Origin of the sequence: Paenibacillus harenae DSM 16969, assembly GCF_000422465.1 — a bacterium.
Classification (GTDB): Bacteria; Bacillota; Bacilli; order Paenibacillales; family Paenibacillaceae; genus Pristimantibacillus; species Pristimantibacillus harenae.
Genome location: NZ_KE383842.1, coordinates 1,808,710 through 1,866,380, shown reverse-complemented (window position 1 = coordinate 1,866,380; position 57,671 = coordinate 1,808,710). Strand labels below are relative to the sequence as shown.

The window sequence follows — 57,671 nt, the reverse complement described above, 5'->3', positions numbered from 1 at the left end:
TCTTTCGATCGTCGGTCATCCATGGGCTGTTCAAATTACCAGCACGAAGGATGCAAGCCTGAAAATCGGGGATAACGTTTATGTGAACGCCGGCGTGGGCATCGCGGCCAATAAAGAGATCGTGATTGGGGATAACGTGAAAATCGGTCCAAGAACAAGCATTTTTGACAGCAATTATCATCGTTTGGACAGTGCCGATCAAGGTGATCTCAGCAAAAAAATAACGATCGGCAACAACGTTTGGATTGGAGCGGACTGCACTATTCTTCCTGGAGTCAGCATTGGCGATAATTCCGTCATCGCTGCTAAAAGCACCGTCAATAAAAGCATTCCGGACAATGTATTGGCCGGAGGAAGTCCTGCCAGGGTGATACGCGAACTAGTCATAGAAGAGGGCTGGATAAGGGAATAAGGGGAGCATGGGGCATAAAAAGGTTGATCATGGTCAAATATGGCCATGATCGGCCTTTTTTTTAATTGGACGCCGACAGGCGTTTCTGCATGAAATACAAGAAAGTATAAGTTTCTCTATACTGGGCTTGTATTTCTCGGAATGAAACACGCTTCGCCGCCAAAGGACGGCGACAGCCGTTTCACCTTGTTGAAGCGATCTTTATACTTTTTTTAGAATTCGTTAAGAGGTCGTTTAGACATGAGGGCTATGCTGGTTATAGAAAGCTTTCTAAATAAAATATTGGAGGTAAACAATGAAGAAAAAGTGGATGACGATGGGAGCGGTATTTGGACTAGGAGTGGTAATGCTTATTGCGAGCGGCGTTTCCGCCATGGCGGGCACATCAGGATATGACGTATATAAAGCGGCTATTAAAAACAGCCATACCGTCTCCAGCGTAACGAGCGCAGGGACGATTACGGTTACGGATAACGGATCTGCCATACTAAGCGCGGACCTGCTTGCGAAGATGAATCACGGGCAAGACGCGATGAGCGCATCAGTGAATTTTCGCGCCGGCTCCGAAGAGAAGAAATTGAGCATGTTCAAGCAGGATGGCAAGGTGATTCTGAACACTGGCGAGAGCGAGGTATATAAGCAACTTGAGGCAGGAGAAGCGGAATGGCAAAAGGATGAAAGCCATGCCGGACCTCCTAAACATATGGAATCGGTCATCGACGCTTTGATGGGCAATCTGAAGGAGCTTGCAACGGTGGAGCAATCGGCGGATGGCGGCAAGCACGCTTCGCTGCATATGTCCGGCAGCCAGATTCCGGCGGTCGTCAATGCGGTCGGAACCTTGGCTATTTCTAACATGGCCGATCACGGTCAGTGGGCAAACGCAAACATCGATTCGGAAATGCATGTTGAACTTATGTCGAAAATGCCGAAATTAACGGATCGGATTCAAGTCAAGGAAATCAATTTCGATGCGGATATTAACGCGGAGAATTATATCGAGCACCAGACGGCGGAGCTGGTCGTAACGGGATCGGATGAAGCAGGAACTACTCATGAAGTGGTCATTACCCTTGATTTTAAGATGTCCGATTTTAATCAAACGGTGCCGGACACGATCGATTTGACCGGGAAGCAGGTTGAAACGATCCAGCGGGATGAGCATAACGAGCATAACTTCCCCTGGCATCACTAAATGAAGCCGCAGCAGCCGGACTAAGTTTGTCCGGCTGCATAACGATGTAACGGAAAGGAGCTGCAGCGATTGGAAGGGATATTGGAGGTACAGGATGTTTCCAAGCGGTTCAACAACGGCCGCGGGATTCATAACGTCGGCTTCGGGCTGTCCAAAGGGGATGTGTTCGGGCTGTTCGGACCGAACGGGGCAGGGAAAACAACGCTGCTCAAAATTATTACTGGATTAACAAGGCCGGATCGGGGGACGGTGCGATTGTTCGGTCAGCCTGCGCCTCAGCGATTCGAGCAGGTGATGGCGCGCGTCGGCTGCGTGATCGAATCTGCGGATGTATACGACTATTTGAGCGCGTATGAAAATTTGAAGCTGGCCAGCCGATTCTATCCCGATTTACCGAGATCACGGATCGATCAGGTGCTCGAGGAAGTGGGGTTAACGCCTTATAAACGGGAGAAAGCGGGCGGTTTTTCGCTTGGCATGAAGCAGAGGCTGGCGCTTGCCGCAGCGCTGCTGCCGAATCCGCAGCTTATGATTCTCGACGAACCGACGAACGGACTCGATATCGAAGGCATGGTCGATATCCGTCAGACGATTAGCCGGCTGGCCGGAGAGCAAGGCATCGCCTTTCTCATTTCCAGTCATATGATCGGCGATATGGAGAAGCTGGTGAACCGGTTCGGCATTTTGCGGCAAGGCGCGCTGATCCGGCAGGATCGGCTGCAGGGATTGCTGTCTGACGGATTGACGCTGGAGCAATATTATCTAGAGCAAATACAAACGATAAAGGAAGCGAACGCGTATGTTTAGTCTAACCGCCAACTGGCTCAATGAAATGGAGAAGCTGTGGGTGCAGCGGAGAACGAAAGGCTTCCTTCTGCTGACCGTTCTAATCCCGGCGTTATCGGCGCTGGCTCTGGCATTGCTGCAAATCAATACGGGAATCGGGGCAGGACTGGGATCCGATCTGCCGATCATGATGCTCGGCTTGTTCACTACGCTGTTTCTGCCGCTGTTCCTGATGATGACCGCCGTCGAGTTATTTACCGGTGAAACCTCCGCTCGTACCTTGAAGCTCGTTCTGGTACGGCCGATTACCCGGGCAAAAATATTCGCGTCCAAGGTACTGGCGCTGGCGGCCTACATTGCCGTTCATCTGGCGGCGGTATGGGCGGCATCGGTCGCCGGATCCCTTTTATTAAACCGTGTTGACGGGTCTGGCAGTATCGTTGACAGCATGATTGCCTATGCGGTTGCTTTTGTGCCGATGATCGCTATTGGATTGATTGCCGTGTTCATTGCGGGACGATTCACTAGCAGCGCAGGGGCGCTCGGCCTGATGATTTTCATCTTCGTTGCGGCTAAACTGCTCCCGTTTATTTTTCCCGAGGCTGCGGTATGGTCGGTCTTCTCGTATACGGATTGGCATACGCTGTGGATTGGAAGCGGCGCGTCGCCCGGCAGGCTGATAAATTCGTTTTTCATTCTTGTTTCTTATAGTATGATGGCTTATACAGGCAGCTTGTTATTATTTGAACGAAAGTCATTTTGATAGAAGCAAGGTGAAGCTCCATGACAATCCGTAAACGACTGATTATTTCCTATATTGCAATGGTCCTCATACCGGTCATCTTATTTATTGCGGTCACCGTGTTGGTCTTAAAGTTCTATTTCGGCGATATGATCGGAGAGCGTCATCATTCGGATGAGCTGGCAGATCACGGTAATATGATCTTTACCGGGGATATGATCGGCGGCAGGGAAGAACTGTTGTCCAATGTCAAATTTATGGCCAGCTATGAACCGAGCCGTCTGGCCGACAGCCGGTTTCTTCAGGAAGTGGATGAAGCGTTCAATGAGCTGCAGGCCGGGCTTGTCATTGTCCAAAAAGACAGCGTGCTGTATGCGTCCCCCTACGTGGACAGTCCCGGGCTCTACGACCAGCTGAAACAGTTTCGGCCGGAGGAGGCGGAGTGGAACGACAAACTCAATGACCGGTTTACGGTTGAGAAATATGATTTTGTTTTTGAGGATCAAAGCGCCGGCACGCTCTATTTGCTCTCGGAAATGAATCCGATTCTGGATAAAATGCAGCAGCTCTTTCCGATCCTATTCCTGTCCCTGCTCCTTATTATCGGATTGACCAACGGTTTATTGACCTACCTCGTATCCCGCAGCATCATTAAACCTCTGTATACGTTGAAGAGGGCGGCGGAGCAGATCAAGGAGGGCAACCTTGACCATCGCCTTAATCTCAAGCGCAAGGATGAGATCGGAAAAGTGGGGGAAGCGTTCGAAGAGATGAGGGAGCGGTTAAAGCAATCCATCCAGCTTCAGCTGCAGTACGAAGAAAACCGCAAAGAGCTCATTTCGAACATTTCCCATGATTTGAAAACGCCGATTACCGGAATCAAGGCTTGCATGGAAGGGATCCGCGACGGCATTGCCGATACGGAGGAGAAGCGGACGAAATATATGCAAATGATCGACAAGAAGGCGACGGACATGGACCGATTGATCGACGAGCTGTTCTTGTTTTCCAAGCTTGATTTGAAGCGGCTTCCGTTTCATTTTGAGAAAATCGATATGACCGCTTATCTGCGCGATTGCGCGATGGAGCTGCAGGCGGATCCCCATATGAAGGCTGTCTCGTTCGAGCTGCATGACGACGGGGGCCAGCCGGTTTACGTGACGGCCGACCGCGAGAAGCTGCAAAGAGTAGTGATGAATATCGTGAATAATAGCGTAAAATATATGTCTGGGGATAATCAAAAAATAGACATGAAGCTGTCAGCCGGTATGGAGGAGGCTGCGATCAGCATCCGGGATAACGGTCCGGGCATTGACCGCGAAGCGCTGCCGTATATTTTCGACCGGTTCTACCGGGCGGATCAGTCCCGGAATTCGTCGACCGGCGGAAGCGGGCTGGGTCTTGCGATCGTGAAGCAGATCGTGGAGGCGCACGGCGGACGGGTATGGGCGGAGAGCAAGGCCGGTGAAGGCACCGTAATCTCCTTTACGTTGCCCTTGCAGCAAATCGGGAGAACTGGCGGTGAGCGGGAATGAAGAAAATTTTGATCATTGAAGATGAAACGGTTATTGCCGAGGTGGAGAAGGACTATTTGGAGGCAAACGGATTTGCCGCCGAGATCGCGGAAAGCGGAGATAAAGGCCTGGAGAAAGCGATCAAAGAGGATTTTGACCTTATTATATTGGATTTGATGCTGCCCCGAGTGGACGGCTTTGAGATATGCAAGCAGGTGCGCAAGGTGAAAAACATTCCGATCCTCATGGTATCCGCGAGAAAAGAGGATATTGATAAAATTCGCGGCCTTGGACTCGGGGCGGATGATTATGTGATCAAGCCGTTCAGCTTGGCGGAGCTCGTCGCCCGCGTCAAAGCGCATTTGGCCAGGTACGACCGGTTGACCGTTCAGACGCAGCAGCCTAAGGATGAGCTGCAGGTTAGAGGCATTCACATCGATAAGCTGTCCCGGAAAGTGTTCGTGAATGAAACCGAGCTGTCGTTAACCTCCAAGGAGTATGATCTGCTGCTGTTTCTTGCCATGCACCCGAACCGGGTATTCACCAAGGATGATTTGTACGACAGGATCTGGGGAATGGATTCGCTCGGGGAACTGGCCTCGGTGACGGTCTATATCAGCAAGCTGAGGGAGAAGATCGAACGCGATCCGTCCAAGCCGCAGTATATCGAAACGATATGGGGCGTAGGCTACCGTTTCAATTTGTAAGCAATAAGCTTTGAACGTCAAGGGTAATCTTGACGTTCGGAGTTTATTTTTTTTGGGGCAGTGCGAAGCATAGGGCGCGGATCAACGGCAGAAATGCCGTTGAATGAGCGCGCGCGGAGCATAAGGCGCGGATCAACGGCAGAAATGCCGTTGGATGGGCGCGTGCGGAGCATAAGGCGCGGATCAACGGCAGAAATGCCGTTGGATGGGCGCGTGCGGAGCATAAGGCGCGGATCAACGGCAGAAATGCCGTTGAATGAGCGCGTGCGAAGCATAGGGCGCGGATCAAAGGAGAGCTTGGTAGGCAAAATTAGCGAAATGAGGTGCAAAATGCACCAGAATGTAGCCTAGGAAGTGATGTTGGCGAAATGAGGTGCAAAAATGCACCAAAATGGAGCCTAGGGGGTTATGTTGGCGAAACGAGGTGCAGAAATGCACCAGTATGTAGCCTAGGGGGTTATGTTGGCGAAATGAGGTGCAGAAATGCACCAAAATGGAGCCCGGGAGGTAAAGTTGGCGAGATGAGGTGCAGAAATGCATCTGAATGGAGCCTGGAAACATAGCAGGAAAAGGGAGGTGCATTCCTGCACCTCGCCACTGCAGCTCTTCCCATTCAGCCGCTCCAGTCCTGGCGTAATGTGAACAGGTCCTTTAACGCTTCCGTCGACAGCTCGGTAATCCAGCCTTCGGAGCTGGTAATCACGTTGTCGCTAAGCTGCTGCTTGTTGTCGAGCATTTCGTCAATGCGCTCCTCCAGCGTTGCGAGGGAAATGAATTTGTGGACCTGAACGTCGCGCGTCTGTCCCATGCGGTAGGCGCGGTCTGTGGCTTGGTTCTCGACGGCCGGATTCCACCAGCGGTCAAAGTGGAACACATGATTCGCTGCAGTTAGATTAAGGCCGACGCCGCCGGCTTTGATCGAAAGAATGAACACGCCAGGCTGCTCGTCAGGCGGCAGATCCGACCGCTGAAACTGCTCAATCATCCGGTCGCGGGCGGATTTGGACGTGCTGCCGTTCAAATACAGAACGGGCTCCTGAAGCTCTTGCCGAAGCACACACTGCAGCAGCTGTCCCATCCCGACATACTGCGTAAAGATGAGGCACCGTTCCCCCTCGTCCCGAAGCTCCTTGACCATCGCGAGCAATCGTTCCAGCTTAGCCGAGCGGTTTATGAGCGTTTCCGTATCCATCTCGCCTTCGGCTGCCGCAGCGGTTTCAGCGACCGCTTCTTTCGTCAGCAGGATGGGATGGTCACAAAGCTGCTTAAGCTGCGTGAGAGCGGACAGGATGGCCCCTTTGCGTTCGATGCCCTCCAGCGATTGCATCCGCGTGAGCAGCTGATTGACCGTTTGCGTATATAACGCACTTTGCTCGGACGTCAGATGAATATACGTCTTCATTTCATTTTTGTCCGGCAAATCAAGCTGAATGGCGGGATCCTTCTTCTTGCGGCGAAGCATGAACGGCTTGACGAGCTTCTGCAGGTCGGCGGTTCGGGCCGCATCCCGATCCTTCTCAATGGCGTTCGCGAAGCGATTCGTGAAGCCGGCAGCGCTGCCTAAATAATTGGGATTCATAAAATCGTAGATGGACCACAGCTCCGAAAGCCGATTCTCGATTGGAGTGCCGGTAAGAGCAATCCGGTGCCGTGCGGAAAAGCTGCGAACGGCGGCGGACTGCTTCGTCTGGGCGTTTTTAATATTTTGCGCCTCGTCCAGACTAATGGTTGCCCAGGTAAACGTCCGAAGCAGCTCCTGATCCAGCGTAGCTGTCGCATAGGAAGTCAGGATAACGTCCGCATCTTTGAGAGCTGCATGGAAGCTTTCCCCACCAAGCCGCTTGCTGCCATAATGAAGCATCACCTGCAGAGCAGGGGCGAAGCGGCTTATTTCCTTCTGCCAATTGCCTAGCACGGAGGTCGGGCAAATGATGAGTGAAGGAGTAGCCTCCACCTGATGTGCTGTCCTTTCTTGAAGATGCAGCAGATAAGCGATCAGCTGCACGGTTTTTCCGAGACCCATGTCATCGGCCAAGCAAGCCCCAAGCCCGAGACGGCGCATAAAAGCCAACCAGGCGTAGCCGTCCCGTTGATACGAACGAAGCTCAGCCTGCAGCTTGGCAGGCACGTCAAGCTTCGGCCATTCGGCTTGCTGACCGAGCTGACGGATAAGCTGCGTCAGATGCTCATTCAATTCCACTTCGAGCCGGAGGCGCGTTTCCTGATCTGCTTCTTGTTCGTCCTCGGCGATTTCTTCACCGGCCCCGCCGCCGAGCAGATGGAGCTGAAGCACATCCTGAAAGGACAAGCCTTGCGAGCTGTCGATGCCGCCCATCGCTTTGCGGATTTGGGCCAGCAGGGCGGGATCAAGCAGGGTCCATTGGCCGCGAAAACGAACTAACCGTTCATTGCGGGCGACAAGTTCGTCAAATTCCGCCTCGGAAAGGTCCGTATCGCCGATGGATACACGCCAATCGAAATCGACCAGCGAGTCGAGCCCGAACAAGGAGCTTCCCGCGCCGCTTCCTGTCTCGGAGCTCACCTTGGCGCGAAGCCGGGGTTTCTTGCGGCTGGCTGTCTCCCACCATGCGGGAAGCAGCACCTGCCAGCCGGCCTCCAACAGCTGCTTGCTGTCTGCGGATAAGAAATGCCATGCCCCTTCATCGCTTAACGGCCGGCTCAAAATATCCTCATGATGGCCGCTTATTCTCCCTTCGGGCAAACAAACGCGCAGCCTGTCCAGCCAGCCCTTCGACCGGCTGCCGACGTGAGCCGACCAGCCCGCAGGCCATGAGCCGAAGGCTTCGCCGTTCGAACTTAGGCGGATAGGGGCTATCGAAGCTTGATCGCGTTTGTCCTGGAGGACAAGCCTGAGCCGCCACGCCGATTCGGAGTCATCGGGCTCCAGCAGCTGAAGGACAGGCCGGAACGGCGCCGTATCGGCTTTCCAGCCGACCGCAACAAGCCAAGCTTGTTGGTCTAAGCCCGCCATAGCCGGATGGTTTTTTGCAAATAGAAGAGGGTATTCCCTTCTTAAATCGGCGGCAGTCGATTCCGTTCCATAATGACGGTGATTCACGAAAGCGGAAAAGGCCGCGCTTAGTCCTTCCTTGAAGCTCTCGTCCGCCTGTTCCAGCACGGACCGCGTTTGATCGTCCAAAGCCGCTTCATCCCATGTCCACTGCAGCTTGCCCTCTTGGAAAGCGCGATAGCTGGGGATATAAAGACGCTCTTCCAGGCATGCAACGAGCTTAGGCGCAAGCTGAACGACAATCTTAGTCAGCCCGCCCCATATCCATTCGATATGCTCCAGCCGCTTGCCTTCGGCAAAGAAGGGAATGACCTGCTCGGCGGGAAGCAGAATGAGCTCGATGCCCTGCACCTGCTGCAATTCCAGCTCTGTGCCATAAAGAGAAGCTTCATGTAATGCGAACAAACGCTGCTTCAAGTATAGTCCGTTTAAAAATCGCTCTTCGCCTTGCTCTTGCGTTCCGTAGATCAGCGCATCGCCATATGCCGTTAAACTGGTTAATAGGGTGATGGTGTTCAAATGCTTGCTCATCCGATCAGTTTTCCTTTCCGCAGCTCCTCCTGCAGTGCGCGGAGCCTGCTGTTGCGGCTGGCAAGCTCCGTAATGAACGACTCCCAGCTCGTTTCCCGTTTCATTTTTTTGTAAAGCCTGGCTAACCGTTTGAGCAGCTTGACGGCTGCTTTGTAGCCGTCTCTATTTTTGAGCAGAATAGACCTTTCCACGGCTTGATGATAATAAGGCAAAAGCAGCTCCGGCGCATGCTTCTCGAAAGGGACGAACACGGGAGCCCGAAATTGAAGCGGCTCGCTTCCCGCACTTAGTTGATAATCCATCCATTGCTGCCATTTGTTATAGGCTAACAATTTTTCTTCATAGATGCGGCTCGAATGCGGAAGCAGAAGGGCGAGTGTTTCCAACATACGCGCTTCGGCTGTCGGCATCTGCAGGACGACTGCTTCCCAGCAGCGGGCATATTTGATCAGCTGATGATAGCCCCGACCTTCGAACAGCAGGGCCGTTTCTGTCAGCCATTCGGCTAACCGCTGCCATTGCCGATCGTTTTGCAGCCGGTCGTAAAAATACAAAACATCCGAATCAGAAATAGGGAAGCTGGCGTTTAAGTCTGCCAGACACGACCAAGCGTCCCTATCCCGGGAAAGATAGAAGTGCATCCTGCTCTGCGCGAGCAGCCACGGAAAGCGCGAAATACGCGAGCCAAGCTCTATCTCAGCCGACTGCAGAAGCTGCAATTCCTCAAGAAAGAAGCTTTCTTCGCTTAAATTTGGCTTCAGCCAATTCGTGCACAGCCGATCATACGGATCCCAAAAATAACGTTCGGTATCCCGTTCGTTCAGCATTTTGCCCCGCAAATAAGCTAACGTTTCCATGACGAGCGGCCGGCACTCCGGCTCATCGGCGAGAGGAAGCTCTTTTTCAAAAAAAACTTCTATAACTCTCTTAACCTCAGCTGCGGCGCTGTGCGTATGAAAGCCAATAAAATGCATGTTTGAAGACGGGGCGTCTTGTGGTTTCTGCGTAAGCTGCACGAGTAGGAAAAAATACATATGCAGCTCATATAATTGCCGTCTTACAGGTGTCAGCGTCACATTCATCTCATTCATCGCCGTCAACGCATCCTGTAAATACTGCGAATTTCGCGTGCTCTCCTTCAGGAAAACTGTACAGCGCTCGAACAGCGCGTGCCATTCGGAAATGCTCATTGCGTTCACTCGATCGGCTTGCTCCTGAAGCGCGGCCAGATTGTTCTGTTTTTGCTCAGCTATTTCGTTCGGTCGGTCCATCTCGAATAAGTCTCCCTGTACATAAAGATCTATGACTATAACTATATAGGATTCGATCGTCTCTTCCAAGCCTAGTGCCTGAAGGCCTTGACAGACCCGCTAATAAAGAGAATCGGAGGATGCGGCAGGAAGCGTATGATTGTGATGCGCACGGCAAATCTTATACCGTCTGGAAGCTATTTATCGCATAGAAGCCGTCTGCAGCCTGTTTTTCAAGCCGGTTTTCATTCGTTATACTTAGTTAGAGCGTTTCTAAAACATAAGCTGGAGGGTGAATAGACTTGAATTACATGGATATGTTAGGACGTCGGAGCATTATTTTGAAACGAAGCATTAACCGTTTGATCATGAAGAAGAACAGGCAGGGTCTTAGCAAGCAAGAAAGCAGTTTTTATCAGGGCATGTTAAAAAAATGGCATCAAAACGAGCATCAGCTTCATGATCATAAGAGGAACTCATAGCCGCCGGGTCAGAATCATATTTAAATTGTAATATATAGGCAGTTCGGATATAATTTTTATTACATGTGACGGAAAGCGCGCAGGAGCAAATAGGTCCTACGCGCTTTTTATTTCGGAATTCAGGGTGTCCGTTACGCAAGGAGTGTATGCTCTTCTACCGAGAACGTGAAGCATTTTATCGGTTAGTGGAAAGCGATACGCCCAGCTGTTTTTTAGAAGCGAATGAAAAGATAGGCGGTGGTTAGCATTCAAATTTTTACCGTAGTTCTACTTCTCATCATCATCGCTCTCCTGCTCAGAATCAATTCGAAATTACCGGGGCGTGATGCGGTGAAGGAGGCCGTTGAGCGTTACCACGAACAAAGGCTGAAGGACAAGTAATGATTGCGAAGTCAGAGAATAAGGCGGTCGTTAACGATGAAGGCAAAGATAAAGAAGAAGATGGGCTGCTTGCATGCCCACCACTCCAACATAGCGTATATTCAACAAGCCTTAGCCTCCGATGATCGGGAACTGGTCCATTTTGTCGAACCCGGGCTGCTGATGAGGCTTTCGTCAGATGCCGAGTTTAATGTCAAGCATGCGCAAGACAAAGTCATTGAACAGCTGGAATGGATCGCCCGGACAAAGGTTGATTCGATTCTTATAACATGCACCAATTATATTGCCCTGCTGAAGGAAAGCCGTCTTACGACGTCTATTCCAATCCTTAAAATGGATGAACCGTACTTCCGGTACCTATGCGGTCTGGAGGAGCGGCATATTCTCCTGTTCACGAATCCGGCAACCGTCGACGGGACGATGAAAAGATTAAACGAGTATGCGGCTGCTCAAGGGAAAGAGCATAGTCCTTTCGAGATCCATGTCATCGAGAATGCTTTCGGGTTCATCATGCAAGGCGAAAAGGAAATTTATGACCGGATCATAACAGACTATATCAGCGAGTTGCTTGTAAACGATAGAAAGCAATCCATTTCTGTCGCGCAGTTGTCCATGGTCGATGCAGCTCAAAAGGCTGAGCTCGAATGGGCTGTGCCGATAGGCAACCCATTGAAAACTTTAGTCGCTCAGTTGGGATAATCTATTACATGGATCCGGCTGCTTTGGCATGGAGGAGGTAATAGAAGTTCGTTGTCCGGATGCCTTTCTCGCCACGGTGGCGTTCAAATTGGCTGCGGATGCTGTTGCCATAATTTTCCTCTACCCACCTGAGGATATGTTCGTTTTGACCAAAACCTATCATTGCGATAATATCTTCGGCTGACGGGATATATACCGTTTCGCGGAGGTTGCGAATTTCCAGCACGGTTAAACCGCTCCCGTTAAGCCTTGTGTTGATAATATCCAATATGGGCGTTCCTGCGGCAGGAGGGGAGAACAATCCGGGAAAGATAAGGCCCAGCTCGCCGCCTTCGCCGTTTCCGTCTCCGGGATGCAGGGATAATACATCGGCTCCCGGGCGAAGGATCCGGCTTGCTTCAGGATACCAGCTGGTTGGACCTTTTTTCGTATAAGCAACGTCGAAGGAGCTGTCTTCGAAGGGAAGCCCGTCATGCGTGCGTCCAAGAACAAAACGGACATTCGGTTTCCGGTTCCGGGTAGCCGTCGCAAGAAATCCCTCCGTCATGTCATAGCCGACGACTTCCTCAGCCCGATCCGACCAAAGGTTCGTAAATTCGCCGTGCCCGCATCCCACATCAAGCACGCGGCCTCTGATCAATCCGGATAATTGCTCCGTAAAAATGTGTTCGGCCGCCATACCTTCCGTCGTGTAGCTCCACTTCAAAGCATATTGCCCTGTCTGTGCGGCAAGCTGGTCGCACCAGCTCTTCGACTGACTGCGCAGCCACTGCGGATGTTCGGTTATATCTGGAAAAATAAGCTCCACCTCCGATAAAGAATTGCCGGTTGGCATCCATCATTTTATCCGAAAATTTCTTGAAAAGATAGATTTATTCTAACGATGGACTTCCATCCCATATGCCTGTCCATACCTATACGCAATTGATTGAATGGAACGAAGAAAATGCTGAGAAGGCTTTGAAGTACGGACAAGATCAATTAAAGAGTCGGATAGCCATGGAAAATCCGTTGCGAAATCCGAAAAGGCAGGGTATCCGTCCATAGCTGTTCCCGCGGGATACAAGGAAAATGGAAGACCGTTCGGGGTTACGTTCGCGGGAAAAGCATTTAGTGAATCCTTGCTTATTCGTATAGCATTTGCCTTTGAGCAACGAACGAGACATAGAAGAAAACCTGATTTAAAGGTTTGATAAAGGGACTATTATTGATTAAGAGAATTTCAATGCACTAAGAAATTTTCACAGGAAAGCGGGGACGTGCGATGTATTTGGGAAAACCGAAAGAAGGCGAATTTCATCCCCATATCGGAGCCTATATAAGGGCAGTGCCGGAAGGCGATCCGGTGGAGCTGCTTCTGGATCAGGAACGGGAGCTTCTAGCCATATGCGACTCGTTGAAAGAAGAGCAATCCATGTTTCGGTACAGCGAGGGAAAATGGAGCTTGAAGGAAGTACTCGGCCATTTAATGGACACGGAGAGGATCATGAGCTACCGGCTTCTCTGCGCTGCGAGAGGTGACACGACTCCGCTGCCGCGGCATGCCGAGGTCTTCGTGAACTTAACAAATTTCGACCGACGTCCGCTCACCGGGATCATAGCCGAATTCCGCACCATCCGAGCTTCAACGATCTCGCTCGTGCAGGGTTTAACCGGGGAGGAGCTGCAGCGATCAGCAGTGGTCAATCAAGCCGCGACATCAGCCTCAGCGCTCACGTATTTCATCATCGGACATACCCTCCATCATCTTAACATAGTGAAGGAAAGGTATTTGCCGCAGCTATAGATAAGGCGCTCAGCCGGGCTTGAAGCGGCTTGAGCGCCTTATTCTTTCTATCCCTTCGGTATACGGTCGGCGAATGGCCCATTATACCTTTTATCCGCAGGAAATAGTCGATGGGCGGGAAGCCGGTCTCCTTGTTGAACAAGTGGATCAGATGCTGCTCGCTTCGCATATGCTGGGTGCTGCGCCCGATTCCGAAGCCGTGAAAGCCTTCTTCTTTGTTAGATCTCCATACCTTTCCACACCATCAAAGCCGAGCCGGTTGCAACGGCATCCTCTCGCAGCTGCCCTTTGGAGAAGGAAGGCTGATAGTCGGGATAATAATACGTGTTTTTCCGCGCGATTTCGATCGCTGTCTGGTAGAACTGTTCCGTAGAGCTGACTAGAACGCCGCCAAGTACGATTTTCTCCGGATGGAACACATTCAGCAGGTTGGCCAATCCAATTCCGAAGTACGCGGCGGACTGCATAAGCAGCTCGCGGGCATACGGATTATTCTGGGAGACGGCGTGGAGCAGCGTATCGTAATTGATTTTTTCAGGGGACGTGAGGCTGTCGAGAATCAGCTCGGAGCGGCCCATTTTGACATGCGTGCGCGCCTGCTTCTCGAGCGCCTGAACCGACACGAACGCTTCAAGCGCTCCGTAATTGCCGTGCTCCTCCAATCTTGGTCCGTCCGTCTGAATGATCATTTGGCCGATCGAGCCCTCCATATCGATGGAGCCGTGCACGATCTGTCCGTATGACATCATTGCGGACCGGAGGCCGACGCCGGCATGGACATAGAGCATATGCTGCAGCTTCTCGCTGCGCATCGACCAGTGTTCGCCGAGCAGCGCCGCATTCGCCCCGTTCTCGAGCTGAGCCGGGATGCCGTTTCTCTCCTCCAGCATGGCGCAGATCGGAACATCCTTCCACCCCGCAGCCGGGAAGTTCAAAGGACGCAGAACGACGCCTTTCTGCCGGTCCAGCGGTCCGACCGCTCCGACTCCGATGCCGATGACCTGCTGCTTCTCAAGCTTGTGATCCTGAATGATCGACCGGATGTTATTGGAGACGTATTCAACGAGCTGACCAGGAGTCATCGCTTCATCCATCCGCCAACGGATCAAGGACATCGGATTCATTTTCATATCAAAAAAGCCCAGCGTAGAATAACGCCTCGAAATCTCCAAGCCGAAAAAATAACCGTAGCCGGGATTGATCTCGTATAATATCGGCCGCCTGCCGCCGCTCGACGGTCCTAAGCCTGACGTAATCAACAATTGTTCAGCTACCATATCGTCAAGAAGCCGGGTAAGCGAGCTGCTGGTAAAAGAAAATGCCGACAGCAATTCCGCTTTCGATACAACACCCTGCTCGGCGATCCGCGTGTAGATCAGCTTCTTGGATGAAGGAATTTTGTTCATTGGAAGGATGCTCATCGGTTAACCTCATTTTCCGACTAAATGAATGGGAATTAATCTTTTCCTATTATAGCTTACGTAAATATGGTTTGCTACATAGGTGTTTGAAGAGAGATGGATCATTTCGTTTCGTTTCGTTTCGGTACATTTTCACTCTTTGTCATATCGGCATAGAAAATACGATTTAAAAGATAAATTACCGCACTAACGGCTTTCTCGACTGTTACAATGATGAAAACACAAAGGAGATTTGCAATGAATACCGGCTTTCGGATCGATACCGAGATCAATCGGCGCCAAACGCTGAGGCAAACAAAGCAAGCAGCGCTTAATGCCTTACAGAAATACGAAGCGGACTGGAGCTCCATTCACTTCATTCAAGTATCCGAACATGTCACCTTCCGCATCGTAACCGGCGAGGGAGAACAGTTCTTGCTCCGCATTCACCCGGCAAGCAAACTGCGCGAGGAAACCGTTTCCGAACTGGAATGGTTGTCGGCGTTGAAGAGCAAGGGTCTTAACTTGCCCGCAGCCGTACCTGACCGGCAAGGAGATTTCGTTACGGAAACGGCGGACAACGACGGGCAACGGTTCTATTCGACTTTGCTGAAATGGATCGAGGGAGAACGCTTGGAGAAAGGGGCGCTAACAGAGGAAGCCGTCCGGAAAATGGGGGCGATGATGGCGAAACTTCACGAGGCAAGCTCAGATTTTAACCCATCCAGCGGCTTTGCGCGCCCAACCTGGGGCAGCCAGAGCTTTCATCGGGACTGGGCGCATCTAAGACAGCATCACAGGCATTTCATTGCGGATGAAGCCTTTGAATTGTACGCCAAGGCAGCCGCTAAAGCGGCGGATCGTCTCGGCACGTTCACAAGTCATGAACGGAACTTTGGCATGATCCATGCGGACTTACACATTGGCAACATCGTATTTCGGGATGACGAACCGTATCCCATCGATTTCGGCAGGTGCGGCTTCGGCTATCATCTCTATGACATGGCTCAATCGATCATGGGGCTGTATCCGTCACAGAGAGCCTATTTCATCGAAGGGTATGAAAGGGTCAGACAAATGGATGACGAAGCCATTCCGAAGCTGGAATGCTTCTTCATCATAGCGATCGTCGAGGCATACAGCTTCCATGCGGAGAATCCGCTTGAGACGGAAGGCTTGATTGAAGAACAGCCCTACGCACAAGCGATATTGAGCGCCTATGTGAACGGAACGCCGTTCTTGTTCCAGCCGCTTGAGGTCTCTTAATTAAATTAAAAAAGGTTTCTATATAAGATGAACGAAAGAAACGAAAGCATGGAGCGGAGAGAGCCCATCGTTCTGGAGAAACGAAGTGATCGCTTTTTGCAGTCCAAATAGTTACCAAACAGGGTTTACCTATTCAGACCATTTGGCTGGAGCAGCGATCGTAAGAATAATTTGCTCCCGCAGCGATAACAGCCGATGTAAATCAATCGTTCAACTTATATCGTTTAACAATGAAGAGCAGCTGCCGTAGCAGCTGCTTCTTTTTGTTTATAAACCTTTTTTTGACCGGTTAATAGATGCTAGAGTAGTTAAGACCAAAATGAAATAAACTAATCATTCCAATAGGATATAACGCCTTAATTTTGAGCAGTCAACACATTACACTTGCCTATTTTATGACATTTAATAAAAATAGGTGTAATGTTTGCGGAATCTTTATTTCATTTTGGTATTAAGATGTTATAATGTAGCTATTGATGTCATCGTAAACAAAGGTTGTATTGCGTATAGAGAAGGGGGAGAAAAGGATGGGCATAGTGCGCTGGAAGCTGATGTGGCAATTATTCGTTACTTTTCTTAAAATTGGGCCGGTTACTTTCGGCGGCGGTTATGCAATGATTCCGGTCATCGAGCGTGAAGTGGTGGAGAAACGGAAGTGGCTCCAATCAGAGGATGTAGCGGATATTTTTGCGGTTTCCGGCTCCGTACCCGGTGCGATCGCGATCAATTCTGCGACATTTATCGGATATCGAATTGGCGGCGTCATGGGAGCGGTAGCTGCCACGATCGGCGTTTTGCTTCCGACCTTCTGTATCGTGCTTTTGTTATCGCTCTTTTTCCTGGAAATGAAGGACCATCCGAAGGTAGCGGCAGCTTTCGTCTCCATTCGCGCGACGATCGTCGCCTTGATCGTGTACGCCGCGTACAAAACCTGGAAGACCTCCGCCGTCGACAAAACGACGATCGGAATGATCGCGGCTACGGTTGCTTTGCTTTATTTTTTCAATCAATACATTCACCCAGTCATCCTAATAATAGGTGGCGCGCTCGCCGGGATTGCGATGATTTGGCTGCGGAAGAAGCTGGGCTTTAAAACAAAGCTTCACAAAGAAGAGGAAGTATACGATTATATGATATAGGCGGGGAGTTGCCATGCTAATCGATTTGTTTATCACTTTTTTTATGATCGGATTGGTATCGTTCGGAGGCGGATACGCGATGATCCCGTTAATTCAGGAGCAGGTCGTCAACCGTCACGGATGGATGGAGGCGCAGCAATTTACCGACGTGATTGCTCTTACGGGAATGTCGCCCGGTCCGATTGCCACGAATATCGCTATTTTTATCGGTTACGAGCAGCAGGGCGTGCTTGGCGCCGTGATTGCTATGCTTGGAACGATTCTGCCCTCGCTTCTTTTGATTCTCGGCGTCGGCATGTTGTTCTACAAAATCAGCGAGCATCCTTTGGTGCAATCATCCTTTTACGGCTTGCGCTCGGTCATCACCGGTCTAATTTTTTATACAGCCATTATGTTTGCCGGCAATAACGGCATGTTTACGCCGTTGTCCTGGTACACCTGGAGCCAGATCCTTATTTTTGCAGGCTCGTTAATCGCGTTTCTTGTGTTCCGCAAGCATCCTGTGTCCGTCATTGTTATTTCCGGATTAGTCGGGATCGCTTTGTATGGATAGAGCAGATTGAGAGAGGGGAAAGTAATGACGGAGCAACAAATATGCTGCTGCGCCGCCAGCAGGGAGGACATACAGCCAAATGCGGACGGCAAAATCGTACAAGCTGCCGCCAGTGAAGAGGCGACTGCCGGAAACGGAGAAATATTAGAGCGGCTTATTGCGCTTCCCGGCGGCGAGTTTGAGATGGGCACGAATTCGGCGGACGGCTTTCCCGCGGATGGGGAGGGGCCAGTGCGCAAGGTGACGGTTTCGCCGTTTCGGATCTCCCCGTACGCCGTAACGAACGAACAATTTCGCACCTTTGTCCAAGCGACAGGTTATGTGACGGAGGCGGAAAGGTTCGGCTGGTCGTTCGTCTTCCATCTGCTCGCTTCCGAGGAGACGCAGGAGAAAGTAAAAAATGTCCCGCAGCAGGTTCCATGGTGGCTTGTGGTTGAAGGCGCTTACTGGGCGAAGCCGGAAGGGCCGGATTCGAACATAGAGAACAGGCTCGATCACCCGGTCGTTCACGTCTCCTGGCGGGATGCCGAGGCATACTGCCGCTGGTCGGGCACAAGGCTTCCTACCGAAGCGGAGTGGGAATATGCGGCACGGGGCGGACTTTCTAGGAAAACCTACCCGTGGGGCGATCTGCTGAAGCAGGACGGCAAGCATATGTGCAACATCTGGCAGGGGAAATTTCCGGTCAAGAACAATGCAAGCGACGGTTACGTGGGGACGGCGCCGGTGAATGCGTACAAAGCGAACGGCTACGGCCTCTATAATATGTCCGGCAATGTCTGGGAATGGTGCGCGGATTGGTTCAGCCCGGGCTATCATAAGCAGACGGATTCGGTTAATCCTCGGTTTGCGCAGCCGACAGGCAAGAGGTCAATGCGGGGCGGCTCCTATTTGTGCCACCGCTCCTATTGCAACCGGTATCGGCTTGCAGCCAGAAGCTCAAATACGCCGGACAGCTCGACGGGCAACTGCGGCTTCCGCGTTGTTGCGGATTAAACCGGCAATTATCCTCGCAGCTCGGCGTTTCCGAATTATGTATTCCATAAAGAGTATGCTACCGGAAAAATCTAAATAAGCTTGAAAGCGGGTTCGGATCGCCGGCGCCGTAACCCGCTCAAGCGCTTTATCCTTAGCGACCCAACGGCTCCCCGATGTCTTTTTTATTTCTCTGCATAACGCATCCTGCAAATTTTCTCCGGATTCCACTTGCCCGCCTGGAAACACCTTCCTCCATGCTGATTTTTTACCAAAAGGATATTTCCCCGATCATCTTCCACGATACCGCCTACGGCTACAAGATGTGTCGGCATTGCCATTTACATTCCCCCTCCATTTTTCCTTTGAAGACGCTACCGGCTCATTGCTTCAATTCCGCAAGACGGCAAGAATACATGCGGGTACGGTTTCTTCGTGTTAGATGCGGTTCGTTCTCCGGTAGGCGGCGGGGCTGATGTGCAGGCGCTTCGAAAAAACCCGGCTTAAATAAAAGCCGTTATCGTACCCGCATCGCTCCGCGATTTGGTCGAGCGTCAGTTCCGATTCAAGCAGCATCGCCTGCGCTTTCCGGAGACGCAGGGTAGTCAAATAATCGATCGGGGTTTGGCCGAATGCCGATTGAAATTTTCGGGTGAACCGCACCGGCGACAAGCCGATCGATTCGGCGAGTTCCTTCATGATAAGCCTTCCGTAGGCATGATGCCTTATCATTCGGGCAGCCTCCTGCATGTCTTCTTCGTCATTCCCTTTTGGCGGGCGGTGGCGGCTGGAATCGGAAGCATTCTGTGCTTCTATGCAGCTCAGCTGCCACAGGTCGCGGAGAAGATGCCGGGCAAGGTCATGCCGTGCCATATCGCCGTTTGAGCTTGCTGAAAGATGTTTTAAATAATAGTAATTGGACGCCAGCCGGTTATGATCGCGGACGGTTAGCCGGACGGCGGTCGGAAGCGCACCGTTGCGTTCGTTGTCAGCGATCCAGTCGAAGCGGTAAAAGTGGAAGGACAACGGCTCGATTACCTCTCTTGCGAATCTGGTATCCGGTGGACATAAGACGAGATCACCGAAGCCCGCCTCGCCGCTCTGACCGCCGATTTCGTAACGAAACCGGCCCTCCGTGACGGCAAAGAGCACCCAAGCGGCATACTTGTCTTCAGGTAACTGAAAGGCTTGAATGTGATTCCAATAAATGTGCGAATGCGCAAGCGGCGTCAAAGAGGAGTCCAAAGTCTCCATCCGATCCTCTCCCTCATGAAATAATGTATATGTTTATGTTAATTACGTGTATGTGAAAAGTAAAGATTTTTCATTATAATGTTGCTTATCGAGGGTGTAAGCGGTTAATCGTTTTTTAATGAATAATGAAATTATGGATAAGAAAGAGGTGCACATGACATGAGAAATGAAACGATTCAAACCGACATAACGGTCATCGGAGGCGGACTTGCGGGTGTTAACGCCGCGGTGGCCGCCGCCCGGCTTGGCCGGACGGTTGCCCTTGTGCAGAACCGTCCCGTGCTTGGCGGAAATTCCAGCAGCGAGGTCCGGGTATGGGTCTGCGGCGCTACCGCGCATGGAACGCATCGTTACGCCCGCGAGACGGGGATTATGGGCGAAATGTTCGTCGAGAACCAATTCCGCAATCCGGACGGCAATCCGTACTTTTGGGACAATGTGGTGCTGGAGACGGTATTGGCCGAGAAAAATATTCAGCTGTTTCTGAATACGGATGTCCACGAGGCGGAAGCGGAGGGGAGCGAGGTGGATCGGCGCATTCTGTCCGTTACCGGCTGGATGATGGGCTCGGAGCGCAGGATCCGATTCGAAAGCGAAATGTTTCTGGACTGCACGGGCGACGGTCTGGTCGGGTTTATGGCCGGGGCGAAGTACCGTCTGGGCCGGGAGGCGCGGCATGAATATAACGAAGAGTGGGCGCCTGATGAAGCTGACGACATTACGCTGGGCAGCACGATTTTGTTCTACAGCAAAGACGTCGGCCATCCGGTCAAATACGTGGCGCCGAGCTTCGCCAAGGATATAGCGAAGACGTCTATTCCGATGAAACGCGTGATCCGCAGCGGCGATTCGGGCTGCCACTACTGGTGGATCGAATGGGGCGGGGAGCTGGATACCGTTCACGAGAACGAGCGGATCCGGGATGAGCTTTGGTCAGTCATTTACGGCATATGGGATTATATTAAAAACTCCGGCAAATTCGATGCGGAGAATATGACGTTGGAATGGGTCGGCTCGCTTCCGGGCAAACGGGAATACCGCAGGTTTGTCGGGGACTACGTACTGAACCAGAATGATATTATCGCGCAGCGGGAATTTGAGGACAGGGCGGCGTTCGGCGGCTGGTCGATCGACCTGCATCCGCCGCAGGGCATGTATTCGACCGAGAGCGGGTCGAAGCATCTCCATATGGACGGGTGTTATCATATTCCGTTTCGTTCACTCTACTCCGTCAACGTGTCAAACCTGCTTTTTGCCGGCCGCAATATTAGCGCGACGCATGTCGCTTTCGGTACGACGCGCGTCATGGCGACCTGCGCCGTAATCGGCGAAGCTGCGGGAACCGGGGCCGCCCTGGCGGTACAGCACCGGACGACGCCGCGCGGCGTGTATCGGGAGCATCTGGGCGAATTGCTGCAGACGCTGCTGCGCCAGGATGCTTCCGTTATTGGCATTCGCAGCAGCGACGACGGGGACCTGGCCCGTCAAGCGGCGGTCAACGCTTCGAGCACGCTGCGAAGGCTGGCGGTAGAGACGCCGGCCGAGACGTATCCGCTTGCGAGCGATGCGGCGCTGCTCCTGCCGGTATCCGGCGAGCTTCAGCAGATTGAATTGCTCGTCGACGCGAAGGAGGAAACGACGCTTCAGATCGAGGCGTGGAGTACGGGCCGCGCGGAAAACTATGTTCCGCAGCAGCTTGAAGCGAGTTCGTCGGCGGTCGTGGGTGCCGGTGAGCGGCAGTGGATCGGCGTGCCGGTCGGCTGGAAGCCGGAGCATGCCCAAAATGCTTTCATCATCATTCGGGCAAACGAGCATGTGCAGCTTCATTTGTCGCAGGAACCGCTCACGGGCGTGCTTGCGTTCGAACGGGGAGAAGAGGCGCGGGCGGTAAAAGAGATGGAGGATCACCGTCACGAACAATTAGTTGTGCAGTGGGGAATGCGGAAGCTGGTGCGCCGGCCATTCTGCTTCCGGGCAAAGCCTGAGACGGAGGCTTATTCGGCAGCCGGCGTGACCGACGGGTATTTGCGGCCGTATGGCGGCCCGCATCTGTGGGCCTCGGAGCCGCTTTCTGCCGGTCAAGAGGCGTGGGTCGAATTGACGTGGGACGGACCGGTCTCCTTCAAAGAGGTTCAGCTCGTATTTAACGACGACGTGAACGAGGATCTCATTAACCTTCATCACCACCGGACGCCTTTCGAAATCATACCGGAGCTCGTACGCGACTATCGGATTGAAGCCTTGGTCGACGGTGCCTGGACTGTGCTTCATCGGCAGCAGGCCAATCATAAGCGCAAACAAATTCACCGCTTCGACGAGGCGGTCAACGCGGCTAAGCTTCGCTGCGTAGTGGAAGCGACCAACGGCTGTCCGCGCGCCGAAATTATCGAGATTCGGGTATACTAGCCTGCGGCGGCTGTCCGTGTGCGGAGATGATCGAATATTAAGAACACCAGTTACCCGAGGCTGATAGCTAATGGGAAGGTGAGAAGTTAGGAAGAGTAGCGGCGAGTGCAGCGCCTATAAAGAGGTCAACCCGTTCTATCGGGTTGGCTTTTCTTTTATGAGCATAGAGGGATGGATATGGTACCCGACTACAAGTGATGGCAAAATGAACAAATTAATACATATTGAATATATATAAATTTAATTTCCTTTTCCGATAAATTTCATCAAAAATAATGAGCGGCGGAAGGGTGGATTAGGAAAGTCGGTATATTGAATATTATGTTACTCCCAATAAATGATCTTATTCGACAAACGGGATGGGGATTGCTTAATCACCGCCAAACCTATATTATATATTACAAATATCAATATGAAGTTTGGTGATTGCTTATGAATTCAACAGTTCGCACCCCGCTCTATCAGAAAATACAGGACTACATCCGGGACCTGATCGATTCTGAAGGACTGAAAGCGGGAGACCGCATTCCAACGGAAAAGGATCTTATGAAACGGTTTAATGTGAGTAAAATCACAGTTGTTAACGCCATGGCCGGCTTGGCGAATGACGGGATGATTACCCGGGTGCCCGGCAAAGGAAGTTTTGTAAGCGGCAAGGAAGCGAGAGGGGCCGGAGAAGCTGCGCGATCGATCGCGGCAGCTGACGAGGAACGCAGGGAGCACGGACTGCAGACGCGGTTAATCGGGCTAGTGATGCCTTCCATCTACGATTATTTTGCGATCCGGTTGATCGACGGCGTACAGAAGGCGCTTCATGAGAAAGGCTACAGGAGCATGATTCTTCTGTCCGGCGGCGATCTGGAGAAGGAAAAGGAAGCGATTAAGACGTTAATGGACGTCGGAGCAGAGGGGCTGCTCGTATTTCCGGTGGATGAAGAAAATTACAACGAGGAAATACTCGGCATGAAGTTCTCCGGATACCCGTTCGTGCTCATCGACCGATATTTGCCTGGCGTCGAGACCGATTATATCGCTGCAGACGGGCGCCTTGGAACAAAGCTTGCGGTTGATTATTTGTGGGAGCTCGGCCACCGGGAGATTGCGATCTGCTCCGATTCCCCTCTTCAGACGGTGACGGTGCAGGAACGTATTGACGGCTACATGAACGCGTTAAAGGAAAAGGGAGCATTGATCAATCCCGCCCACATGATTACGGGTTTTTATGTGGGAAGCTTAAAGGATTCGGAGAAGCATCCGTTGTACCGTTATATCCGGAACCGCATGGCGACGGCCTACATCACGCTTAACGGGCGGCTTGGGGTTCAAATTTACCAAATGGCGCGCCAAGCCGGTTTGAACGTGCCGGATGATTTGTCCATCATCAGCTTCGACGATCCGACCTCGATCGTGGAGGAGTTCGGCATCTTCACTCACATTAAGCAATTTGAGCATGACATGGGCTATCAGGCGGCTGGCAGGCTTCTCGGTATCATTGAAGGCAATCAGGAACAGGCGCAAAAATACAGCAAAATAGTCATCAAGCCGGAGCTGGTCGTCGGACAGACGACAGGCGCATATCCCGCGAAGACGTAAACAGAGACGTAATCAGAGTTGTTTAAAAAAGATCTTTTCCTTCAGCGGAAAAGATCTTTTTTTAATTATATATTGAATATATTCAACTTATATATTATATTGAAATTAGGCCTCTCACTAGGCAGCGAGAGAGGATCTATGACCGGTATAACCTGTTCATTCGGATGAGCATGGTAACTTTTATATGCACTGGCAGCCGGCATTACATATTTGCATGAGTTCGAACGATATATCAGGCTGGGAAGGAGACTAGGCGATGCCCTATGAAACGGTAAGAGAGGATCAGCTGAAATCGATGTTAGAACGTTTGAAAGGGCATATCTATGAGCCGGTCGCGGAGCTGCAGGTAACGGCATGGATTACGCCGGAGCCCGTTCCGTACGAGGACAGAATGTCAGGGCGGAAACTGGAACTTACTGCAGGCGACCGTTGGGGCAACTTATGGGATTGCGGGTGGTTTCGCTTCACCGGCAAAGTGCCGGAGAAGGCAAAGGGCAGCAAAATCGTTCTGCTGATCGATATTAACGGCGAGCTGTGCCTCGTGGATGAAGAAGGCTCGCCGGCGCAAGGATTGACAAATATTAATTCGGAGTTCGATTATTCGCTCGGCTTGCCGGGCAAAAGAGTCGTTCACATCAGCGAATCGTCAACCGGCGGGGAGACCGTTGACCTTTGGGGCGACGGCGGCTGCAACGACCTGTTCGGCCGCTTCCGGAGCGGGACCTTGAAGGAATCGGTTATCGCGGTATGCCGCGAACAAGTCCGGCAGCTGTATTACGATACGGAGGTGCTTCTGGAAACGGCGGCGCGGCTGCCGGAAGGAACGGCCCGGAAGGCGCGGATTTTTCAAGCGCTGTATGATGTTTCGCTGCTGTTAACGGAACTGACGGATGAGAAGGTGGCGGCAGCGCGGTCGCTTCTAAGCGAACAGCTGGCAAAACGGGGCGGAGATCCCGTGCTGACGATCAGCGCCATCGGACATGCGCATATCGATCTGGCTTGGCTGTGGCCGATCCGTGAGACGATCCGCAAAGGCGCGAGAACGTTCTCGACAGCGCTGCGGATGATGGAGCAATATCCCGATTATGTGTTCGGCGCGAGCCAGCCTCAGCTTTATGACTGGATGAAGCGGCATTATCCGAAGCTGTACGCGCGCGTTAAGGAACGAATCGCGGAGGGGCGCTGGGAGCCGCAGGGCGCAATGTGGGTAGAGTCGGACACGAACGTACCCGGCGGTGAAGCGCTGATCCGGCAAATTTTGTACGGGAAGCGGTATTTTAACCAGGAATTCGGGATGGAGATGAAGACGCTGTGGATGCCGGACGTGTTCGGCTATACGGCTAGCCTTCCGCAAATCTTGAAGAAGTCAGGCGTGGATTACATGATGACGCAGAAGCTTTCCTGGAGCGTGTACAATAAGCATCCTCATCATACCTTCCAGTGGGAGGGGCTTGACGGCTCGCGGGTATTGACGCACATGCCTCCCGAGGATACGTATAACAGTCCGGCGGCGCCCCGGTCGATTGTGAAGGCGGAACGCGAGTATTTGGACAAAAATATTTCGGATGAGTGCCTCATGCTGTTCGGTATCGGCGACGGAGGCGGCGGACCCGGCGAGGAGCATTTGGAACGGCTGGCGCGGGAGAAAAACCTGCTTGGCTTAAGCCCCGTCGTGCAAGAGCCTTCGGCGCGGTTTTTCGAGAGATTGGGCGCGAAGATGTCGCGGTATCCGTCTTGGCGCGGGGAGCTTTACTTGGAGAAGCACCAAGGGACGTTAACGAGCCAGGCTAGGAATAAACGGTTTAACCGGAAGCTGGAGAAGGCGCTGCGGGAGCTGGAGTTCGCTTCCGTGCTTGCGGAATTGGAGGGGGGCGTTCGTTATCCGGCTGAGGAGCTGGAGGAAATATGGAAGGAAGTGCTCCTCTACCAGTTCCATGACATTTTGCCCGGATCCTCTATTAAACGGGTGTACGACGAATCATTGGAACGGTACGCCTTGCTGCTCGACCGCGTGGAACGGCTCATTGCCTCGGCTTATGACGCGGTTGCCGGGAAGCTTCGTGCCGGAGAGAGCGGCTCGGATGCGATCGCGGTATTCAATTCCTTAAGCTGGGAGCGGGAAGAGTGGCTGAAGCGGGACGGCCGCTGGCTGCGCGTTCGTGTACCGGCGATGGGATATGCGCTGGCCGCGGCGCCGATCCATGCTGAAGCCGAAGCTGCCGCATCCGCCGAAGTCACCGAAGCGGACGACGCATTGCGGGCGCCGGCAGCCGGCAGCCTGGCGGAGAATGATCTGCTTGCGGTGGCGCTGGCGGAAGACGGTACGATCTTGTCCATCCGGGACAAGGAGTACGGCCGGGAGATCGTGCCGGAAGGACAGAAGGCGAACGAGCTGATCGTCTATCATGATGAAGGCGACGCTTGGGATTTCCGCCAGGACTACCGGCAAACCGGCGGTATGCCGCTGCGGCTTGCCGAATCGGAAACGTTCATCGACGGGCCGACGTCCGGCTTCCTGCTCCGCTATTCTTTTGGCCAATCCAGCCTGAAGCAGAGGATCGTGCTGACGCAAGGAAGCCGCCGGATCGATTTCGTAACCGAAGTCGACTGGAAGGAATCCGGCAAGATGCTGCGCGCCTCGTTCCCGGTTCATATCAGGTCGGACAGCGCCAGCTGCGAAATTCAGTTCGGGTACATCGAGCGGCCGACGCACCGCAATACGATGCGGGACTACGCGAAGGACGAAATTTGCGCCCATCATTGGGTGGATTTATCCGAACCGGATTACGGGGTAGCGCTGCTGAACGATTGTAAATACGGTCATCGCGTCTGGGAAAACGTGCTCGATCTCAATCTGCTGCGCAGCCCGTCACACCCTGATCCGGAGGCGGACCGCGCGGAGCACTTGTTCACTTATTCGCTTTATCCGCATCAAGGCAACCATGTACAGGCGGAGGTTTATAAGCGCGGGTACGAGCTGAATGTTCCGCTCCGAGCGGCCGGTGTCGCTGCTGATATGAGCCAAGCGGCGGGGATGCCGGAAGCAAGATCTTATCTACGTCCGGAGCATCCGGGCGTTATGGTGGAGACGGTGAAGAAGGCGGAGGACGGAGAAGACCTTATTATCCGGTTATACGAAACGTCCGGGTCGCGAATTTCAACTTCGCTCCTTACGAATATCGCCGCTTCGGGGGGTTGGCTGGCCGATTTGATGGAGAACCCGCTTGAACGGGTTCAGCTGGAGGACGGCTGCCTGAAGCTTTCCTTCACTCCATTCGAGATCAAGACCGTCCGATTGACGAAAGGCTGAAGCGGGAATAAACCCGCCTCGGACGGGGGCGGTTCCGAAGCAAGATTTTGCTTCAAATATAAGAATTTATAAGTTTAGCACTGATAAATTGGCTTATATTTCTCCGCGAAACGGTTGTGTCCTCTTACTAGGACAACGTTAGGTGTTTCTGCTTGGCAAAACTTGATAGCCAATGCTTCCGAAGCAAGATTTTGCTTCGCAAAACTTTGAGGAGGTGGCGCTTGTGAACCAATCCGCGCTCTGGAAGCGGATCCTGCGGCACAAATTGTTTTACCTGTTCATGCTGCCCGGCATCGTATGGTTTTTTCTCTTTTCTTATGTTCCGCTTTACGGTGTTCAGGTTGCATTCCGGGACTTTATGTTCTCGGGCGGTTTTACGGGCAGTCCGTGGGCAGGGCTGAAATACTTCCGCCAATTTTTCGACTATTACCAATCCTATGAAATTATCCGCAATACGATCGTCATAAGCCTGATGAAGCTTCTCATCGGGTTTTCGCTGCCAATCATCCTGGCTGTTCTTCTCAATGAGGTCAGAAACGTCAAATTTAAGAAAACGGTGCAAACGCTTTCGTATTTGCCTCACTTCGTATCCTGGATCGTGGTCGTCACGTTGATGCAAAGACTGTTAACGCCATATGGCGGGCCGGTCAACGATTTGCTGGCAGCTATGGGTATGCAGGAGCCTATACAATTTTTGAACAATACGTCCTGGTTCTATCAAATCATCATCGGCTCAGAGATCTGGAAGAGCATCGGCTGGAACTCCATTATTTATATGGCAGCGATCGCAGGCATTGACCAGCAGCAATACGAGGCGGCTAAAATCGACGGAGCGAACCGTTTCCGGCAAATCTGGCATGTTACGCTTCCCGGCATTCGCAATATTGCGGTCATCTTGTTCATCCTATCGGCAGGCAGCTTGATGAGTGCAGGCTACGAGCAGCTTCTGCTGTTAAACGGACCGGCGACTGCCGCCATCGGCAGCGTACTCGACGTGCATGTCATTACCTCCGGGATCAGCGGCGGAAGGCTCAGCTATGCAGCCGCGGTCGGCTTATTCCAAAGCGTCATCGCGTTTATTCTGATCTTGACGGTCAACCGGATTGCCCGCAAGGTCAGCGACGTATCTCTGTTCTAAGGAGTGATCTGATTTGGCGCAATCTCGATTTTCCGTATTTTCGGTCATTAACTACATGATTCTTACGGTGTTAGCCTTCTCGATGATTTATCCGTTTATCTACATTCTTGCCTACTCGCTGAACGACGGCAAAGACTCGATGTTGGGCGCCATCTACTTCCTCCCGCGCAAAATTACGCTGGACAATTATGCGGAAGTATTCGAGAACGCCCGCATCTGGAAAGCCTATCAAATTACGCTGCTGCGCACGCTGCTCGGAACGTTTCTTCATGTGCTGCTCTGCACGCTAATGGCTTACGCGTTATCCAAAAAAACGCTGCCCGGCCGTACGTTTTTCACCTTTTATATCTTTTTGCCGACGATCTTCAGCGCAGGGTTTATTCCGTTCTTCATCACGCTGCAGAAACTTCATCTCATTAACACCTTTTGGGTATATGTCATTCCGTTTCTGTTCAACTTCATGCATATCGTCATCATCCGCACGTTTCTGCAAGGCATTCCGGAGGAGCTGGAGGAGTCGGCGCGCATTGACGGGTACGGCGATTTCCAAATTTTTATGCGGATCATCCTGCCGTTGTCCGGCCCCGTGCTCGCTACCATTTCATTATTCATCGGGGTAACGCATTGGAACGATTGGTTTTCCGGCGCCTATTACGTGTCCGACAAAGATCTGATTCCCGTACAGACGCTTCTCCAGGAACTGCTGACCGAGGCGGAAGCGCTTTCGTCCTCCATGCAGAGGGCGGCGCAGCAGGGCGGCCAGACGGTTGACATCAACGTGGCCGGAGCTACGCCGGAATCGCTTCGGATGGCGCTGCTTGTCATAACCGTTTTCCCGATATTGTGCGTGTATCCGTTCTTGCAGCGCTACTTTGTCAAAGGTGTCATGATCGGCTCTGTGAAAGGGTAAACGTCCGCGATCCGGACTTTATCATATCTAAATAATAGTACTTGGGAGGGTTCTTATGAGGAACAAACGGTTTAAAAACGCTTCGCTGCTGCTGGTCGTCATCTTCATGCTAGGAACGCTTTTTGCTTGCAGCAACAGCAGCAACAGCAACAACAACCAAGGCGCAGACAACGGCGGAAGCAATACGCCGTCTGCAAACAACGGCGTATCTGAAGGGGGTTCAGGTTTCGAGCAAGTGACGCTTAAGGTGCTTCACAACTGGAACGGTTCAACTGGATCCGATGTCGACATGACTGCGGTCGAACAGGTCATCAAAGAGAAAACCGGCGTTACCATTGAATGGGAGTATACGAAGGGCAGCGAGGTCGAGAAGGTAAACGCAATCTTCGCGACGCAGGATTTGCCTGATATTTATACCGGTCCGGCATGGGGAGGCGAGTTGGACGGCATTATTAAAGCGGCCAAAGAGGATCAGCTCGTCGATTTGTCCGATAAGCTTGATAAATATCCGAATCTGGCGAAAGGCATCGCGGAAGAAAATGTTCCTCCGGCGCTTTACGAGAAAGCATTTAACGCGTACGGCGGCAAGCAATTTCTGCTCTACCAGAACCATCCTGCAGCGCCCGAGGATGCGATGGATTGGCTGTACGGCTTCTATGTCCGGAAGGATATTGCGGAGAAGGTCGGGGTGGATCCGCAATCGATCGTCACGAAGGAGGATCTGTATGGCTTCCTGAAGAAAATCAAGGACGCGGGTCTGGAAGAAAACGGCTTGCCGGTTATCCCGCTTGGCGGCTTCCATAACGGCTGGGCTGTCGGTATCGGAAGCTCGATGTTCTATGGCGCAGGATATATCGATAAGGGTGACGGAACGCTGGAAAACAGCTTTTTCACAAAAGCATACGAAGATTACACGCTTTACTACCGCAAAATGATCGAGGAAGGACTTCTTGATCCGGAAGCATTCACGCAGACGGATCCGATCGCGAATGAGAAAATCAAGCAGGGCCGCATCGCGGTGCTCGCTGCGCACTATCCGGCTATTCTCGACGCTTCCAAGGACTTTGTGAAAGCGCATCCGGGTTCCGATTACGTGCCGATTGGCCCGCTTGAGCGTGCGGGCGCGGAGCCGAACCGTCCGGTCGATCTGGCGATTCAAGGCAATAACGTGACGGTTATTCCGAAAAAATCGAAAAACGTGGACGCCGCGCTCCGCCTGCTCGACTACTTGGCTTCGGACGAAGGCTTTATGCTGGTCCGTTACGGCGTACAGGGCGTACATTGGGACATGGAGAACGGAAAACCGGTCGCGAAGCAGGAATGGTTCGATAAATTTACGGAAGACACGACCGGCAAGGCGAAGAAGAATGAGGGGATCAGCATCGGCCTCGAATCGATGTCCGGCCAGGACCGTATTAAATCAGCTGCAGGCGGCAACATTTGGGACGATCAGGCTCGGATCGCCGCCATGGATAATGCGCGGAAGATTCTTCGTCCGAACGGAATCAGCGTGATCTCCGCTTATAATCCGGGCGATGTCATCGTGAAGTCGGAGCAATGGGAAATGCTGAAGCCGTCGATGGATAAAATCGGCGATGTGTGGAAAGAAGCTATCTACGCCAAGTCCGATGAGGCTGCGCTTAAAATTATTAACGACCTGAGGGGGCAGATGGAGAAAACGGGATATAAAGAAGCGATGGCGTTCGTCAATGAAAATCTGAAGGGCAAAGAAGTAGCGACGCTGCAAATGCCGAACTAGAGGAGGCTCCAGCGATTGAACCGGATAGCGAAAGCAGGACCTGAATGGACGGGGTTTCAGGAGTCGCGGCCTTACGGACCCAAGTATGATCTGCGAACCGATTTCGTCATGGTATATGGGATATCTGCCGATCTGCCGCAGCGCATCGAAGGCTGGAAGCGGGCCGGGTACACGATCCATCTGATGACGGGCGTCTCGTGGGGCCAATATCAGGATTATCTGTACGGCCGCTTCGACGGGCGCGATCATTGGGATGAAGCGCAGACGGACCGCAGCGGCAAGCCTATCCTGCACGGCAAGGATGTGCCCTATATGGTGCCGACGATTTCATTCGCGGAGTATCTCGCTTCGCATATTAAAGTCGCGATCGACTATGGCGCAGAGGCGATCCACCTGGAGGAACCGGAGTTCTGGGCGGCTTCCGGGTATTCGGAGGCGTTCAAGCGGGAGTGGCTGAATTATTACGGCGAGGAGCGGATCCCTCCCCACTCCTCGCCTGACGCTCAGTATCGCGCGTCCAAGCTGAAGGCCGCAGTGTATTACCGGGCGCTGGACCGGATCTGCAGCCAAATGAAGGAGTATTCGCTCGTTACGTACGGAAGAACGGTTCGCTTCTATGTGCCGACCCACAGTCTGATCAATTACACGCAGTGGAGAATTATTAGCCCAGAGGCGCTCCTGGTCTCGATGCCGGCCTGCGACGGCTACATCGCGCAGATCTGGACGGGAACGGCGCGGACCCCTAATGTCTACAAGGGGCAGCGCCGCGAGCGGACATTCGAAACGGCTTATTTGGAATACGGAATCATGCAGGAGCTCACGCGGGGCACAGGCAAAGAGATGTGGTTCCTGCACGACCCGATCGAAGATAATCCCCGTTACAGCTGGAGCGATTACAAGAAGAATTACCGGGCTACGGTCATTGCTTCGCTTCTGCATCCGGGGGTGTCCCAATACGAGGTTTGTCCATGGCCGAGACGCGTGTTCGAGGGCAGTTATCCGAAGGAAGACGGCAGCGGCAAGGAAACGATTCCGGGAGATTACGCCACGGTGCTTCTGACGGTAATGAACGTACTTCGGGATATGCATCATCATGTCGAGGAGGATGCCGCTATTTCGTTTACGTCGGGGGTTGGCCTGTGCCTGTCCAACTCGGCGATGTATCAGCGCGGCGACGTGGTCACGGAGGAAGAAGAGGACGGGGCCGCGTTCAAATATGACGGAACAACAACGACGGACGCGCTTACCGCAGAGCAGCGGGAACAGCTGGATTGGTCGGCGTTTTACGGACTTGCGCTTCCGCTCGTCAAGAACGGCATTCCGCTGAGGCCGGTGCAGCTGGATAACATCCTTACGTTCCCCGGGTATCTGGAGGATTATCGTGTGCTGCTTCTGAGCTATGAGTTCATGAAGCCGGAGCACCCCGGCATACATCAGGCAATCGGTCAATGGGTACGGGACGGCGGCGTCCTCATCTATGTCGGCGACGGCACCGATCCGTTCCATTATGTCCGCGAATGGTGGAACAGGGGAACTGGCCGTCGCGCATATGAACGTCCCGAGGAGCATCTGTTCGAATCGATGGGGCTTAGCCGGAACGTGGAGGAAGGCGAGCATCCGGCAGGAAGCGGAGCCGTCATTGTCCACCGGGTAAATCCGGCGGCGCTATCCCGCTCGGACGCCGGTGCGGAGCGCGTGCGGGACAGCGTCCGGAGGGCGCTGGAGCTGCGCAGCGAAGCGGGCGATTACCGGGAAAGCGGCTTGCTGCAAATAAAGCGCGGGCCTTATCTCATCACGCATGTGCTGGATGAGACGGAATCGCCGGATCCGGTAACGCTGCAGGGACCTTTCCTGGATCTGTTCGAGGCCGATCTTCCTGTCATGCAGACCGTGGAGTTGAGGCCGGGAGATGACAGCCTGCTCTACGAGCTGAACGGCGGTGAACCGTACGGAAGCGAACCGCATATTCTGGTCAGCTCGTCCCGTATCCGCGATGAGCGGATCGAAGCGGCTTCCTTCACCTTCGTGTCGGAGTCGCCGAGCGATATGACCGTCAGCACGCGAATACGAGCTGCAAGCGCGCCGCGTTCGGTCACGGCAGGCGGCATGGCTGCGGATTTCCGTCATGATCCCGAGTCGGGCACGACGCTCATCCGTTACCCCGGCGTGCCCGAGGGCGTGAACGTAACGGTGTTCTGGTAAAAATGAAGAGCTGCCTTAATCGTCTAGACGATTAAGGCAGCTCTATTAATTTTCCCGGCTTGCCTCGCGGAACGCTGCCGGAGATATGCCTTTCGCCTTGGTGAACGTCCTTGTAAAATAGTGAACCGATGAGAAGCCGGCGCGTTCGGCAATCTCCTTGATCGGAGTATCCGTCTGGGCAAGCAGCTGCTCCGCGGCGCGGACCCGTTCGCGGCGCACCAGCGAGGAGAAGGACTCATGGATGCTGCTGCCGAACAACCGGGACAAATGTCGCTCGGACAGGTTCAAATAACGGGCTACCTCAAGCAAGGATAAGCTTCCTCCCAGATTATCGCGAATATAGAGCTTGGCGCGGTTAATAAGCAGGGCGTTGTTCGAAGCGAGCTGCGGCGGCTCCTGTCTTCGGGTGTTTCCGGGCAGCGACGGAAAGGAAGCAAGCAGCGCGTGAGCCAGCTGCGGCAGCAGGAAGACGGGCAGCGACCGGCCCGGCTCCGCCGGGATCAACAGCGATTTCCACAGCTGAACGGCCGGCGCGGCCGAAACTCCCTCCTGCCAAACGGCGTTATGTTTTAGAGCGTAATCGTATTGCTCGAATTCATCGGCAGAAGACTGCTTCTCATCCGGCTCAAAGGCGACGAACAGCAGATCAAGCTCGTGAACGTCTCTGATTTGATGATAAATATTCGGCCGCGAGCAGAAGAAAACGCCTTCATGCAAAGGAAACTCAAAGTCTCCTTCGACATATTTTCCCGTCCCCGCATTCACATAACAAATTTCATAGAAGGAATGCTTGTGCACGTCATTAGATTTCAGATGCTGAACGGCCCCCCAGTAATGAATATGGAAGGTTAGCTTCGATCCTTTGATCAAGCCTGCGAAACGGTTTAGCCTCTCTTCGCTTTTCATCCAATGGTACATATCGGCGGCGGGCTCCTTTGGCGTAATTGTACAAAAAAATGTCTTCACCGGACAAATACGGATTCCTATGCTCTGTCTATAATTAAACTATAATTACAGCTGGAAAGCGATAGGGAGGATTACGATGATTAACAATAGCGATGTGCAATTTTACAAAGAAAACGGCTATCTGCTCGTAAGAGGGGTTTTTAATCAAGAAGAGGTTCTTGCGATGAGAGAATCGGTTGAGAGAGTCATCCAGCGCGCGGCATGCTCCAAAGCGGATCATAACCACGCCTGGCAGGGGGATTATTTGCCTCCCGAGCAGCTGAAGAAGCTGGTGCTGAAAGGCTTTCACGATGTGCATTACCATGATGCGGCGTTCACCCGCGCGGTGATTCATCCGAACATGGTAGCGGTCCTGAAGGAGATTATCGGCCCTAACGTTCAGCTGCATCATTCCAAAATGCTCGTTAAGCCGCCTTCCAACGGCGCGGCGTTCCCGATGCACCAGGATTATCCGTATTTCCCGCATCGCGACCATTCGATGCTGGCCGCGAGCGTTCACCTCGACGACGCGGACATGGAGAACGGCTGCTTATGCGTCGTGCCAGGTTCCCATAAACAGGGGCCTCTGCCGCATGTAGGCGCCCATTATCTCAACCATAAGGAGCACCCGATCTCGTCGGGTACGCCTTGCCCGGCAAAGGCGGGGGATGTGTTGTTCTTCAATTACTTGACGATTCACGGCTCCGATGTCAACCGCAGCGAACGGACGCGGCGCAACGTCCTGTTCCAATATCGCGACGCTTCCGATCTTCCGACGGAAATCACTCATATCGACTGGGGCATGGGGCTGATGGTCAGCGGCGAGAATCCGGATTTTAAAAATGTAAAGCCTAATTATAAAATCATTACCGAAGAATAGATTAAAAGGAAAAGGCCATGAGGAGGGACGTTCTTCGCATGGCTTTTTTTTGCCGTACGAGGAAGTTTCAGCTTATATGCCATTCCGCGTTAAGGGGTTGAGTCTGCGGCAGCGGTAATATCCAAGCATGGGATGCGGAAAAGCCGGATATTGGCGGAAAATAGTTAAATTCGACTTCGCGCTTCGACAGAGTTTGAACCGTAAGGGGGCTATACTTAACATGTAACATTTCATTGACATCGGAGGTAAATGATGAAAAATTCGAATCTTAGAAAACGGGCATTGTGGTTTATTAACACTGAAATTGAAAGGGTACTGGTGAACTTGAAGAGCGGGGCGGTTAATAGAGAACATGCACTTGGGAGTCTGAACACACTCTACCAGATGGCTTCTTCGACAAGAGATTCCGATTCTATGATGAATTTATGCAAAATTATAGATAGAGTCAGAGACACGGATCAACGGCTGGGATTGCTTCAGATAGCGGAGAGACGGACCGAATACTTTTATTAAACGGATAAAAAGGGCTGTCCCGCAAGTGTCTGCACAGAATAGGAACATCCCAATGATTAAGCGAAAGGACCTCATCCCCACTGCCAGTGGGGATGAGGTCCTTTTTCATAAGCAAGATTTAAATCTGAGCGGGTCATAAAAAAATTGCAAATTGGCTTTTTGGACAGCCCAATCTTTGTTGCTTAGGAAATTATGAGACTCAACGAATGGGTATAAAGTTGGGGGATAAGCGCTCAAGTTCAATTCTTCAGAATCACCTCCGCCAACCGGTCGGCGGCCGCTGAGGGCGAGATCCCTTCGGCATCCGCGATGCGAAAGACATGAGTCAGCGTGTCATTGATTTTCTCGACATGCTGCCGGGCTAACGCCGCGTCTCCGCCAAGCAGCTCAACGGAGGTGACAATGATGCCGCCGGCGTTGATGACATAATCCGGTGCATACAAAATACCGCTGCGGTGGAGCTCCTCGCCATGCCGGACCTCCGCCAATTGATTGTTGGCGGCTCCCGCGACGATGCGGCAGCCCAGCCGCCCCAGCGTGAAATCGTTCAATATGCCGCCTAAGGCGCACGGGGAGAAGACGTCGCACGGCTCGGCTAGTATGTCTTGCGGCCGGCGAGGGCTTGCTCCGAAGTCGTCGGCAGCCTTCTTCACTCGCAAGGGATCCATGTCCGCTACGATTAATCGCGCGCCTGCGCGTTTCAAATAACGGCAGAGCTGATACCCTACTTTGCCTAATCCTTGAACGGCGACAGCTTTGTTCTGAATGGAATCGCTGCCGTAGACCCGTTTGAGCGACGCCCGGATGCCAAGGAAAACGCCGTAAGCGGTCATTCTTGCGGTAAAATCTCCAGCGGCCCCAAGCGATCCGGTTGTGTCGGTTACGTAAGGCGTCTCAAGCCGAACCCAGTCCATATCGGTAACGGCAGTGCCAAGGTCGATGCCGGTAATATAACGTCCTTGCAGGGTCTGGATATGCCGGCCCAGAGCCCAAAAGATCTGTTCGCGCGGGCTCTGGCCGGGCATGCTGAGAATAACGGCTTTGCCTCCGCCGTAGGGAAGGCCGGAGACGGCCGATTTATAGGTCATGCCTTGAGCTAATCTGACGGCATCCGCGACGGCTTCTTCGTCGCTGGCGTAATGCCGCATCCTGCAGCCGCCGAGAGCGGGGCCCAGCTTGGTATTGTGAATCGCAATGATGGCTTTAAGCCCGACAGAACGATCCTGGAGGAAGAGGAGCTGCTCATATTGATGTTGCCATAAGTCCATACGGACACCTCCTATGAAGCCAACGTGCCGCGCTTCTTGTTGTTAGCATATTCACTTCGTCTAAAGGGGCTACATCGCATCTTCATTGACGGATTATGTGGCTTTATGGCAATAACCGCGATAGCATGCGGAAAACAGCTGTTAATAAGGCGAATGCCTAGTTGTCAAATGTTTTTTTATAGCCGAAACTACAAAATTCAGCATTGACCGTTTACGGATTATGAGGTATTTTATTAATACAAACCACATAAAGCAATATGAAAGCGGTTACTGATTTTAAATATTGTGTGGAGTGATGTGGTTTATAAAAAGCTGGGAGGTCGAACGGAATGAAAGCAAAGAAACGATTATTGCTGCTTTTATCGGTTATGTTGACTATGAGCCTGCTCTTGGCGGCTTGCGCGGGAGGAAACAGCGGGAACGGCGGGAATGCGTCTAACGCTCCGGCAAGTACGGACGGAAATAAGGAGGCCACCGATCCGCCGGCTGAGCCTGCGGAGAAGATCGAGTTGGATTTCTGGACGTTCTGGGGTTCCGAGACGCGCCGTCCGATCATCGAGAAGATGATCGCCGACTTCAACAATTCACAGGACCGCATTGTCGTGAAGCATACATTCCTGCCATGGGGCGATGTGTGGACGAAGAACCTGGCAGCGATCGCGGCAGGCAATCCGCCGGATGTCATCATCAATGATATTAATACCGTGGCACAGCGTGCCAGCAGCAAGCAAGTCGTCAATCTCGCCGAGTTCCTGGCGAAGGACAGCATTCAAAGCCGCTTCTTCCCGGAATTGTGGAATACGGTGGAGTTCGAAGGCGAGGCTTACGCTTTGCCGTTCAATACGGATACAAGGTTCCTCTACTACAATAAGGATGCGTTCGCCGAAGTCGGACTCAATCCGGAGTCGCCTCCAAAAACATGGGAGGAGCTGGAAGCGTATGCGGTCAAATTGGATAAGAAAAACGGCAGCCGTTATGAACGGGTAGGATTCTATCCGAACAACTGGGGCAACTGGGGATGGGACAGCTGGATGTACAATGCGGATAACGGCACCGGCTTTGTCGATAAGGAAGGAAACGTAACGATCAATACGCCGAATAAAGTGGAAGCGCTCAATTGGATTAATAAATGGACGGCCCGGCTCGGCGAGAGCACGGTCAATGCGTTTAAAGCGGAGTTCGGCAGCCAGCAGGCGGATCCGTTTATTTCCGGCAAAGTAGCCATGATCAATCAGACGGCAACCTTCTATACGCAGCTGCGCGACTACGGTCAAGATGTGAACTTCGGTATCGCACCGATTCCGGAGTTCAAAGAGGGGTCGGGCCATTACAGCTCCGGAGGCGGTTTCGTCATCGAAATTCCGTACGGCGCCAAAAATCCCGAAGCATCCTGGGAATTTATGAAGTTTATGACGGATGTGCAAGCGCAAGAATATTGGGCAATTAAAAACTTTGATAATGTAGCCAACATTGAAGCTTCAGAGAAAGCCGCCACAAACGCTGAATTGGATGAAAAAGGGAAAATGGTCTACAGTGAAGCGGTTAAAAACTTGAAAGACACAAAAATCTTCCCGATTCCCGAATTCGCGCCGGATTTCCGCAGCTTGCTTAACCCGCAGGCGGACGCCGCTCTTCTAGGGCAAAAGACACCTTCGGAAGCGCTTGAGCAAGCGCAAAAAGAAGTGGAAGCTTTAGTAAAAGCCAATAAAAAATAAGCCTGTAAAAGAAGCGACGGAGTGGCGAGACGCTTGCCACTCCGTTTCTTTAAGGAAAGGAGCGAAGCCGCAATGAATAACGCGCCAGCCGATTCCAGGTTGAAGAAGCCTGCGAAGCGCAGAAGATTAACGGTTGAGCGAAGGGAAGCGCTGCAGGGGTATGTGTTCGTTTCTCCCTGGCTGATCGGCTTTATCTGTATCACTTTAGGACCGATGCTGTTCTCGCTGTATGCGAGCTTCACGAATTATAACATTACGTCCAGGATGGACTTTATCGGATTCGATAATTTTGTCCGAATGTTTACGGCAGACAGCCTCTTCTGGAAATCATTAGGAAACACCTTATATTATGTCGTTTTTATGGTGCCGCTTACGACTGTTGGCGCCGTGCTTCTTGCCGTGATGCTAAACCAGGGCATTCCCGGCATGCGGTTGTTCCGTACGATCTTTTATTTGCCCGCCGTCTTGTCGGGCGTCGGCGTTTATATTCTCTGGATGCAGCTTCTCAGCCCGTCAACGGGGCTCATCAATACGCTGCTGGACTTTTTCGGGATTACAGGACCGGCATGGCTGTTTGATCCGGATTGGACGAAACCTTCCCTTATCCTGATGAAGCTGTGGAGCGTAGGCGGCGGGATGCTGCTCTATCTGGCCAGCCTGCAGGGCGTGCCGAAGCAGATGTATGAAGCGGCGGAAATTGACGGCGCCGGCCTATTCAGAAGGTTCCGCACCATTACGCTGCCCATGATTACGCCGATTATTTTCTTCGACATCGTGACCAGTACGATCGGCGGCTTTCAGGTTTTTCAGGAAGCTTACGTCATGTCGGAAAGCGGCGAGGGCGGACCGATGAATTCGATGGTATTCTTCAATCTGCACATGTGGAACAAAGCATTTAAAGTATTCGATATGGGCTATGCGACCGGTATGGCATGGGTTCTATTCATGATCGTTATGGTCTTGACGGTTATCAATTTGGTATTAGCCAAGAAATGGGTGTATTACGAGGGGAGTGACCGTTAATGAATGCGAAGGGGCAAACGCAGAGTCGGCGCTACTACCAGGGCCAACGTTTTCAGGAAAGACTCCGCAAATCGCTCGTAGCCTTGCTGCTGATCAGCGGCAGCGTCATTATCCTTTCACCGATCTGGTGGATGATCTCGACATCGCTCAAACCTATGCAGGAGATTATGCAGTATCCGCCGACCTTCTTTCCGAAAGAAATCCATTGGGACAATTATATACGGGCGTGGACTTCTCCTGCGGCTCATTTCACCCGGTGGTTATTAAATACAGCCTTGATTACGGTATGTGTCGTCATTGCGAGCGTATTCTCGAATGCTTTCATTGCCTACGGCTTTGCGAAAATCAAGTTTCCGGGGCGTAACGTCATGTTCGCCGCCGTGCTGGCGACGATGATGATTCCCGGCTTTGTCACGATGATTCCGCAATATATTTTGTTCGCTAAGCTGGGGTGGATGAACACTTATCTGCCGTTAATTATTCCTTCGTTGTTCGGCAGCGCGTTTTTTATTTTCCTGCTCCGCCAGTTTTTTATGTCCATTCCGAACGAGCTGATCGATGCGGCCAAGATGGACGGAGCGAACCATTTTTACATTTGGATTCGATTAATGGTGCCGCTCATTAAACCGGCTATTGCGACAATCGCTATTTTCTCGTTCAACGGCGCGTGGAATGACTTCCTTGGACCGCTCTTGTACGTGAACAACGAGTCGATGTACACGCTGCAGATCGGGCTTCAAACGTTCAAGGGCACCGAAGCGACGCAGTGGCACTATCTGATGGCCGCATCGCTGATGGTTCTGCTGCCCGTTATCGCTTTGTTCATGTTCTTCCAGAGGTACTTTATTGAAGGGATGAATTTGACCGCCGGAACGAAGGGATAATCTCAGCCGAATAGACAAAAAAGGAGCGGTTATTCATGAATGACAAGAAAAAACGGAGCAACGTGATTACATTAAAACAGGCGCTTGAAATGGCGGAATCCCATCAATTTGCTTTCGGGTCATTTTCACCGAGATATACGGCAATGATTGTACCGGTATTAAAGGCGGGACAAGCGATGAATTCACCGCTGATCGTGCAAATCTCGGAGAAGGAGCTTGACCGTTACGGAATTACGCCGAAGGAGTTCGGCGGCGAATTTTATGCGCAGCTGGAGCGTCTCTCGATTACAGTGCCCGTCGTGCTGCATCTGGATCATACGAAGGCGCTGTCGACGATCGCGGATGCCATTGACGCAGGATTTACTTCGGTTATGATCGACGCGTCCGAGAAGCCGCTTCGGGAGAACATCGCGATTACCAGAGAAGTGGTTCATTATGCGCATGCCAGGGGCGTTTCCGTCGAGGCGGAGCTGGGCATGATCGGCACGACCGATTTTATCGAGACGGATAAGGACGAGGAGCTGTATACCGACCCGCATGAGGCTAAGCAATTCGTTGAGGCTACCGGAGTCGACGCGCTCGCCGTGTCGTGCGGTACGGCTCACGGTGTTTATGTTGTCAGGCAGCCGAAAATCGACTTTGCCCGCTTGCAGGCCATTCGCGCTTTGACGCCGGTTCATCTCGTGCTTCACGGCGGCTCGGGCGTGCCTTCGGAGATGATGGGCCGCGCGATTCGTCTGCCTGGCGGCGGCGTCAGCAAAGTCAACATCGCGACCGATCTGGAGTTGTCTTTCCTTCAGGCTATCGGGCGGGAAGAGCGGATGACCAATGCCGAATGCTTGGCGCTTACAGCCTCACAGCTTGAACAGGGGCGGGAAGCGGTCGAACTGACCGTCAGCGATAAAATTCGTTCCTTCCTGGGCAGCAAAGGCTTTGCCGACATGTATCAGGTTCAATAATCGGATAAAAAAAACGGAATAGAAATGCGCAGGCGCCGATTTTTGGCATAGTTGCGCATTTTTCTTTTCAAGGAAGGACGAGGTCGAAGGTTGAAGCTTATGACGTATCATCGCCGCGATCTCGGGTATGTCAGAGAATCCTATAGAGGAGGTTAACGAAAGGTGAAAAATAAGAAGCTTCATATGATCGGCAATGCGCATTTGGATCCCGTATGGTTATGGCAATGGCAGGAGGGCTTTCAGGAGACGAAGGCGACTTTTCGTTCCGCGCTCGACCGGATGAAGGAATCGGATGATTTTAGGTTTACGTCCAGCTCTGCCGCCAATTACGAATGGGTCGAAAATAACGATGCCGGCATGTTCGAGGAGATTAAGCAGCGCATTAAAGAAGGACGCTGGCAAATTGTCGGAGGCTGGTGGATTCAGCCGGATTGCAATATTCCGGGCGGCGAATCGTTCGTTCGCCAAGGGCTGTACGGCCAGCGCTACTTCAAAGAAAAGTTCGGCGTAACGGCCAAGGTCGGCTATAACGTGGACAGCTTCGGCCATCACGGCATGCTCCCGCAAATTTTAAAGAAAAGCGGCATGGATTATTACATTATGATGCGTCCGATGCCGAATGAGAAAGGCTTGCCCGGAAGGCTGTTTCACTGGGAATCGGATGACGGCTCGCGCGTGCTCGCCTTCCGTATTTTGTTCGAATACTGCACATGGGGCAAAGAGCTGAACAAGCATGTGATCCGCTGCGCCAGCGAGCTGAAGGAGCCATTTGACGAGCTGATGTGCTTCTACGGCGTCGGCAACCACGGCGGCGGCCCAACGAAGGAAAATATCGAAAGCATCCGCGCCATGAATGCCGACCCGGCTTTTCCAGCGCTCGAATTCAGCACGCCTAACCGTTTCTTTGAAGAAATGGAAAGCAGGAACCTGCCCTTTCCGGTCGTGCATGACGATCTTCAGCACCACGCGAGCGGCTGCTATGCCGTTCATTCCGGGGTGAAGAAATGGAACCGGGAAGCGGAGAACAAGCTGATTGCCGCCGAGAAAATGTCCGTCATCGCCAACTGGGTGACAGGCCAGAATTACCCGAAGGATTATAAGCAGGCTTGGAAAAACGTGCTGTTCAATCAATTTCACGATATATTGGCCGGCACCAGCATCGAGCCTGCCTACGAGGATGCGCGCAATATGCATGGCGAAGCGATGTCGATAGCCGACCGCGGGCTGAATTACGCCGTTCAATCGCTTTCCTGGCGGATAAACATCGAGCGGGAGGAAGGCATGAAGCCGATCGTGGCGTTCAATCCTCATTCCTGGCGCAGCAGCGTGAATGTGGAATTGGAGATTGGCGGACTGAAGGAGACGGCCGTATTGGTTGACGATACGGGCAAGCAGGTCCCTTATCAGGCCGTGCAACCGCTCGCGACGGCAGGAGGAAGATTCCGGATCAGCTTTATTGCCGATCTGCCGCCGATGGGCTATCGCGTCTACAAGCTGCTGCCTGAGTCGCAGAAGCCGAGGGACGGCGTGCAGCCGCTGAAAGCGAATGATTATGCGATGGAAAACGACCGGTTTCGGCTCGAATTCGATCCTCAGACGGGTTATATTAGCAGCCTCTTCGATAAGAAAGCTCAGAATGAGGTGTTCAAAGGCGATGCGGCAAGGCCGGTCGTCATTGTAGATCATTCGGATACATGGAGCCATAATGTGTTTCACTTTAATCGGGTGATCGGCGCTTTCAAAGCCGTCAGCGTGAAGCGGGTCGAGCACGGTCCTGTGAAATCGGTCATTCGGGTGACGAGCGAATACGGCAGCTCCAGCATGGTGCAGGATTTCAGCATGTATCGCGAGCTGGACCAGATCGATGTCAAGGTGACGGTTGACTGGCGGGAGCAATTCAAGATGCTCAAGCTGGTATTCCCGGTCAACCTGATTTTTACCCGGCAAAGCTACGAAATTCCGTTCGGCTATATCGAACGCGAGCATAACGGCGAGGAAGAACCGGGGCAAAGCTGGATCGATTATTCGGGCGTGACGAGAGACGGCGGCGCCTTATACGGCCTAAGTCTGATGAACGACGCCAAGTACAGCTACAGCATTCACAACAAAGAGCTGGCGATGACGGTGCTCCGCAGTCCGATCTACGCCCACCACGACCCCGTCGTGCCGGACCCGCACGGGCATTATTCGTTCATTGATCAAGGCATACAGCATTTCAACTATTCGCTGCTGCCGCATGAAGGAAACTGGGAGCAAGCGGGCACCGTCAAGCGCGCGGCGGAGCTGAATCAGGGGCCGGTCACGATCATTGAATCCTATCATGAAGGCGATCTTCCTCAGCGGGACAGCTTCCTCTCCGTGGAGCAGGACAATATTATTGTCAGCGCGCTCAAGCAGGCGGAGGATAACGAAGATATGATTATCCGCTGCTATGAAACGGCCAAGACCAGGGCGGAAGGAGTCATTCATCTGCCGAAGTGGAACAGGGTGATCACAGCCCGATTCGAACCATGCGAAATTAAGACGTTCCGGATTCCGAAAGACGAACGACTGCCGGTTGTGGAGACGAACCTGTTGGAGTGGTAGAGGCGCTGATGGAGACAAGCTTGAATAATCTATATCAATCATTTGATAATTGTGATAGTTTATTGCATAGTTGGGAGTGAAAATAAAGGATGTAGGGGACTTGGTTATGATCGTAATCCAACGGAGAAATAAAATAAAAGAGCGTTTATTCGAGCATCGCAGCGTAAAGGTATCCGATTTGGTAAAAGAATTCAACGTATCGGAGGAAACGATCCGCAGAGATTTGAATCAGCTGGAGCGAGAAGGGCTGATCGTCAAAAACTACGGCGGCGCCATTCTGAGCGAAGAGGTTGAAAACCTGTCGATCCTGCCGGTCCAGCAGAGGACGCTTCAACATTTTGACGAGAAGGATGCCATTGGCAAAAAAGCGGCGGAGCTCGTTGGCGAGAAGCAAATCATCATTCTGGACTCGGGCTCTACCACCTGGTGCATGGCCAGACATTTAAAGCAGAAATCCGATCTCATGGTTGTGACGAACGGCATGAACGTAGCGGATGAATGCAGCCAGAATGAAGAAACGGCGATTATCGTGCTTGGGGGCAAGCTGATCAAAAAATCGATGAGCTTAGTCGGCCCGCAAGCGGAGATGGAGCTGCAAAAATATAACGCGCACTATTCCTTCCTGGGCGCCTCCGGTATTTCGCTGCGCAAAGGCTTCACCAGCTCTGATATTTACGAGGCGGAGATAAAGAGGGCGATGATCGCAGCAGGTCAGAAGGTTGTCATTCTCGCCGATCACAGCAAATTTATGAAGCAGGGGCTTGTTGCGTTCAGCAGCTTTCAGGATGTGGATATGCTGATTACGAGCGATCTGGCCGACCCGGATATTCTGAAGCAAATTGAAGAGGTTGGCGTTCAGATTATCGTTTGTCCAACTGTATGAAGGGCAAGCAGATGCCGGACGCCGGATTGAAAAATAGCCGCATCAACAAAAGGCTGCCTTGTAAGCGGATTATCTGCTTACAGGGCAGCCTTTAAAATGAATAGAGATTGTTTTGCCGACGTGAAATTGTCAGATCCTAACCGTTTACGGGCGTACAGCAGTGCCGTTCTTCACTTGAGCAAGAGATTGCCGGAGCCGTCATTCATGCGAACCGCTGCGGTCCATCAGCCGCCTCAGCTTTGCTTCCGTTAAGGATTCGGGCGCGGGGGTATAGACGCTGCATCTGAGATCGGCGCTGCCCTGCACCTGGAACGACGTCAGGTGAAAGAGCATTTTACCCGCCTTGGCATGACGAAATTCAAGCAATAAGTCAGGGGCTGTGCTGACCTGGCTCTGCTCCCACAGGTATCGGAAGCCGGCATGGCTCTCCGACATCTCCGCAATAAACCGCTCGTACCAGTCATCCTGTACATATTGACCGTAATAAGCGCGGAAGATCGAGAGAAAACCGCCTGCAAAATGCTCCCAATTTCCCGCCAATCTGCGAAACTCCTGTCTCGAAAACAATAATTGAATGAGATTTCGCTGCTCTGCCGGAATTTGGTCAAAATCCATGAACACATGGGAAGCGGCTTGATTCCAGCCGACAATCTGGCAGCGCCGGTCGGATATGATCGTCGGGCAGAAGCGAAGCTCTTGAATAATATGCTTGAGAGAAGGCGATATTTCGGACAACTCCTCCTTCGGCGACAGTGATCCGTGTCCGGCTTCCGTTGCCAGGGCATACAAGTATTTGCGTTCATCCTCGTTTAATCGAAGCGCAGACGCCACGCAATCGAGTACGGATGTTGACACTTGTATATCTCTTCCTTGCTCCAGCCAGGTATACCAGGTGGAGCTTACTCCTGCGAGCTGCGCGACTTCTTCTCTTCTCAAGCCGGGCGTTCTCCGGCGCGTGCCGGCAGGGAGTCCGGCGGACTCCGGAAGGATCTGGGCGCGTTTCGCTTTGAGAAAGGTAGACAAAGCCTGCAGTCTGGTCTCACGGTTAATCATACCGGATTTCTTCCTTCCGTCCTCATTATAGTAGCACTAATTATACTATAATAAACGGCAACTTGTAATAGGATAAAGAGTGTGACAAACTACTATCCATCAAGTTCATTTCAGAGGAGGATCTACGATGGAGCGGGTAGTGATTACAGGGATGGGCATCATTTCGCCTTTAGGAAATGAAGTGGATACCTTCTGGAACCGGCTGGTCAGAGGGGATTCAGGCATCGGAACGATCGAGAGCTTCGACACGTCAAGGCATAAATCGAAGATCGCCGGAATGGTGCGCGACTTTGACGCAGACGCCCTGTTCGGGCGCAAGGAAGCGAGAAGGATGGACCGGTTCTGCCAATTCGCCGTTGCGGCTGCCGAGCAGGCGCTTGCCGACTCGGGTCTCTCGTTGGAACAGGCGGACCGCGAACGGATAGGCGTCTATGTCGGTTCGGGTATAGGAGGCATACAGACGCTGCTGACTCAAGCGGATCTGCTGCGTGAGCGGGGCCCCGAGCGGGTAAGCCCGACGCTCGTCCCGATGATGATCGCGAATATGGCGGCCGCGGTCATCAGCATACGGCTGGGAACGTTAGGCCCGACGTTATCGCCGGTCACCGCCTGCTCGATTGGCAATACGGCAATAGGAGAAGCTTGGCGTCTGATTCGGTCCGGCGGAGCCGATGCGGTCATTGCGGGAGGTACGGAAGCGGCCATCACCGATATTTCGCTCGCGAGTTTCGGCAATGCGACGTCCGTGTCCACCCGTAACGATGAACCGGCGAAAGCGAGCAGGCCGTTCGATGCGGCGAGAGACGGCTTTGTTATGGCTGAGGGAGCCGGGATCCTCGTCATGGAGTCACTCTCGCACGCGCGGAAGAGAGGCGCGCGCATTTACGCGGAGGTTATCGGCTATGGGAACAGCTCCGACGCCTACCATATGGTCGCCACCCATCCGGAAGGCATCGGGGCGTACCAGGCTATGAAGCATGCGCTGCGCGAGGCTGGCCTGCAGCCCGGGGAAATCGACGTCATCAGCGCGCATGCGACTGGCACGGATATCGGAGATAAATCGGAAACGGCCGCGATCAAGAAGCTTTTTGGCGAGCATGCGTACCGCGTTCCCGTCACGGCGAATAAATCGATGACCGGCCATATGTTAGGAGCGGCAGGCGGGGCGGAGGCGATCGCGCTGATCAAGAGCCTGCAGGAGGGCATCATCCCGCCGACGATTAATCAAGAGGAGCAGGATCCTGCCTGCGACTTGGATTATGTGCCGAATCAGGCTCGCGAAGCGAAGCTTGAAGTCGGGATGTCGAACTCCTTCGGCTTCGGCGGCCATAATGCGGTTATTATTCTAAAAAAATATTAAGCCTAACTCTGCCGGCCGGGCTCAGCCGCCGGACATGAAATGTTTGTTTGTTGTGCCGAACGCCATCAAAGGATATAGTGAATACAAAACATTTTATGCAGGACAGATGCCCGATTTCTGTCAAATTTAACGGAGAGTACGGTGGAGGAAGCGCCATGGGGACACCAGCACTGAAGGATAAGAGGATTGTAATCGCCGGATCGAGGAAGACGGATGAAATGGGTTTAATCGTGGAGAAGCAGGGCGGAACGCCGATCGTCCGTTCCCTGCAGGGGCTGACGTTGTTTGAGGAAGCCTTGCTGGAGGAGCCGCTGAGGCGGTTTGCGGAGCATGGGGCGGATTGGGTTATCTTGACGACGGGCATGGGCTCGGACAGTATTCTGAACGCCGCAGAGAAGCTCGGTATTAAGGAGGAAGTTTTGGCGGCATTGGCTGAAGCGAAGATCGCGTCAAGAGGTTATAAGACGACGGCTTTTCTTAATAGAACGGGCCTTTCGGCGGTTGTAAGCGATGCTGACGGCACGATGCATGGCCTGATCGATAATTTGGCGGCGCAAGATTTTGAAGGAAAGCGCGTATGGATTCAACTGCATGGAGAACCGGCGCCCGAGCTGGTCCGTTTTCTTGAGAAGAATGGCGCGGCAAGCGTGGAGTCGGTGCTGCCCTATCGGGTTGTTCCCCCCGAGGAGAGCACGCTGGAGCAATTAATGACCGAGCTGCTGGCTGGGGAGGTTGATGCCGTCTGCTTCACGACAGCGGTTCAGGTGCATTATTTATTTCAATATGCGGATCGCATGAGGCAAGCCGACAGGCTGGTTGAAGCCTTCGATCAGCATGCGCTTGCTGGCGCAGTCGGCAAGGTCACGGCACAGGCGCTCAAGACGCGCGGCATCCGGCGCATCCTTGTGCCGGAAACGGAACGGATGGGCGCTTTAATTATCGAAATCGCCCATTATTACGAAAGAAGCAGCGACTAAGGTATTCGATCGGCAGGGTACGCATATGGATGATACAGGAAGGTTAAGCGTCCGCTCTTCATTCCATGACGCCTATAGACGATTTTTCTCAGTCGGACAATTTCCGCGTTGTCCCGACGCACATACAATAATGGTGTATAGCCCAATCGGTGCTGGAAGGAGAGTAGCGCTGTGAGTAAGCGGACCCTGATGATCGTGTCGCTTGTGATTTACGCATTGCTAGCTATCTTATTTGTCATTCTATCCGTCTTCCAATGACGCATTACCGCAAGAAGGGCTTCCATTACGGCTGCATGCCGGCGTAGGGGAAGCCCTTCTTTTGCCGCTAGGGCTGCATTTTCTGCTGAGACAGCTTCGTCTTCCGATACTCCTTCGGCACGACGCCCTTCGTCTCGCGGAAGATGCGGGAAAATGTTTTGTAGGAGCCGTAACCAACCTCGAGCGCGATTTCCGCAACGCTCATGTCGGTGGAGACGAGCAGGCTGCAGGCATGCCTCAGCCTCAGGTCATGGAGAAAATGGACAAAGGTTTGACCCGTCGTCAGCTTGATGACCTCGCTAATTCGGGAGACGCTGAGCGAGAAGCGGTTCGCCAAGTCGGACAAGGCCAGCTCATCCTGGTAATGACGATGGATATGGTGAATGATCGGCCAGACGGACGTCCTCGACTTGGAGAACGGATTCGCGGCGGTCTGTCCGGGCGCTGTCTTCCGGCGGTAACGGTCGAAGCTGGCTAAAATTTCCTTCAGCCTGACCTGGAGCATCGTACGGCGCCAAGGCTCCTGACCGTTATATTCGCGGTACATATCTTCGACAAGAAAGAGCATGCGCTCGTTTTCCGTACCGCTTAGCTGTGCGAAAGGCGGCAGCGTATGCTCGCCGATCAGATCCATCAAGCCGTCATCCTGCCCCGGCTCCAGCAAGAGATCCATGCTGAACATGCAGTTATACAGCACCAACGTGCTGCCCGGCTCCGTGAACAGCTCATGGACCTGGTAAGGCAGCACGAACGTGAAGGTGCCGGGGAGCATCTGATGGCGGTCGTCGTTGATCGATTCCGAGCCCCTTCCGTCAACGACAAAGGAAAATTCCAAAAAATCGTGGCGATGAGGCCGGAACCCGTGATAGAGACGGTTCATGCTTATATGCAGCGGAGACGATGTATTCATATTTGGATACGTTTTCAGATATGCGGGTATGTAGGTCATAAAATATTGGATTCCTCCGAAAATATGAGACTTATTTCGAAAAACAAGCACGCTTTCCGTCACCGTTTATTCTACCATAAATAACGGGAGCTGAGATTTTGCTATTGCAAAACATTTGGCTCATGATTACGAAGCGAGGTTTTGCCTTTGCAAAGTCTTTCCTTCGAAAATTGATGCAGGAGGAATTTCATTGATAGCTAACGATAAAATCAGAATCGGCATTATAGGCGCAGGCAATATTGGCGGAGTGCACGCCAATGAGTTCTCAAAACTATCCGATTTGTGCGAAATTACAGCCATAACGGATGCTTATCTGCCGCTTGCCGAAGCGAAGGCGAAGCAGTACGGCATCGCAGGCGTCGCGGCGTCTCCGGAGGAGCTGATCCGGCGTTCGGATGTAGACGCTGTCATAATCGGCGTGCCGAACCAATTCCATGCTCCGCTTGCTATTCAGGCGATTGAAGCAGGTAAGCATGTGCTGCTGGAGAAGCCGATGGGCATTAACGGCGAAGCTGCCAAGCAAATTTTGAAAGCTAGCCAAACGTCGGACAGCGTCGTGATGGTCGGGCATCAGATGCGCTGGGAATCCGTGCCGATGCAAATTAAAGAACAGGTTGAGCGCGGCGAGCTCGGCAAAATTTATACGGCCAAAACAGGCTGGTTCCGCCGCAAAGGCATACCGGGCTGGGGCACTTGGTTTACGCAAATGGATCAATCCGGCGGCGGACCGCTAATCGATATCGGCGTGCATATGCTGGATCTTGCGCTGTATTTGATGGGCAATCCGAAGCCGGTATCCGTATACGGGGCGACTTACGCGGAATTCGGCCCGAGCCGCAAAGGAATCGGCACATGGGGCAAGCCGAACTGGGAGGGCACTTACGACGTAGAGGATCTGGCGACGGCATTGATCAAGATGGAGGACGGCAGCACGTTGTCGCTTGAAGTGAGCTGGGCCGTTCATATGGATACGGATAATACGCCGTTTATCCACTTGATGGGCTCAGAGGGAGGCGCCAGCTACCGCGGCTCTCAGGGCAAGCTGCTGACGGAGAAATTCGACCGTCCGATCGAGACCGAGCTGCGCAAAGCCGAGAACGATGAAGGCGAGCGGGCGCGCCTCAGCCGGCATTTCCTGGCATGCATTCGCGAGGGCAAGCAGCCGATTACGTCGGCTTTGACCGGATTTACGAACAATCTCGTGCTGGATGCCATCTACGAATCTTCACGTACGGGCAATGAAGTGAAGCTCGATTGGACGATCTGATTCGAAATGAAAAGCGAGGGGGAATTGGCATGTTAAGAGGTTTGACAGGTGCCGGGCTCGGCCGCATCGAAAGCGATGAGCGTTTCATTGAGCTTGCGGCTGAGCACGGATTTCAGGCGGTGGATTTGGACGCATCTGCGCTCGTGCAGCGCCATGGGGCGGAGAAGGCCCGTGAATTGCTGTCGAAGAACGGAGTCGTCATCGGCGCGATCGGATTGCCGGTCGAATGGAGAACGACGGAAGAGGCCTTCCTTGAAGGTGTGCAAAAGCTGGCTTCGACGGCTGCAGCGGCTGCGGCTCTCGGTTGTACCAGCTGCTGCACGTACATTCTGCCTTCAACCGATTTAAAGGCTGCGCATTTCATGGCGCTGGCTACTCGCCGCCTGCGCACATGCGCGCAAATTCTCGGCGCTTACGGCATTCGGCTCGGGCTCGAGTTTGTCGGGCCGCATCATCTGCGCACGCGCTCTGCAAATCCGTTTATTTGGACGCTCGAGGAAACGCTGGACTGGATCGGGGCTATCGGAGAAAGCAACGTCGGTCTTCTGTTCGATGCTTACCATTGGTACACGAACGGCTTAACCGTAGCCGATATCGAAGCGCTCCGCGCCGATCAGATCGTGCATGTTCATATTAACGATGCGCCGGACGTTCCGGTAGAGGAAGCGCTCGACAACGGCCGTATTTATCCGGGCGAAGGCGTTATCGATTTGGCGGGGTTTCTGAAGGCGCTTCACAGCATCGGCTACAAGGGAGCCGTGTCGCAGGAAATTTTAACGGCCGAAGCGCCGAATCAAACGCCCGAAGAGCTGATCAAACGCTCCAAGGCCGGGTTTGACAAGGTGTTTGGCGCAGCAGGCTTGTAAGCATACAGTAGAATAGGCTGTCCGATTGGGGAATCCGGGTATCCGGGAATCCTTTAACGGACAGCTTTTGCTATTCAGCTATATAAGTTGAACGAAAGAAACGAAAGCGTGGAGCGGAGAGAGCAGAGCGGAGAGAGCAGAGCGGAGAGAGCAAATTGGAGAAACGAAGTGGCCGTTTTTTGCAGTCCAAATGGTTACCCTGACTAGGGTTGCCTATTCAAATTTGGCTGGAACAGCGATCGTAAGAATGATTTGCTCTCGCGGCGATAACAGCTGATGTAAATCTATATTTCAACTTATATAGAATGAAAAGAACTAATTATGATATGAATTTTCGTGAAATCTTACGGGTACTGCACAGGAAGAAGATTCCGTTATGATATATAATGACCGTTATCCAACTAAAAAATGAAAACGATAACAGGAGACAACGAATATGGAACAAGGTAGATATCAGGAGCATCCGTGGACACTCTGGTATAAACAGCCCGCAGCCAAATGGGAAGAAGCGCTGCCGATCGGCAACGGCCGGCTTGGCGGCATGGTATTCGGCGGTCTGGAGAAGGAACGCATTCAATTAAATGAAGATACGCTATGGTCGGGCTTTCCGCGCGATACGAACAATTACGAGGCGCTGCGCTATTTGAAGCGCTCCCGCGAGCTCATCGCGGAGAAACGGTTCGTCGAGGCGGAGAAGCTGATCGAGGACAAGATGCTGGGCACGAATACGGAATCATACCAGCCGATGGGCGATCTGTATGTGGAGCAGCATGCAGGGAATGGCGCGCTAGTACAGGACAGCTATAGACGCATGCTTGACATCGATACCGGGATCGCTTCCGCAAGCTATCAAATCGGCAATTCGCAATACCGGCGCGAGACATTCGTCAGCGCAGCGGATCAGGTGCTGTGCGTGAGGTATGAAGCGGAAGGCGATGAACAGCTTTCGCTGACTGCGGCGCTCGAGTCGCAGGTGCAGTTCGCGCTTTCCGCGGAAGACGGCGGCGTCATCGTGCTGCATGGGCGGTGTCCCAGCCATGTGGCGGACAATTATAGAGGCGATCATCCGCTCTCCGTTCAATATGAAGCGGACCGCGGCATAACGTTCCAGGTCGGCCTTCAGGTCATGACGGACGGGGGAACGGCATCCGTCGGCGAGGACCATCAATTGTCGGTACGCGGGGCGCGCGCGGTAACGTTTATGTTAAGCGCCTCTACGAGCTTCGCGGGATTTGACCGCCAGCCGGATAAGAGCGAAGACAGGCTGCGGGAAACGAACAACCGCATACTGGACAAGGCGAGGGCGCTCGGTTACGAGGAGCTTCGCGAGCGCCATATTCGCGATCACCGCAGCATGTTCCGCCGCGTCCAGCTTAACCTCGGGCAATCGCCGAACGGGCTGCTGCCCACGGATGAACGGTTGGAAGCCTACAAGCAGGGGGGGCGAGATCCGCAGCTGGAGGCGTTATATTTCCAGTATGGACGTTACCTGCTGATGGCAAGCTCGCGGCCGGGAACGCAGCCGGCGAACCTTCAGGGAATATGGAATGACCGCGTCCAACCGCCTTGGAACAGCGATTATACGACGAATATCAATACGCAAATGAACTATTGGCCGGCGGAAACCGGTCATTTAAGCGAGTGCCATGAGCCTTTGTTCCAAATGATCGAGGAGCTCAGCCTCAACGGCGCGCGTACGGCAGCCATTCATTACAACAGCCAAGGCTGGGCCGCTCACCACAATGTAGATCTGTGGCGCACATCCACACCGACCGCGGGCCATCCGAGCTGGGCTTTCTGGCCGCTTGGCGGCGTGTGGCTGACTCAGCATTTATGGGAGCATTATTTATTTAATCCGAGCGAATCGTTCTTGCGGGAAAGAGCTTATCCGATCATGCGGGGCGCGGCGTTATTTTGCTTGGACTGGCTGCATGACAACGGGGAAGGCCGGCTCATTACCTCGCCTTCGACGTCTCCGGAGAACAAATTCGTTACTGCGGACGGCGGGGTAAGCAGCGTAGCGGAGTCGTCGGCCATGGATATTACGCTTATCCGCGAGCTCTTCGAGCATTGCGTAACGGCCGCGGGCATTCTCCAGCTGGATAAGGAGCTGGTTGAAAGGATCGAAGGCGCGCTTGCCAAAATACCGCCGCTGCAAATATCGCAAGGCGGGCTGCTGCAGGAATGGCATGAGCTGTTCAAGGAGCATGAGCCGGGCCATCGGCATGTGTCTCATCTCTACGGGTTATATCCGGGGACGTCGATTAATAAGGAAGCAACGCCGGCGCTTCTTGAGGCGGGAAGACTGTCGCTTGCGAGCCGGATCCGGAACGGCGGAGGCCACACAGGCTGGAGCTGCGCTTGGCTCATCAACTTGTACGCCCGATTGGAGGATGCCGAGACGGCTTACCGCTTTATCCATACGCTGCTCGCGCGTTCGACGCACCCTAATCTGTTCGATGACCATCCGCCGTTCCAGATCGACGGCAATTTCGGCGGCGCGGCGGGCATTGCCGAGCTGCTGCTGCAAAGCCATCTGGGCCGGATTGAACTGCTTCCCGCTCTTCCATCCGCATGGCCTAACGGGTTCGTTAGAGGCCTCAAGGCTAGAGGCGGATTTGTCGTGGATATCGAATGGGCGGATGGCAAGCTGAAAGCGGGGCGCGTCTATTCCACGCACGGCTCGGATTGCAGCATTGGCTGCAAGGACGGGGTGTCGGTCCGGTTGCCGGACGGTACGGTAATCGATGGGACTAAGCCTTTCGCGACGAAAGAGAAGGAATGGTATGAGCTTACACCATGAAAGAAGAGGAGAGTAACCGAACATGACGACGAATACACGGTTTCCGTTTGAAAATATTCAGCTTCCGCTCGAGGAGCGGGTAACTGATCTTGTGTCCAGATTTACGCTCGAAGAAAAAATCGAATCGATGGTACAGTACCAGCCCGCGATCGAGCGTCTCGGAGTGAAAGCTTATAAACACGGCACCGAGGCAGCGCACGGCATGGCATGGCTTGGCGAAGCGACAACGTTCCCTCAGCCGGTCGGCCTCGGTTGTACATGGAATCCCGAGCTGATGAAGGAAATCGGGTCTGTTATCGGAGACGAAGCACGCGTCTACTTCCAGCGAAACCCCGAGATCAACGGGCTGACGCTTTGGGCGCCGACCGTCGATATGGAGCGCGATCCGCGCTGGGGCCGCACCGAGGAAGCCTACGGCGAGGACCCGAAGCTTACCGGCGAGCTGACGGCTTCGCTCGTCCAAGGGATTCAAGGCGATCATCCGCAATATTTCAAAGCGGTGGCGACGTTGAAGCATTTTATCGGGAACAATAATGAAATTAACCGCGGCAGCTGCTCGGCCAGCATCGATCCGCGCAATATGAAGGAATATTATCAAGCCGCGTTCAAGCCTGCCTTCGTGAAAGGCGGGGCGCATTCCATGATGACCTCGTATAATTCCGTCAACGGCACGCCGACGATATTGCATGAGGATGTCAATAAGGTGGTAAAGGGCGAGTGGGGCATGAACGGATTCATCGTCAGCGATGCGGGCGATTTGCTCGGTATCGTGAACGATCACCGCTATTACGACAACTACAAAGAAGCGGTTGCGCATTCGATTAAAGCGGGAATCGACAGCATTACGGATGACAAGGACAAATCCTGCGCCGCGATCCGCGAAGCGTTGGCGGAAGGCCTTCTATCCGAGCAGGATTTGGACAAGGCGCTGACCAACACCTTCCGCGTCCGTTTCCGTCTCGGCGAATTCGACCCGGCGGAACAGGTTCCATATGCGAATGTGCCTGAATCGAAGCTGTGCGCGCCGGAGCATGCCCAATTGTCGCTGCAGGCTGCGCGCGAGTCGATCGTATTGCTCAAGAACGAGAACCGAGCGCTGCCGCTTAACAAAGAGAAGCTAAGCAGCGTGGCGGTGATCGGGCCGCTTGCCGATGTCGTATACCGCGACTGGTACTCGGGCTCGCTGCCGTATAAGGTTACGCCTCTTGAGGGCATTAGAAGCAAGCTGGAAGGAAAAACGGTCACGTACAGCAGCGGCAGCGACCGCATTGTTCTAAGATCGGCAGCCAACGGACAGGCGCTGAAGGCTTCTGAGGCAAACGGGAACAAATTGCAGGCAGCCGGCACGGCTGCTGATGGCGATATTTTCGAAGTGACCGATTGGGGCTGGGGCAGCTATACGCTGGAGAACCAGACATCCGGCAAGCTGCTGACAAGCGCCGACGATGTGAACATCGCCGCGGCGGCTGAAGAAGCTTTCGGCTGGTTCGTGAAAGAGGTATTCAAGCTTGAAGAGCACGGTGACAACCGGTTCGCGATCAGAACCTGGAACGGCAAGCCGGTAACGGCTCCGAACGCAGGAGCGGGCTCTCTTCAAGTAAAGGAAGAAGGAACGATCGGCACGGAAGAACTGTTCATGAAGGATATCGTGAAGGACGGCATCGCGGAAGCGGTGGAAGCGGCGAAGACCGCAGATACGGCGGTTGTCATCGTCGGCAACAATCCGCTCATTAACGGCAAAGAGGAAATCGACCGTCCGAGCCTGGAACTGGCAGCCTCGCAGAACGCATTGATCAGCGCCGTATATGCGGCGAATCCGAATACCGTCGTGGTTGTCGTCGGCAGCTACCCGTTCGCGATGAACGAGGTGAACGGACAAATTCCGGCGGTCGTCTACTTGTCGCATGCGGGACAAGAACTCGGCAATGCGCTTGCCGACGTGCTGTTCGGCGATTACTCGCCTGCCGGCCGCTTGAATATGACATGGTACAAATCCGAAGAGCAGCTGACCGATCTGATGGACTACGATATTATAAAAGGAAAACGGACCTATTTGTACTTCGATGGCGAACCGTTATATCCGTTCGGTCACGGCCTGAGCTACGGCTCATTCCGCTACGGTGATCTTGAACTGACGAATAACGCAGACAGCATAGACGGAAGAGTGACCGCAGCGCTTCAGGTGACGAATGAATCCGGCGTAACGGCAGACGAGGTCGTCCAGCTGTATGTTCGGGTAGAGGGCTCCAGAGTTGAGCGGCCGCTGAAGAAGCTGGTCGGATTTACGCGCGTAACCCTGCAGCCGGGCGAGACCAAAGCGGTTCAGCTCGTCGTTCCGGCCGAAGAACTGGCGATGTGGGACGTCACCCGCGACCGTTTCTGTCTGGAGACGGCAGACTATACGTTTATGGCGGGGGGTTCGTCGGCGGTCGTGTTGGCTTCCGCGTCCATCCGGATTGCCGGCGAGACGATTCCCGCAAGGAATCTGACCCTGCAGACCCGTGCGGAAAACTATGACGATTACTCGGGCGTTTATCTGGATGAGAGCAAGGAAGGCGGTACATGCGTTCGCCTATCCGGAGCCGAGGGCTGGATTAAATTTGCCGGCGTTGATTGGCCGGGCGGATTAGCCGGAGTGGAAGCGCGGGTATGCGGAGGCGCCGAGGGCGGCAAGCTTACGGTCCGCATCGGCGGCGAAGCGGGCGATGTTATCGGTTCATGTGCAGTTAAAGCGGGCGGCGAGCAAGAATGGCAGACCGTTAGAATGGAGCTGCCTTATGCAAATCCCGCAGGCGATTTCGTTATCGGGCTCAGCGGCAGCGTGAAGCTAAGCAGCTTCCGTATGCTTTAATAACGCGAGTATACGTTCTGGTGACAGAGCTGTTCCTCCGCAGTAAATGCGGCTTGAACAGCTCTTTTTTCTTTTTTTTGGAAATTATATAACCCTAAGAATTGTGGATAGAGTTTTGGGAACTTCATGCGTTTCACTTCCCGAAAGATCGGCAATCCACCATACAAAATGCAGGGTAACGCGCGAATGAACGGCAGAAATGCCGTTGAA

43 protein-coding genes and 1 pseudogene (1 of these 44 running past the window's edge) are annotated in these 57,671 nt (G+C 53.1%); 33 read left to right on the top strand and 11 right to left on the bottom strand.

What is annotated here, in order from left to right; all coding sequences use genetic code 11:
- The 6 genes from H581_RS34485 to H581_RS0118895 all read left to right on the top strand — a co-directional run.
- A protein-coding gene (locus H581_RS34485; protein WP_245600063.1) for an acyltransferase crosses the window boundary here: on the top strand, positions 1-412 show its 3' portion. The gene continues 119 nt to the left of window position 1, outside the view; the window shows 412 of its 531 coding nt (coding positions 120-531); its start codon lies beyond the left edge, outside the window; it ends in the stop codon at positions 410-412.
- Between the two features lie 295 nt (positions 413-707).
- Entirely contained in the window at positions 708-1,607 is a 900-nt protein-coding gene (locus H581_RS0118915; RefSeq protein WP_028611392.1) for a hypothetical protein, read from the top strand.
- A gap of 69 nt (positions 1,608-1,676) precedes the next feature.
- Complete coding sequence (locus H581_RS0118910) at positions 1,677-2,414, top strand: ABC transporter ATP-binding protein (protein WP_028611391.1); 738 nt, start codon at positions 1,677-1,679, stop codon at positions 2,412-2,414.
- A complete protein-coding gene (locus H581_RS0118905) occupies positions 2,407-3,156 on the top strand; it encodes an ABC transporter permease (RefSeq protein ID WP_028611390.1) in 750 nt (249 codons plus the stop codon). Before H581_RS0118910 ends, H581_RS0118905 begins: the two co-directional genes overlap by 8 nt.
- 20 nt (positions 3,157-3,176) lie before the next feature.
- Positions 3,177-4,670: a sensor histidine kinase gene (locus tag H581_RS0118900; RefSeq protein WP_028611389.1), complete on the top strand. Its 1,494-nt coding sequence runs from the start codon at positions 3,177-3,179 to the stop codon at positions 4,668-4,670.
- Entirely contained in the window at positions 4,667-5,356 is a 690-nt protein-coding gene (locus H581_RS0118895; protein ID WP_028611388.1) for a response regulator transcription factor, read from the top strand. The genes H581_RS0118900 and H581_RS0118895 overlap by 4 nt, the downstream gene beginning before the upstream one ends.
- A 613-nt stretch (positions 5,357-5,969) precedes the next feature.
- On the opposite strand, the gene H581_RS0118890 is transcribed toward H581_RS0118895, so the two are convergent.
- Both H581_RS0118890 and H581_RS34480 read right to left on the bottom strand, forming a co-directional pair.
- Positions 5,970-8,918: a DEAD/DEAH box helicase gene (locus H581_RS0118890; RefSeq protein WP_028611387.1), complete on the bottom strand. Its 2,949-nt coding sequence runs from the start codon at positions 8,916-8,918 to the stop codon at positions 5,970-5,972.
- Positions 8,915-10,189, bottom strand: a complete 1,275-nt coding sequence (locus tag H581_RS34480) for a hypothetical protein (protein ID WP_051250955.1) — start codon at positions 10,187-10,189, stop codon at positions 8,915-8,917. The genes H581_RS0118890 and H581_RS34480 overlap by 4 nt, the downstream gene beginning before the upstream one ends.
- A gap of 878 nt (positions 10,190-11,067) precedes the next feature.
- Between H581_RS34480 and H581_RS0118875 the strand changes: the two genes are divergently transcribed.
- Positions 11,068-11,730: a hypothetical protein gene (locus tag H581_RS0118875; protein ID WP_211231475.1), complete on the top strand. Its 663-nt coding sequence runs from the start codon at positions 11,068-11,070 to the stop codon at positions 11,728-11,730.
- Positions 11,731-11,734: 4 nt separating this feature from the next.
- Here H581_RS0118875 and H581_RS34475 read toward each other — a convergent pair whose 3' ends face one another.
- Positions 11,735-12,565 carry a class I SAM-dependent methyltransferase gene (locus tag H581_RS34475; protein ID WP_051250953.1) on the bottom strand — a complete coding sequence of 277 codons (831 nt, stop codon included), beginning with the start codon at positions 12,563-12,565 and terminating at the stop codon, positions 11,735-11,737.
- A gap of 53 nt (positions 12,566-12,618) precedes the next feature.
- On the opposite strand from H581_RS34475, the pseudogene H581_RS37260 reads away from it, so the two are divergent.
- Together H581_RS37260 and H581_RS0118865 are read left to right on the top strand one after the other, a co-directional pair.
- A pseudogene (locus H581_RS37260) lies at positions 12,619-12,923 on the top strand (amidase); the annotation flags it as partial.
- 71 nt (positions 12,924-12,994) lie between these two features.
- On the top strand, positions 12,995-13,516 hold the full coding sequence (locus H581_RS0118865) for a DinB family protein (protein WP_028611384.1): 522 nt from the start codon (positions 12,995-12,997) through the stop codon (positions 13,514-13,516).
- A gap of 218 nt (positions 13,517-13,734) precedes the next feature.
- Here H581_RS0118865 and H581_RS0118855 read toward each other — a convergent pair whose 3' ends face one another.
- Positions 13,735-14,937, bottom strand: a complete 1,203-nt coding sequence (locus tag H581_RS0118855) for an ROK family protein (RefSeq protein WP_028611383.1) — start codon at positions 14,935-14,937, stop codon at positions 13,735-13,737.
- Between the two features lie 237 nt (positions 14,938-15,174).
- Between H581_RS0118855 and H581_RS0118850 the strand changes: the two genes are divergently transcribed.
- From H581_RS0118850 to H581_RS0118835, 4 genes are all read left to right on the top strand, one after another.
- Positions 15,175-16,182: a phosphotransferase enzyme family protein gene (locus H581_RS0118850; protein ID WP_028611382.1), complete on the top strand. Its 1,008-nt coding sequence runs from the start codon at positions 15,175-15,177 to the stop codon at positions 16,180-16,182.
- Between the two features lie 527 nt (positions 16,183-16,709).
- Positions 16,710-17,321, top strand: coding sequence for a chromate transporter (locus H581_RS0118845; protein ID WP_028611381.1), 612 nt, complete (start codon positions 16,710-16,712; stop codon positions 17,319-17,321).
- 13 nt (positions 17,322-17,334) lie between these two features.
- Complete coding sequence (locus H581_RS0118840) at positions 17,335-17,874, top strand: chromate transporter (protein ID WP_028611380.1); 540 nt, start codon at positions 17,335-17,337, stop codon at positions 17,872-17,874.
- A gap of 39 nt (positions 17,875-17,913) precedes the next feature.
- Complete coding sequence (locus H581_RS0118835; RefSeq protein WP_483823583.1) at positions 17,914-18,870, top strand: formylglycine-generating enzyme family protein; 957 nt, start codon at positions 17,914-17,916, stop codon at positions 18,868-18,870.
- Positions 18,871-19,034: 164 nt separating this feature from the next.
- Here H581_RS0118835 and H581_RS39475 read toward each other — a convergent pair whose 3' ends face one another.
- Complete coding sequence (locus H581_RS39475) at positions 19,035-19,190, bottom strand: hypothetical protein (RefSeq protein ID WP_342663421.1); 156 nt, start codon at positions 19,188-19,190, stop codon at positions 19,035-19,037.
- A 97-nt stretch (positions 19,191-19,287) separates the two neighbouring features.
- On the bottom strand, positions 19,288-20,103 hold the full coding sequence (locus H581_RS0118825; protein WP_051250951.1) for a helix-turn-helix domain-containing protein: 816 nt from the start codon (positions 20,101-20,103) through the stop codon (positions 19,288-19,290).
- A 159-nt stretch (positions 20,104-20,262) separates the two neighbouring features.
- Here H581_RS0118825 and H581_RS0118820 point away from each other — a divergent pair, with 159 nt between their 5' ends.
- The 7 genes from H581_RS0118820 (at position 20,263) to H581_RS0118790 (ending at position 33,421) form a co-directional block, all read left to right on the top strand.
- Positions 20,263-22,509: an FAD-dependent oxidoreductase gene (locus H581_RS0118820; protein WP_028611377.1), complete on the top strand. Its 2,247-nt coding sequence runs from the start codon at positions 20,263-20,265 to the stop codon at positions 22,507-22,509.
- A gap of 432 nt (positions 22,510-22,941) precedes the next feature.
- Positions 22,942-24,102 (top strand): GntR family transcriptional regulator, encoded by a 1,161-nt coding sequence (locus H581_RS0118815; RefSeq protein WP_028611376.1) that lies wholly within the window; start codon positions 22,942-22,944, stop codon positions 24,100-24,102.
- A gap of 256 nt (positions 24,103-24,358) precedes the next feature.
- Positions 24,359-27,412, top strand: a complete 3,054-nt coding sequence (locus H581_RS0118810) for an alpha-mannosidase (RefSeq protein WP_028611375.1) — start codon at positions 24,359-24,361, stop codon at positions 27,410-27,412.
- A 223-nt stretch (positions 27,413-27,635) separates the two neighbouring features.
- Positions 27,636-28,550: an ABC transporter permease gene (locus H581_RS0118805; protein WP_028611374.1), complete on the top strand. Its 915-nt coding sequence runs from the start codon at positions 27,636-27,638 to the stop codon at positions 28,548-28,550.
- 13 nt (positions 28,551-28,563) lie between these two features.
- Positions 28,564-29,460 (top strand): carbohydrate ABC transporter permease, encoded by an 897-nt coding sequence (locus tag H581_RS0118800; RefSeq protein ID WP_028611373.1) that lies wholly within the window; start codon positions 28,564-28,566, stop codon positions 29,458-29,460.
- A gap of 55 nt (positions 29,461-29,515) precedes the next feature.
- Positions 29,516-31,219 (top strand): extracellular solute-binding protein, encoded by a 1,704-nt coding sequence (locus tag H581_RS0118795; RefSeq protein WP_028611372.1) that lies wholly within the window; start codon positions 29,516-29,518, stop codon positions 31,217-31,219.
- A gap of 15 nt (positions 31,220-31,234) precedes the next feature.
- A complete protein-coding gene (locus tag H581_RS0118790) occupies positions 31,235-33,421 on the top strand; it encodes a hypothetical protein (RefSeq protein ID WP_028611371.1) in 2,187 nt (728 codons plus the stop codon).
- 45 nt (positions 33,422-33,466) lie between these two features.
- Here H581_RS0118790 and H581_RS0118785 read toward each other — a convergent pair whose 3' ends face one another.
- Entirely contained in the window at positions 33,467-34,339 is an 873-nt protein-coding gene (locus H581_RS0118785; protein WP_028611370.1) for an AraC family transcriptional regulator, read from the bottom strand.
- A 124-nt stretch (positions 34,340-34,463) separates the two neighbouring features.
- Here H581_RS0118785 and H581_RS0118780 point away from each other — a divergent pair, with 124 nt between their 5' ends.
- A complete protein-coding gene (locus H581_RS0118780; protein WP_036718817.1) occupies positions 34,464-35,246 on the top strand; it encodes a phytanoyl-CoA dioxygenase family protein in 783 nt (260 codons plus the stop codon).
- Between the two features lie 752 nt (positions 35,247-35,998).
- Here the strand turns inward: H581_RS0118780 and H581_RS0118770 are convergent.
- Entirely contained in the window at positions 35,999-37,027 is a 1,029-nt protein-coding gene (locus H581_RS0118770; RefSeq protein WP_028611367.1) for a Leu/Phe/Val dehydrogenase, read from the bottom strand.
- Between the two features lie 329 nt (positions 37,028-37,356).
- Here H581_RS0118770 and H581_RS0118765 point away from each other — a divergent pair, with 329 nt between their 5' ends.
- The 6 genes from H581_RS0118765 to H581_RS0118740 all read left to right on the top strand — a co-directional run bounded on the left by H581_RS0118765 (position 37,357) and on the right by H581_RS0118740 (position 45,077).
- Positions 37,357-38,742, top strand: a complete 1,386-nt coding sequence (locus H581_RS0118765; protein ID WP_028611366.1) for an ABC transporter substrate-binding protein — start codon at positions 37,357-37,359, stop codon at positions 38,740-38,742.
- A 72-nt stretch (positions 38,743-38,814) separates the two neighbouring features.
- The gene (locus tag H581_RS0118760) at positions 38,815-39,765 is read left to right on the top strand and encodes a carbohydrate ABC transporter permease (RefSeq protein ID WP_051250949.1); all 951 of its coding nucleotides are present in this window, start codon (positions 38,815-38,817) and stop codon (positions 39,763-39,765) included.
- Positions 39,765-40,649, top strand: a complete 885-nt coding sequence (locus H581_RS0118755) for a carbohydrate ABC transporter permease (protein WP_028611364.1) — start codon at positions 39,765-39,767, stop codon at positions 40,647-40,649. The genes H581_RS0118760 and H581_RS0118755 overlap by 1 nt, the downstream gene beginning before the upstream one ends.
- 35 nt (positions 40,650-40,684) lie before the next feature.
- Positions 40,685-41,608, top strand: a complete 924-nt coding sequence (locus tag H581_RS0118750) for a class II fructose-bisphosphate aldolase (RefSeq protein WP_028611363.1) — start codon at positions 40,685-40,687, stop codon at positions 41,606-41,608.
- A 162-nt stretch (positions 41,609-41,770) separates the two neighbouring features.
- A complete protein-coding gene (locus H581_RS0118745; protein ID WP_028611362.1) occupies positions 41,771-44,194 on the top strand; it encodes an alpha-mannosidase in 2,424 nt (807 codons plus the stop codon).
- Positions 44,195-44,300: 106 nt separating this feature from the next.
- Positions 44,301-45,077 (top strand): DeoR/GlpR family DNA-binding transcription regulator, encoded by a 777-nt coding sequence (locus tag H581_RS0118740; protein ID WP_028611361.1) that lies wholly within the window; start codon positions 44,301-44,303, stop codon positions 45,075-45,077.
- A gap of 198 nt (positions 45,078-45,275) precedes the next feature.
- Here the strand turns inward: H581_RS0118740 and H581_RS0118730 are convergent, their stop codons facing one another.
- The gene (locus H581_RS0118730) at positions 45,276-46,127 is read right to left on the bottom strand and encodes a helix-turn-helix transcriptional regulator (protein ID WP_028611360.1); all 852 of its coding nucleotides are present in this window, start codon (positions 46,125-46,127) and stop codon (positions 45,276-45,278) included.
- Positions 46,128-46,257: 130 nt separating this feature from the next.
- Here H581_RS0118730 and fabF point away from each other — a divergent pair, with 130 nt between their 5' ends.
- On the top strand, positions 46,258-47,490 hold the full coding sequence (gene fabF, locus H581_RS0118725; protein WP_028611359.1) for a beta-ketoacyl-ACP synthase II: 1,233 nt from the start codon (positions 46,258-46,260) through the stop codon (positions 47,488-47,490).
- Between the two features lie 155 nt (positions 47,491-47,645).
- The gene (locus H581_RS0118720; RefSeq protein WP_028611358.1) at positions 47,646-48,467 is read left to right on the top strand and encodes a uroporphyrinogen-III synthase; all 822 of its coding nucleotides are present in this window, start codon (positions 47,646-47,648) and stop codon (positions 48,465-48,467) included.
- 325 nt (positions 48,468-48,792) lie between these two features.
- Here H581_RS0118720 and H581_RS0118715 read toward each other — a convergent pair whose 3' ends face one another.
- Positions 48,793-49,674, bottom strand: a complete 882-nt coding sequence (locus H581_RS0118715; RefSeq protein WP_028611357.1) for an AraC family transcriptional regulator — start codon at positions 49,672-49,674, stop codon at positions 48,793-48,795.
- Between the two features lie 190 nt (positions 49,675-49,864).
- On the opposite strand from H581_RS0118715, the gene H581_RS0118705 reads away from it, so the two are divergent.
- The 4 genes from H581_RS0118705 to H581_RS0118690 all read left to right on the top strand — a co-directional run bounded on the left by H581_RS0118705 (position 49,865) and on the right by H581_RS0118690 (position 57,461).
- Positions 49,865-50,941, top strand: coding sequence for a Gfo/Idh/MocA family protein (locus tag H581_RS0118705; RefSeq protein WP_028611356.1), 1,077 nt, complete (start codon positions 49,865-49,867; stop codon positions 50,939-50,941).
- A gap of 29 nt (positions 50,942-50,970) precedes the next feature.
- The gene (locus H581_RS0118700; RefSeq protein ID WP_028611355.1) at positions 50,971-51,807 is read left to right on the top strand and encodes a sugar phosphate isomerase/epimerase family protein; all 837 of its coding nucleotides are present in this window, start codon (positions 50,971-50,973) and stop codon (positions 51,805-51,807) included.
- Positions 51,808-52,243: 436 nt separating this feature from the next.
- Positions 52,244-54,610, top strand: coding sequence for a glycoside hydrolase family 95 protein (locus tag H581_RS0118695; protein ID WP_028611354.1), 2,367 nt, complete (start codon positions 52,244-52,246; stop codon positions 54,608-54,610).
- Between the two features lie 22 nt (positions 54,611-54,632).
- Positions 54,633-57,461, top strand: coding sequence for a glycoside hydrolase family 3 C-terminal domain-containing protein (locus H581_RS0118690; RefSeq protein WP_028611353.1), 2,829 nt, complete (start codon positions 54,633-54,635; stop codon positions 57,459-57,461).
- Here H581_RS0118690 and H581_RS38615 read toward each other — a convergent pair.
- Positions 57,458-57,671, bottom strand: a 214-nt coding sequence (locus H581_RS38615) for a hypothetical protein (protein ID WP_211231474.1), incomplete at its 5' end; no start/stop codon positions are given. The genes H581_RS0118690 and H581_RS38615 overlap by 4 nt on opposite strands.

Excerpts from the sequence above, each read along its gene's own strand:
- H581_RS0118915 (WP_028611392.1), top strand. The coding sequence starts at position 708 with ATGAAGAAAAAGTGGATGACGATGGGAGCGGTATTTGGACTAGGAGTG.
- H581_RS0118905 (WP_028611390.1), top strand. The coding sequence starts at position 2,407 with ATGTTTAGTCTAACCGCCAACTGGCTCAATGAAATGGAGAAGCTGTGG.
- H581_RS0118900 (WP_028611389.1), top strand. The coding sequence starts at position 3,177 with ATGACAATCCGTAAACGACTGATTATTTCCTATATTGCAATGGTCCTC.
- H581_RS0118895 (WP_028611388.1), top strand. The coding sequence starts at position 4,667 with ATGAAGAAAATTTTGATCATTGAAGATGAAACGGTTATTGCCGAGGTG.
- H581_RS0118890 (WP_028611387.1), bottom strand. The coding sequence starts at position 8,918 with ATGAGCAAGCATTTGAACACCATCACCCTATTAACCAGTTTAACGGCA.
- H581_RS34480 (WP_051250955.1), bottom strand. The coding sequence starts at position 10,189 with ATGGACCGACCGAACGAAATAGCTGAGCAAAAACAGAACAATCTGGCC.
- H581_RS0118875 (WP_211231475.1), top strand. The coding sequence starts at position 11,068 with ATGAAGGCAAAGATAAAGAAGAAGATGGGCTGCTTGCATGCCCACCAC.
- H581_RS34475 (WP_051250953.1), bottom strand. The coding sequence starts at position 12,565 with ATGCCAACCGGCAATTCTTTATCGGAGGTGGAGCTTATTTTTCCAGAT.
- H581_RS0118865 (WP_028611384.1), top strand. The coding sequence starts at position 12,995 with ATGTATTTGGGAAAACCGAAAGAAGGCGAATTTCATCCCCATATCGGA.
- H581_RS0118855 (WP_028611383.1), bottom strand. The coding sequence starts at position 14,937 with ATGAGCATCCTTCCAATGAACAAAATTCCTTCATCCAAGAAGCTGATC.
- H581_RS0118850 (WP_028611382.1), top strand. The coding sequence starts at position 15,175 with ATGAATACCGGCTTTCGGATCGATACCGAGATCAATCGGCGCCAAACG.
- H581_RS0118845 (WP_028611381.1), top strand. The coding sequence starts at position 16,710 with ATGGGCATAGTGCGCTGGAAGCTGATGTGGCAATTATTCGTTACTTTT.
- H581_RS0118840 (WP_028611380.1), top strand. The coding sequence starts at position 17,335 with ATGCTAATCGATTTGTTTATCACTTTTTTTATGATCGGATTGGTATCG.
- H581_RS39475 (WP_342663421.1), bottom strand. The coding sequence starts at position 19,190 with ATGGCAATGCCGACACATCTTGTAGCCGTAGGCGGTATCGTGGAAGAT.
- H581_RS0118825 (WP_051250951.1), bottom strand. The coding sequence starts at position 20,103 with ATGGAGACTTTGGACTCCTCTTTGACGCCGCTTGCGCATTCGCACATT.
- H581_RS0118820 (WP_028611377.1), top strand. The coding sequence starts at position 20,263 with ATGAGAAATGAAACGATTCAAACCGACATAACGGTCATCGGAGGCGGA.
- H581_RS0118815 (WP_028611376.1), top strand. The coding sequence starts at position 22,942 with ATGAATTCAACAGTTCGCACCCCGCTCTATCAGAAAATACAGGACTAC.
- H581_RS0118810 (WP_028611375.1), top strand. The coding sequence starts at position 24,359 with ATGCCCTATGAAACGGTAAGAGAGGATCAGCTGAAATCGATGTTAGAA.
- H581_RS0118795 (WP_028611372.1), top strand. The coding sequence starts at position 29,516 with ATGAGGAACAAACGGTTTAAAAACGCTTCGCTGCTGCTGGTCGTCATC.
- H581_RS0118785 (WP_028611370.1), bottom strand. The coding sequence starts at position 34,339 with ATGTACCATTGGATGAAAAGCGAAGAGAGGCTAAACCGTTTCGCAGGC.
- H581_RS0118780 (WP_036718817.1), top strand. The coding sequence starts at position 34,464 with ATGATTAACAATAGCGATGTGCAATTTTACAAAGAAAACGGCTATCTG.
- H581_RS0118770 (WP_028611367.1), bottom strand. The coding sequence starts at position 37,027 with ATGGACTTATGGCAACATCAATATGAGCAGCTCCTCTTCCTCCAGGAT.
- H581_RS0118765 (WP_028611366.1), top strand. The coding sequence starts at position 37,357 with ATGAAAGCAAAGAAACGATTATTGCTGCTTTTATCGGTTATGTTGACT.
- H581_RS0118760 (WP_051250949.1), top strand. The coding sequence starts at position 38,815 with ATGAATAACGCGCCAGCCGATTCCAGGTTGAAGAAGCCTGCGAAGCGC.
- H581_RS0118755 (WP_028611364.1), top strand. The coding sequence starts at position 39,765 with ATGAATGCGAAGGGGCAAACGCAGAGTCGGCGCTACTACCAGGGCCAA.
- H581_RS0118750 (WP_028611363.1), top strand. The coding sequence starts at position 40,685 with ATGAATGACAAGAAAAAACGGAGCAACGTGATTACATTAAAACAGGCG.
- H581_RS0118740 (WP_028611361.1), top strand. The coding sequence starts at position 44,301 with ATGATCGTAATCCAACGGAGAAATAAAATAAAAGAGCGTTTATTCGAG.
- fabF (WP_028611359.1), top strand. The coding sequence starts at position 46,258 with ATGGAGCGGGTAGTGATTACAGGGATGGGCATCATTTCGCCTTTAGGA.
- H581_RS0118720 (WP_028611358.1), top strand. The coding sequence starts at position 47,646 with ATGGGGACACCAGCACTGAAGGATAAGAGGATTGTAATCGCCGGATCG.
- H581_RS0118715 (WP_028611357.1), bottom strand. The coding sequence starts at position 49,674 with ATGACCTACATACCCGCATATCTGAAAACGTATCCAAATATGAATACA.
- H581_RS0118700 (WP_028611355.1), top strand. The coding sequence starts at position 50,971 with ATGTTAAGAGGTTTGACAGGTGCCGGGCTCGGCCGCATCGAAAGCGAT.
- H581_RS0118695 (WP_028611354.1), top strand. The coding sequence starts at position 52,244 with ATGGAACAAGGTAGATATCAGGAGCATCCGTGGACACTCTGGTATAAA.
- H581_RS0118690 (WP_028611353.1), top strand. The coding sequence starts at position 54,633 with ATGACGACGAATACACGGTTTCCGTTTGAAAATATTCAGCTTCCGCTC.